Origin of the sequence: Paraglaciecola hydrolytica (genome assembly GCF_001565895.1) — a bacterium.
In the GTDB taxonomy this organism is placed as follows: Bacteria; Pseudomonadota; Gammaproteobacteria; order Enterobacterales; family Alteromonadaceae; genus Paraglaciecola; species Paraglaciecola hydrolytica.
In genome coordinates, this window is the sequence record NZ_LSNE01000003.1 from 363,109 (window position 1) to 420,779 (window position 57,671).

At 43.0% G+C, this 57,671-nt stretch carries 58 protein-coding genes (1 of these 58 running past the window's edge); 24 read left to right on the forward strand and 34 right to left on the reverse strand.

The window, feature by feature from the left end:
• Positions 1-81: 81 nt before the first annotated feature.
• On the forward strand, positions 82-333 hold the full coding sequence (gene ubiK, locus AX660_RS04120) for a ubiquinone biosynthesis accessory factor UbiK (RefSeq protein ID WP_068372954.1): 252 nt from the start codon (positions 82-84) through the stop codon (positions 331-333).
• Here the strand turns inward: ubiK and ubiA are convergent.
• Positions 323-1,201, reverse strand: coding sequence for a 4-hydroxybenzoate octaprenyltransferase (gene ubiA / locus AX660_RS04125; RefSeq protein ID WP_068372956.1), 879 nt, complete (start codon positions 1,199-1,201; stop codon positions 323-325). The genes ubiK and ubiA overlap by 11 nt on opposite strands.
• Positions 1,198-1,755, reverse strand: a complete 558-nt coding sequence (locus AX660_RS04130; protein ID WP_407669350.1) for a chorismate--pyruvate lyase family protein — start codon at positions 1,753-1,755, stop codon at positions 1,198-1,200. Before AX660_RS04130 ends, ubiA begins: the two co-directional genes overlap by 4 nt.
• Positions 1,756-1,929: 174 nt before the next feature.
• On the opposite strand from AX660_RS04130, the gene AX660_RS04135 reads away from it, so the two are divergent.
• Complete coding sequence (locus AX660_RS04135; protein ID WP_068372960.1) at positions 1,930-2,355, forward strand: flagellar basal body-associated protein FliL; 426 nt, start codon at positions 1,930-1,932, stop codon at positions 2,353-2,355.
• Here AX660_RS04135 and glpG read toward each other — a convergent pair.
• From glpG to AX660_RS23525, 7 genes are all read right to left on the reverse strand, one after another.
• A complete protein-coding gene (glpG, locus tag AX660_RS04140; protein ID WP_068372963.1) occupies positions 2,333-3,205 on the reverse strand; it encodes a rhomboid family intramembrane serine protease GlpG in 873 nt (290 codons plus the stop codon). The genes AX660_RS04135 and glpG overlap by 23 nt on opposite strands.
• 38 nt (positions 3,206-3,243) lie before the next feature.
• Positions 3,244-3,570 (reverse strand): thiosulfate sulfurtransferase GlpE, encoded by a 327-nt coding sequence (glpE, locus tag AX660_RS04145; RefSeq protein WP_068375146.1) that lies wholly within the window; start codon positions 3,568-3,570, stop codon positions 3,244-3,246.
• Positions 3,571-3,628: 58 nt separating this feature from the next.
• Positions 3,629-4,654, reverse strand: a complete 1,026-nt coding sequence (gene tdh / locus AX660_RS04150; protein ID WP_068372966.1) for an L-threonine 3-dehydrogenase — start codon at positions 4,652-4,654, stop codon at positions 3,629-3,631.
• Positions 4,651-5,847 (reverse strand): glycine C-acetyltransferase, encoded by a 1,197-nt coding sequence (gene kbl, locus AX660_RS04155; protein ID WP_068375149.1) that lies wholly within the window; start codon positions 5,845-5,847, stop codon positions 4,651-4,653. Before kbl ends, tdh begins: the two co-directional genes overlap by 4 nt.
• Before the next feature lie 148 nt (positions 5,848-5,995).
• Positions 5,996-8,449: a putative bifunctional diguanylate cyclase/phosphodiesterase gene (locus AX660_RS04160; protein ID WP_235594647.1), complete on the reverse strand. Its 2,454-nt coding sequence runs from the start codon at positions 8,447-8,449 to the stop codon at positions 5,996-5,998.
• A 3-nt stretch (positions 8,450-8,452) separates the two neighbouring features.
• Positions 8,453-9,619, reverse strand: a complete 1,167-nt coding sequence (locus AX660_RS04165) for a hypothetical protein (RefSeq protein WP_068372969.1) — start codon at positions 9,617-9,619, stop codon at positions 8,453-8,455.
• A gap of 6 nt (positions 9,620-9,625) precedes the next feature.
• Entirely contained in the window at positions 9,626-10,081 is a 456-nt protein-coding gene (locus AX660_RS23525; RefSeq protein WP_235594648.1) for a substrate-binding domain-containing protein, read from the reverse strand.
• 336 nt (positions 10,082-10,417) lie between these two features.
• Here AX660_RS23525 and AX660_RS04175 point away from each other — a divergent pair, with 336 nt between their 5' ends.
• Complete coding sequence (locus tag AX660_RS04175) at positions 10,418-11,572, forward strand: 3-deoxy-D-manno-octulosonic acid transferase (RefSeq protein ID WP_235594649.1); 1,155 nt, start codon at positions 10,418-10,420, stop codon at positions 11,570-11,572.
• 8 nt (positions 11,573-11,580) lie between these two features.
• On the opposite strand, the gene AX660_RS04180 is transcribed toward AX660_RS04175, so the two are convergent.
• Entirely contained in the window at positions 11,581-12,657 is a 1,077-nt protein-coding gene (locus AX660_RS04180) for a glycosyltransferase family 4 protein (RefSeq protein ID WP_068372976.1), read from the reverse strand.
• Positions 12,658-12,762: 105 nt separating this feature from the next.
• Between AX660_RS04180 and AX660_RS04185 the strand changes: the two genes are divergently transcribed.
• Both AX660_RS04185 and coaD read left to right on the forward strand, forming a co-directional pair.
• Positions 12,763-13,485 (forward strand): 3-deoxy-D-manno-octulosonic acid kinase, encoded by a 723-nt coding sequence (locus AX660_RS04185; protein WP_068372979.1) that lies wholly within the window; start codon positions 12,763-12,765, stop codon positions 13,483-13,485.
• Between the two features lie 121 nt (positions 13,486-13,606).
• Entirely contained in the window at positions 13,607-14,098 is a 492-nt protein-coding gene (coaD, locus tag AX660_RS04190; protein ID WP_068372982.1) for a pantetheine-phosphate adenylyltransferase, read from the forward strand.
• Between the two features lie 59 nt (positions 14,099-14,157).
• Here coaD and AX660_RS04195 read toward each other — a convergent pair whose 3' ends face one another.
• The 6 genes from AX660_RS04195 to radC all read right to left on the reverse strand — a co-directional run bounded on the left by AX660_RS04195 (position 14,158) and on the right by radC (position 17,958).
• Positions 14,158-15,135 (reverse strand): glycosyltransferase family 2 protein, encoded by a 978-nt coding sequence (locus AX660_RS04195; protein ID WP_068372986.1) that lies wholly within the window; start codon positions 15,133-15,135, stop codon positions 14,158-14,160.
• A 37-nt stretch (positions 15,136-15,172) separates the two neighbouring features.
• On the reverse strand, positions 15,173-15,985 hold the full coding sequence (gene mutM, locus AX660_RS04200) for a bifunctional DNA-formamidopyrimidine glycosylase/DNA-(apurinic or apyrimidinic site) lyase (RefSeq protein ID WP_068372990.1): 813 nt from the start codon (positions 15,983-15,985) through the stop codon (positions 15,173-15,175).
• Positions 15,978-16,454 (reverse strand): hypothetical protein, encoded by a 477-nt coding sequence (locus AX660_RS04205; protein ID WP_068375161.1) that lies wholly within the window; start codon positions 16,452-16,454, stop codon positions 15,978-15,980. The genes mutM and AX660_RS04205 overlap by 8 nt, the downstream gene beginning before the upstream one ends.
• A gap of 97 nt (positions 16,455-16,551) precedes the next feature.
• Positions 16,552-16,707 (reverse strand): 50S ribosomal protein L33, encoded by a 156-nt coding sequence (rpmG, locus tag AX660_RS04210; protein ID WP_068372994.1) that lies wholly within the window; start codon positions 16,705-16,707, stop codon positions 16,552-16,554.
• An 11-nt stretch (positions 16,708-16,718) separates the two neighbouring features.
• Complete coding sequence (gene rpmB, locus AX660_RS04215; protein WP_068372998.1) at positions 16,719-16,955, reverse strand: 50S ribosomal protein L28; 237 nt, start codon at positions 16,953-16,955, stop codon at positions 16,719-16,721.
• Positions 16,956-17,283: 328 nt separating this feature from the next.
• The gene (radC, locus tag AX660_RS04220) at positions 17,284-17,958 is read right to left on the reverse strand and encodes a RadC family protein (RefSeq protein ID WP_068373001.1); all 675 of its coding nucleotides are present in this window, start codon (positions 17,956-17,958) and stop codon (positions 17,284-17,286) included.
• 127 nt (positions 17,959-18,085) lie between these two features.
• Here radC and coaBC point away from each other — a divergent pair, with 127 nt between their 5' ends.
• The 7 genes from coaBC to AX660_RS04255 all read left to right on the forward strand — a co-directional run bounded on the left by coaBC (position 18,086) and on the right by AX660_RS04255 (position 24,977).
• Entirely contained in the window at positions 18,086-19,279 is a 1,194-nt protein-coding gene (gene coaBC, locus AX660_RS04225; protein ID WP_068373004.1) for a bifunctional phosphopantothenoylcysteine decarboxylase/phosphopantothenate--cysteine ligase CoaBC, read from the forward strand.
• Positions 19,280-19,322: 43 nt separating this feature from the next.
• A complete protein-coding gene (gene slmA, locus AX660_RS04230; protein ID WP_068373008.1) occupies positions 19,323-19,913 on the forward strand; it encodes a nucleoid occlusion factor SlmA in 591 nt (196 codons plus the stop codon).
• Positions 19,914-20,129: 216 nt separating this feature from the next.
• Complete coding sequence (locus tag AX660_RS04235; RefSeq protein ID WP_068373011.1) at positions 20,130-20,900, forward strand: hypothetical protein; 771 nt, start codon at positions 20,130-20,132, stop codon at positions 20,898-20,900.
• Positions 20,901-21,036: 136 nt separating this feature from the next.
• The gene (locus tag AX660_RS04240) at positions 21,037-21,612 is read left to right on the forward strand and encodes a TetR/AcrR family transcriptional regulator (RefSeq protein WP_068373014.1); all 576 of its coding nucleotides are present in this window, start codon (positions 21,037-21,039) and stop codon (positions 21,610-21,612) included.
• Between the two features lie 146 nt (positions 21,613-21,758).
• On the forward strand, positions 21,759-22,091 hold the full coding sequence (locus AX660_RS04245; RefSeq protein ID WP_068373017.1) for a DUF1820 family protein: 333 nt from the start codon (positions 21,759-21,761) through the stop codon (positions 22,089-22,091).
• Positions 22,092-22,165: 74 nt separating this feature from the next.
• Positions 22,166-23,908 (forward strand): DUF885 domain-containing protein, encoded by a 1,743-nt coding sequence (locus tag AX660_RS04250; protein WP_082768733.1) that lies wholly within the window; start codon positions 22,166-22,168, stop codon positions 23,906-23,908.
• Between the two features lie 199 nt (positions 23,909-24,107).
• Entirely contained in the window at positions 24,108-24,977 is an 870-nt protein-coding gene (locus AX660_RS04255) for a mechanosensitive ion channel family protein (RefSeq protein WP_068373019.1), read from the forward strand.
• Positions 24,978-24,993: 16 nt separating this feature from the next.
• Here the strand turns inward: AX660_RS04255 and AX660_RS04260 are convergent, their stop codons facing one another.
• Complete coding sequence (locus AX660_RS04260; protein WP_068373022.1) at positions 24,994-25,578, reverse strand: hypothetical protein; 585 nt, start codon at positions 25,576-25,578, stop codon at positions 24,994-24,996.
• Between the two features lie 283 nt (positions 25,579-25,861).
• Between AX660_RS04260 and AX660_RS04265 the strand changes: the two genes are divergently transcribed.
• Positions 25,862-26,068 carry a ParD-like family protein gene (locus AX660_RS04265; RefSeq protein WP_068373025.1) on the forward strand — a complete coding sequence of 69 codons (207 nt, stop codon included), beginning with the start codon at positions 25,862-25,864 and terminating at the stop codon, positions 26,066-26,068.
• The gene (gene map, locus AX660_RS04270) at positions 26,061-26,834 is read left to right on the forward strand and encodes a type I methionyl aminopeptidase (RefSeq protein WP_068373028.1); all 774 of its coding nucleotides are present in this window, start codon (positions 26,061-26,063) and stop codon (positions 26,832-26,834) included. The genes AX660_RS04265 and map overlap by 8 nt, the downstream gene beginning before the upstream one ends.
• A 52-nt stretch (positions 26,835-26,886) precedes the next feature.
• Here the strand turns inward: map and AX660_RS04275 are convergent, their stop codons facing one another.
• From AX660_RS04275 to AX660_RS04290, 4 genes are all read right to left on the reverse strand, one after another.
• Complete coding sequence (locus AX660_RS04275; RefSeq protein ID WP_068373031.1) at positions 26,887-27,351, reverse strand: EVE domain-containing protein; 465 nt, start codon at positions 27,349-27,351, stop codon at positions 26,887-26,889.
• Positions 27,352-27,419: 68 nt separating this feature from the next.
• Positions 27,420-29,366 (reverse strand): phytase, encoded by a 1,947-nt coding sequence (locus AX660_RS04280; protein WP_068373034.1) that lies wholly within the window; start codon positions 29,364-29,366, stop codon positions 27,420-27,422.
• The gene (locus AX660_RS04285) at positions 29,363-30,352 is read right to left on the reverse strand and encodes a purple acid phosphatase family protein (protein WP_068373037.1); all 990 of its coding nucleotides are present in this window, start codon (positions 30,350-30,352) and stop codon (positions 29,363-29,365) included. The genes AX660_RS04280 and AX660_RS04285 overlap by 4 nt, the downstream gene beginning before the upstream one ends.
• A 101-nt stretch (positions 30,353-30,453) precedes the next feature.
• Complete coding sequence (locus AX660_RS04290; protein ID WP_068375169.1) at positions 30,454-33,147, reverse strand: TonB-dependent receptor; 2,694 nt, start codon at positions 33,145-33,147, stop codon at positions 30,454-30,456.
• Between the two features lie 320 nt (positions 33,148-33,467).
• Here AX660_RS04290 and AX660_RS04295 point away from each other — a divergent pair, with 320 nt between their 5' ends.
• On the forward strand, positions 33,468-34,370 hold the full coding sequence (locus AX660_RS04295; RefSeq protein WP_068373038.1) for a diguanylate cyclase domain-containing protein: 903 nt from the start codon (positions 33,468-33,470) through the stop codon (positions 34,368-34,370).
• The gene (locus AX660_RS04300; RefSeq protein WP_068373041.1) at positions 34,371-35,396 is read left to right on the forward strand and encodes an AraC family transcriptional regulator; all 1,026 of its coding nucleotides are present in this window, start codon (positions 34,371-34,373) and stop codon (positions 35,394-35,396) included.
• Here the strand turns inward: AX660_RS04300 and hutG are convergent.
• Both hutG and hutI read right to left on the reverse strand, forming a co-directional pair.
• Positions 35,374-36,336: a formimidoylglutamase gene (hutG, locus tag AX660_RS04305; protein WP_068373044.1), complete on the reverse strand. Its 963-nt coding sequence runs from the start codon at positions 36,334-36,336 to the stop codon at positions 35,374-35,376. The genes AX660_RS04300 and hutG overlap by 23 nt on opposite strands.
• On the reverse strand, positions 36,333-37,553 hold the full coding sequence (gene hutI, locus AX660_RS04310; protein ID WP_068373047.1) for an imidazolonepropionase: 1,221 nt from the start codon (positions 37,551-37,553) through the stop codon (positions 36,333-36,335). Before hutI ends, hutG begins: the two co-directional genes overlap by 4 nt.
• Positions 37,554-37,655: 102 nt before the next feature.
• Between hutI and hutC the strand changes: the two genes are divergently transcribed.
• The 3 genes from hutC to hutH are packed head-to-tail and all read left to right on the forward strand — an operon-like array spanning position 37,656 to position 41,599.
• A complete protein-coding gene (hutC, locus tag AX660_RS04315) occupies positions 37,656-38,363 on the forward strand; it encodes a histidine utilization repressor (protein ID WP_068373050.1) in 708 nt (235 codons plus the stop codon).
• Positions 38,364-38,376: 13 nt separating this feature from the next.
• The gene (hutU, locus tag AX660_RS04320) at positions 38,377-40,083 is read left to right on the forward strand and encodes a urocanate hydratase (protein WP_068373053.1); all 1,707 of its coding nucleotides are present in this window, start codon (positions 38,377-38,379) and stop codon (positions 40,081-40,083) included.
• On the forward strand, positions 40,076-41,599 hold the full coding sequence (hutH, locus tag AX660_RS04325; RefSeq protein ID WP_068373056.1) for a histidine ammonia-lyase: 1,524 nt from the start codon (positions 40,076-40,078) through the stop codon (positions 41,597-41,599). The genes hutU and hutH overlap by 8 nt, the downstream gene beginning before the upstream one ends.
• 27 nt (positions 41,600-41,626) lie before the next feature.
• On the opposite strand, the gene AX660_RS04330 is transcribed toward hutH, so the two are convergent.
• Both AX660_RS04330 and AX660_RS04335 read right to left on the reverse strand, forming a co-directional pair.
• A complete protein-coding gene (locus AX660_RS04330) occupies positions 41,627-42,373 on the reverse strand; it encodes a substrate-binding periplasmic protein (protein WP_082768734.1) in 747 nt (248 codons plus the stop codon).
• Positions 42,374-42,495: 122 nt separating this feature from the next.
• Positions 42,496-43,401 carry a MipA/OmpV family protein gene (locus AX660_RS04335; protein ID WP_068373059.1) on the reverse strand — a complete coding sequence of 302 codons (906 nt, stop codon included), beginning with the start codon at positions 43,399-43,401 and terminating at the stop codon, positions 42,496-42,498.
• A gap of 263 nt (positions 43,402-43,664) precedes the next feature.
• Between AX660_RS04335 and AX660_RS04340 the strand changes: the two genes are divergently transcribed.
• Positions 43,665-43,880 carry a hypothetical protein gene (locus AX660_RS04340; RefSeq protein WP_068373062.1) on the forward strand — a complete coding sequence of 72 codons (216 nt, stop codon included), beginning with the start codon at positions 43,665-43,667 and terminating at the stop codon, positions 43,878-43,880.
• Positions 43,881-43,994: 114 nt separating this feature from the next.
• On the opposite strand, the gene hslU is transcribed toward AX660_RS04340, so the two are convergent.
• Entirely contained in the window at positions 43,995-45,332 is a 1,338-nt protein-coding gene (hslU, locus tag AX660_RS04345; RefSeq protein ID WP_068373066.1) for an HslU--HslV peptidase ATPase subunit, read from the reverse strand.
• Between the two features lie 81 nt (positions 45,333-45,413).
• Entirely contained in the window at positions 45,414-45,938 is a 525-nt protein-coding gene (gene hslV / locus AX660_RS04350; RefSeq protein ID WP_068373069.1) for an ATP-dependent protease subunit HslV, read from the reverse strand.
• A 305-nt stretch (positions 45,939-46,243) separates the two neighbouring features.
• Between hslV and AX660_RS04355 the strand changes: the two genes are divergently transcribed.
• The gene (locus tag AX660_RS04355; RefSeq protein ID WP_068373072.1) at positions 46,244-46,927 is read left to right on the forward strand and encodes a pseudouridine synthase; all 684 of its coding nucleotides are present in this window, start codon (positions 46,244-46,246) and stop codon (positions 46,925-46,927) included.
• A 64-nt stretch (positions 46,928-46,991) separates the two neighbouring features.
• Here AX660_RS04355 and AX660_RS22740 read toward each other — a convergent pair whose 3' ends face one another.
• The 6 genes from AX660_RS22740 to ilvD all read right to left on the reverse strand — a co-directional run bounded on the left by AX660_RS22740 (position 46,992) and on the right by ilvD (position 53,313).
• A complete protein-coding gene (locus AX660_RS22740) occupies positions 46,992-47,321 on the reverse strand; it encodes a hypothetical protein (RefSeq protein WP_082768735.1) in 330 nt (109 codons plus the stop codon).
• A gap of 46 nt (positions 47,322-47,367) precedes the next feature.
• Positions 47,368-47,898 carry an SPOR domain-containing protein gene (locus tag AX660_RS04365; RefSeq protein WP_068375177.1) on the reverse strand — a complete coding sequence of 177 codons (531 nt, stop codon included), beginning with the start codon at positions 47,896-47,898 and terminating at the stop codon, positions 47,368-47,370.
• 404 nt (positions 47,899-48,302) lie between these two features.
• Positions 48,303-48,950 (reverse strand): hypothetical protein, encoded by a 648-nt coding sequence (locus AX660_RS04370; RefSeq protein WP_068373076.1) that lies wholly within the window; start codon positions 48,948-48,950, stop codon positions 48,303-48,305.
• Positions 48,951-49,871: a glutaminase gene (locus AX660_RS04375; protein ID WP_068373079.1), complete on the reverse strand. Its 921-nt coding sequence runs from the start codon at positions 49,869-49,871 to the stop codon at positions 48,951-48,953.
• A 41-nt stretch (positions 49,872-49,912) separates the two neighbouring features.
• A complete protein-coding gene (gene ilvA, locus AX660_RS04380; RefSeq protein ID WP_068373082.1) occupies positions 49,913-51,466 on the reverse strand; it encodes a threonine ammonia-lyase, biosynthetic in 1,554 nt (517 codons plus the stop codon).
• Positions 51,466-53,313 carry a dihydroxy-acid dehydratase gene (gene ilvD / locus AX660_RS04385; RefSeq protein WP_068373084.1) on the reverse strand — a complete coding sequence of 616 codons (1,848 nt, stop codon included), beginning with the start codon at positions 53,311-53,313 and terminating at the stop codon, positions 51,466-51,468. The genes ilvA and ilvD overlap by 1 nt, the downstream gene beginning before the upstream one ends.
• Positions 53,314-53,823: 510 nt before the next feature.
• On the opposite strand from ilvD, the gene AX660_RS04390 reads away from it, so the two are divergent.
• The 3 genes from AX660_RS04390 to AX660_RS04400 all read left to right on the forward strand — a co-directional run bounded on the left by AX660_RS04390 (position 53,824) and on the right by AX660_RS04400 (position 57,012).
• Positions 53,824-54,450: a trimeric intracellular cation channel family protein gene (locus AX660_RS04390; RefSeq protein WP_068373086.1), complete on the forward strand. Its 627-nt coding sequence runs from the start codon at positions 53,824-53,826 to the stop codon at positions 54,448-54,450.
• A gap of 137 nt (positions 54,451-54,587) precedes the next feature.
• Entirely contained in the window at positions 54,588-56,102 is a 1,515-nt protein-coding gene (locus tag AX660_RS04395; protein ID WP_068373088.1) for a YifB family Mg chelatase-like AAA ATPase, read from the forward strand.
• A 277-nt stretch (positions 56,103-56,379) separates the two neighbouring features.
• Positions 56,380-57,012, forward strand: coding sequence for a hypothetical protein (locus AX660_RS04400; protein ID WP_068373091.1), 633 nt, complete (start codon positions 56,380-56,382; stop codon positions 57,010-57,012).
• 118 nt (positions 57,013-57,130) lie between these two features.
• On the opposite strand, the gene ilvY is transcribed toward AX660_RS04400, so the two are convergent.
• Positions 57,131-57,671: the 3' portion of an HTH-type transcriptional activator IlvY gene (gene ilvY, locus AX660_RS04405; RefSeq protein WP_068373094.1), read on the reverse strand. 314 nt of this gene lie beyond the right edge of the window; the window shows 541 of its 855 coding nt (coding positions 315-855); its start codon lies off the right edge, out of view; the stop codon is at positions 57,131-57,133.

Genomic DNA, 57,671 nt, shown 5'->3' on the forward strand with positions numbered 1-57,671 from the left:
TCGTTTTATACCTAAGCATAGAGATGGTTTATCAGTGTTTATTGGATACAATACAGACTTTCTTAAAACAGGTTAAAGATTATGTTAGATCCCAAAAAATTAGAAGAAATCGCCAAACAGATCGCGGATGCGGTGCCCAAAGGTGTTAAGGATATGGCTGAAGGGGCAGAATCTAAGGTTAAACAAATCCTGCAAAGCCAGATTAGTCGTTTAGACTTTGTCAGCCGTGAAGAGTTTGATGTGCAAACTCAAGTGTTAATTCGAACCCGTGAAAAATTAGCGGCATTAGAAACCCGTATTGCGGCACTAGAAGCGCTTAATATTAAGGATTAAGCCAATATTGCAGAGCGATACCTATGGCGATAACTAAACCAAAATAATGGTTGTGTAAAAAGGCTTTAAAACAGGCATTGCGCTCGCGATCTTTTATCAGACATTGATGATAAACAAACAGTCCCGCGCCAATAAGCAAAGCTAAATAGACGGGCCAGCCATAGGCTAAGTTGATGGCCACTACTAGTAAAAGTCCCAATGTCGCTAGTTGTAATAATAAGATAATCAGTTTATCAAACTGGCCAAACAGGATGGCGGTGGATTTAACCCCGATACGCAGATCATCATCACGATCTACCATAGCGTATTGAGTGTCGTAAGCTACCGTCCAGCACAGATTAGCGGCATACAATACCCAAGCAAGCCAGTTCAGTTGTTGATTAATCGCCATAAATGCCATCGGAATTGACCAACCAAAGGCAGCTCCTAATACCACTTGAGGTAGGTGGGTATAGCGTTTCATAAAAGGGTAAGTAATAGTTAACACCAGCGCACCTAAAGATAAAACGATGGTTTGCCAATTAAGCCATAACACCAAACAAAGCGCACAAAAAACCAGTAAGGCAAAACACCACAGTGCCTGACGACTACTTAGTTCACCTGTGGCTAATGGCCGTTGTGCCGTGCGCTGTACTGCACCATCAACTTTACGGTCGGCATAGTCATTGATCACACAGCCCGCCGCGCGCATAACAATTACCCCAAGGATAAATATCACTAAGATATCTAAGGGTGGAATTCCCTGAGCAGCTATCCACAAAGCCCAAAGACAAGGCCATAACAGCAAATAAATGCCTATAGGTTTATCAAAGCGCATTAAGCGCCAATAAGCAGACCAGCGATTAACCTTGGTAGGATTGTTTGTCATAGGTTTGCTTGACTATCTGCATAGGCAGGTGCTTGGGGTAAAAAGATCTCAGCCACCGACATCGCTAGATTATCCAACATAAAAACCGAACGTCGCCCCCACAAATCGCGGTTATCACTAAGTTGTAATGCCTTAGCAATAGTTGTAGTTGTAGTTGTTGAAATATGGCATATCTCAAAAGGCTGCCGAACAAAACGAGGATCATTAAAAATCAATTTACCTAGAGCCTGATTACCTAAGCCTGCTAGCTCAGCAGAACAAAGTGCTTGAGGTAAAATAGAACGGGCAAAGACCCAAGGTTGTGAATCTCCCCACAATATAACTTCTCTAACTTGCCAATCTGCCAGATTAAATGGCTTAGAATTGGGGCTTAGTTGTCGAATTTCCTCAAGACTTATCTCAGCCTGCCGTTGACCTAATACCTGAACTTGAAAATCTCGGCAATGCGTTTGTAAGCGTTCCGTTAACGAGCCCGTATCAAGCAGCCAATTTCTGAGTCTTGGATCGCCAATGTGATGGTCTTGCGGTTGACACCATTGAGGCTGAATACCGATTGGGAAAGGGTAACTTGGATTCAATTTTGGGTCTTTGTATTGTCAGTAGCTGGCATCAATGCGGGCATAGTATCAAGTGATGACGTAAGACTAAAGTAGCACTAAATAGTTTTATACCTTGTGCGGAATATTGCTAGACTATTAATCAACTTAATCAGGTGCCTCAAAAACCATATGATAAAAACTAACAAGACTAAAGTTGGGATATTATTACTAGTGCTGGTATTAAGCGGCAGTCATTTTCAGCTATTCGGCCAAGAGTCTCCTAGAAAAAACTTCGCTTACTTCAGTCTCGAACCCGACATTGTCACTAATTATTTAGGCCCAAATGCTAAAAAATTGGGATATGTCAGAGTTACAGTTGAGCTTATGCTCGAAGACGCAGCTTATATAGAAGCAGCTGAGCACCACTCTCCATTATTGCGCGCAGCAACGATTGATATCTTTGGGCGTCAACCTGAAGAAAAGGTAAAATCACTGACAGGTCGTGAAGATATTCGTCGGGTCTGTCTTGAAAAGTTGCGAGAACTGATGAAAAAAGAAACCGGCAACGATACGATCAAAGATGTGATTTTTACTAAGTATCTTTATCAAGGTTAGGTTTTTGGGTTTTCATTAGGCTTAATACCACAGCAAACAAACAACCAGATATCAGCCCCGCCGTATGGGCGGTATTGGCCATTTTTATCCATAAAATATCGGTATAGCCAATCACTAACCAGATAAGTAAAAAACCAATCATAGGTTTGGGTAAACCTATACCCCAGCTAGGTCTGAGCCAACCTAACCACCACACACAACCTACCAAGGCGTAAACTACACCCGATAAACCCCCAAAATTAGGGCCATCTAACAGCAACTGGGCGACGTTAGAGCTAATAGCACTAAATAAAAACAGCAAAACTAAACAACTTAAACCAAAGGTGTTTTCAATTTGTTTGCCCAACATCCACCACCATAGTAAGTTAAAAGCGATATGCAGGGTTGAAAAATGGATAAAAGCAGGGCCAATTAAACGCCACCACTGATGATTGTCAGCGAGTTGTTGTAAGGGAAAAATTTGCAACCAATTATAGGGCTCAGTGAATCCAATAAGCGCTAAACCATAAGTAATGAGGCAAACAAACAAAACTACTGCAGTAAAAGGCGCATGTTTAAGGTGGTATAACATCGCTGGCCAGTAAAAAATACTAGTAGAGCTTAAGTTAACCCTTTCACCTGTTTGCCACGCGGCTTCTTGGTATTTTTGCGCACTGGGATTGGCAATAAATTCATCGGAAAGTTGTTTGGCTTCAGCCCATTGGTATTGATCTAGCAGATGCACACCATGGCTATGGGGCTCAGCAGCCTGCACATAGTTGGCAGCAATACCTTGGACTTGCAGATAGTTGATCAGTAATCTGGCTGGTCGCTCTTGTGAAAAGGCGACTAATAATAATGACTCAGAAATGAGCGGTTCCTTTTTAACTACTTATTCAATAGGATATTTTATTCAATAGGCTTTTGTGCAATTGGCTGATTATGACGCCACGCTTCAAATCCACCGTCCAGACTATACACTTCTTCAAAGCCTTGGTGGATCAAAAATTGCGCGGCTTGTTGACTGCTAATACCGTGATAACAGCAAACAATGACCGGCGTTGCAAAATCGGTATTGGCCATAAATTGTTGCAAGGTGCCATTGGTCAAATGGTGGGCCTGGGGAATATGCCCTATTGCAAAAGAATTTTCGTCACGGATATCGACTACTTTGGCATTAGAACTACTCAGTTTTTGTTGAGCATCTTGTACTGAAATATGGGCAAATTGCTCCATCATGTATTGTGTTCCTAAACATTTCCGTCGCTTAATTAAAAGCGACGGTGGATATTAACTATTGCCAGTTAAGAATAACTTTGCCTGATTGACCTGACCCCATGGTTTCAAATCCTTGCTGAAAATCATCAATCGAAAAATGGTGAGTAATGATTGGGCTTAAATCTAAACCGCCTTGGATAAGGCTGGCCATTTTATACCAAGTTTCAAACATTTCACGACCATAAATTCCTTTTATAGTCAGTCCTTTGAAAATAACTTGGTTCCAGTCGATAGCCACATCGTTAGGAGGAATACCTAACATGGCAATTTTTCCACCATTATTCATGTGGGCTAACATATCTCTTAGAGCAGTAGGAACGCCTGACATCTCAAGGCCTACATCAAAACCTTCGGTCATGCCTAAGTCGTTCATTACTTCTTTGAGCGTGGATTTTGTAACGTTAATGGCGCGAGTTGCGCCCATTTTACGCGCTAATTCTAGGCGATATTCATTCACATCGGTGATCACGACATTACGTGCACCGACATGTTTAGCTACCGCTGCAGCCATTATTCCTATTGGACCTGCGCCGGTAATTAAGACATCTTCGCCCACTAAATCAAAAGATAAAGCGGTATGTACTGCATTACCAAAGGGGTCAAAAATGGCGGCTAAATCACTGGAAATATTATGTGGGATTTTAAAAGCATTAAAAGCCGGAATAGCCAGATACTCAGCAAAAGCCCCCTGACGATTAACACCTACACCTGTGGTATTACGGCATAAATGACGACGCCCGGCACGACAGTTACGACAATGACCACAAGTAATATGCCCCTCACCAGAAACACGATCACCAATGGCAAAACCGCGTACTTCTTGGCCCATTGCGACTACTTCACCTACGTATTCATGGCCAACCACCATGGGCACTGGAATAGTCTTTTGTGACCACTCATCCCAATGATATATATGCATATCGGTACCACAAATGGCGGTTTTATGGATTTTAATCAGCAAATCGTTGTGGCCCACTTCGGGTTTATCGCATTCGGTCAGCCAAATGCCTTTTTCTTTATGTAGTTTTGCTAAAGCCTTCATGCAATCACTCCTAACTGTTTACCCACAGCAATAAAAGCATCTACCGCTTGATCAATTTGTGCTATTGAGTGTGCGGCCGACATTTGGGTGCGGATCCGCGCCTGACCTTTAGGCACCACCGGAAAAGAAAACCCAACCACATAAATACCTTTTTGCAACATAAGCTCGGCCATTTCACTAGCTAATTTTGCGTCTCCCAACATCACTGGGATGATAGCGTGATCTTTACCAGACAGAGTAAAACCAGCCGCGCTCATACGTTGACGAAAATGTTTACTATTGCGTTTTAACTGAGTGCGTAAGTTTTCACCATCCGCCATCATGTCAAATACTTTGAGTGAAGCGGCGACGATTGGGGGAGCAACCGAATTAGAAAATAAATAAGGTCGTGAACGTTGACGCAACCAGCTCACCACTTCTTTTTTACCTGAGGTATAACCGCCAGATGCACCACCTAAGGCTTTACCTAAAGTACCGGTGAGCAGATCAATACGCCCCATCACATTATTATATTCATGGCTGCCGCGGCCCGTTTCACCAACAAAACCGGTGGCATGACAGTCATCAACCATCACTAAAGCCTGATATTTATCCGCCAAGTCGCAAATAGCACCTAAGTCTGCAATCACACCATCCATGGAGAACACTCCGTCAGTGGCAATCAACTTGGTTCGCACACCGTCGGCATCGGCTTGTTTAAGTTGTGCTTCGAGCTCTTGCATATTGTTGTTGGCGTAACGATAACGTTTGGCTTTGCTTAGTCTGACACCATCAATAATACTGGCGTGATTAAGCGCGTCGGAAATAATGGCATCTTCAGCGTCAAGGATAGTTTCGAATAAACCGCCGTTAGCATCAAAACATGAAGGATACAAAATAGTGTCTTCAGTACCCAAAAATTCACTGATTTTAGCTTCGAGTTGTTTATGAATATCCTGGGTGCCGCAAATAAAACGCACCGAGGCCATACCAAAACCATGGCTGTCTAGTCCTTGTTTAGCGGCCTCAATGAGTAGTGGATGATTGGCTAAACCCAAATAGTTATTGGCACAAAAATTAAGGACTTTCTGCCCTTGACCAACACTTATATCGGCCTGTTGGCTCGAACTAATAATGCGCTCATGTTTAAACAAACCTTGGGTTTGGGTATCTTCAAGCTGTTGCTGAATTCTCGTAAAAAAATCTTGTTTCATAGGGTTATCCACTGACATGACATGGCTGTATTCTACGGGATATGACTCCTGACAAGCCAATTTAGGTACAATAATGTTTTGTGTGAAGTCGAGTCGAGTGTCATTAGTTTTTTACATTGTGCAAATGTCTTTTGCTTGATTGGAAGAGCTAATTTTCAGTTTTTGACAAATCAATCCAAATTCCATTGCTCACCTTTAGCGGTAATAAATCATAAAGATCTTTTTCACTTACCGGTCTGGAAATAAAATAACCTTGACCAATTTCGCACTGCATAGTGGCTAACATCTGCAGTTGTTCAGCGGTTTCGATGCCTTCTGCCACCACTTGCATGCCGAGTTTATTCACCATAGCGATAGTTGAGGAGACTATTTTCATATCAGCATTATCATCTTGCATGCCTGATATAAAACTGCGATCAATTTTAATAATTTCGACAGGCATTTGTTTTAAATAAGCCAGTGAAGAGTAACCCGTACCAAAGTCGTCAATAGAAAAGGTGAAGCCGAGAGTTCGTAGTTGCTGCATGGTGTCGAGGGTTTGCTCTATATCTGCCACTACAGTTCGTTCGGTAAGCTCCAACTCTATTTGTTCCGCATCTCGTGAAAATGCCACTAACTGCTCTTTTAAAAAGGGGATTAATTGCGGGTCTAAAAACTGACTGGCAGACAGGTTGACCGCGACTTTAAGACCACTAAAGCCTATTTCATCTAATTTTTCGAGGATAATAAATGCGCGTTTTAGTCCCCAATAACCAAGGTCGATCATGCTTTCTGAATTTTCAATTATTGGAATAAATTCGTCAGGTGAGACAAAACCTCGTTGCGGATGGATCCAACGGATTAAAGCTTCAAATCCTACTAGCTTACCCGTGGCAATCTCTACTTGGGCTTGCAAAGCAAAACTAAATTCATCATTTTTAAAAGCCGCACGTACTTCATTTTCGATTTCAATTCTACGTAAAGCTTTGCTCAGCATCTCATGATTAAATTCACATACACGATTACCACCAGCGTCTTTAGCTGCGTTCATGGCTATATCTGACTGGCGAATAATCTCATCAACCACATTCTGCGCACTGTTGGCACTTGCCACACCGATACTGCAGGACGAATAAAAATAACGTTCGCCCACTTTTAATGCTTGTTGAAAATAACTAACTAGACTGTTTGCTAATGTAAGCGCCCTATTTTTGTCAGCACTATCTTTAAAAACGATAACAAATTCATCACCACCCAAGCGAAACAGCAAATCACTACTTTGCAAACAACTGCGAATATTATTTGCGGCCTGAATTAAAAATGCATCGCCAATATCATGACCATAACTGTCGTTAATCTTACGAAACTTATCGAAGTCCAAAAATATAATCGCAAGTCTGTCCGTGTTGTCGTTAATACTTTGTAATAGGGGAATAAGCAGTTGGTTTAATCTATTACGATTGGGCAACCCGGTCAGTTGATCGTAAAGCGCGATGGTTTCTAATTCGCGGGTGTTTTGTTCTATGGTGCGATCAAGGTTTTCTAATTCATGACCTAGTAAACTCGCGGTGTCGTGCAAAATCTCGATTTCGTCAGCAAAAAAATTACTGTTTATCATTTTTTGCTGGTGAAATTCGCTATAGTTTTTTTGTGCTAATAAAGGCAGCATTTTTGTGACGACCAGCAAACGTCGTCTGAACTGCATCGACAAAAACCAAATTGCCAACGAACAGAACAACACCACTAGCAGTGATATTATTAGTACATTGGCACGATACTCTGCATGGGCTTTACTAGCAGAGGTGATGTCATGCACTGTCAGTAAAAATAAGCGGTTTTCGAATTCTGGATCAACTGGCAGAAGGTTGAGTAATAAGTCCTTGTTGGCACTGGTGAGTCTGTAACCTGAAGCTTTTAGGGTTGCGACACTGAGCTGTGCAGGAACTTGTTGCAGTATTTGCTGCATAAACAGTTTGTTGGCACTACTGATCGGCGAGTTAATCAATAATTCACTAACCTTCACTTTTGTTTGGCTTTGTTCTGGCACACTGACTATGGCTAGGTCGGCAAAAGTCGTTTGATTGAGTGCGGCCATAGCCTCCAATAAAGAACTGCTAATACTCAGCACAAGCACATCCGAACTATTCATTAATATTGGCATGCTGATTAGTTGCTCACACTCTTTAATGCAGCGTGTATTAGAGCTAGAAGTTTGTAATTTAATAACTTCAGTGGCATCTGTTATTACGTAGGCAGGAGTCGTTGTAGTGGTGCTAAAAATCGTATTGAGTTCACCATCTAATAGCCATAGACCATTAATTTGCCAATTGACTCTTAAATATTCAAATTCGTGTTCGAGAAAAAAGGCCGTGGCTTCGGCAGTATCAGCATAACTCGCTTGAAAATGCACAAAAGCCTCGAACCACGACTCAACCCGACTGCGCAGCATGTCTTTTATCAACAGAAATTGTTTTTGATCCTGCTCACGTAACTTTTGCTGTTGAGTGAGGTAATCTTGGTCGTTTTTACTGATCCACAAAAATGTTGTCGAAACACTAGCGATCAGCAAAAAGGCCATAATGAGGCCCATTATCTTAAAAGGTAAGCTGACAAAACGACGCATCAATTAAAACCAATACATCAGTTGCAGGGCCCACATATCCCAATAACGTTGATCATTATTTACCACATCGGGAGCAAGATAAGGAGCCAATCGACCGGTGCCTTTTACGCGGTGGTATTCAGTTTGCAATTGTAGGTTTTTAGCTAATTTCCAGCTTACACCTAAGGTTGCCTGATCCATAAAACCAAAATAGCCAGGCACAAGTCCTTGCGACATCGCTACAAGGTTATCACCCTTGCGATCCCTTCTGTCTCGGTCATAAATATCCACACGTGTCATAAATGTGAATTGGGGGTTGAGGAAATAACGTGCTTGTACATAACCCCCTTCGGATGTTGAATCACTATAAAATCCTGGATAAATGAAATTTTTCAAAATTACTCGTTCACGTAATAATTCAGAAGCAAACTCCCAATGTTCGCCCTGATAGAGCATATGAAATGCGATACGCTGAGAGGTTTCTTTGCCATCAAAAAGCGCATCATTTTCACCTCGTTGATAGCCAAAATCAGCATCAAGCAACGACATGCCTAATTGCCATTGAGTTTGGCTAGGACGCCAATAAACACTAAATTGATAATCCTTTTTGTGTTCAAGTTCACCGCTGGCTGGCCCACCTAACAGATTAGAGGTTTGTTCATCACTGATCGGAGAGGTGCCAACACTAAAGTTGACGTCCCAATCTCCTAATTCGTTTTGAGTATTGAGTATAATTGCGAGGCCATCTACCCCTAACGCAACATCACGAAATGCATCGAAATATAGTGACTGAGGCAAAATAATTGAGGGTCGGGTATGTGGCACATCACGGGTTGACGAATACAGCCAATGATAATTTTTATTACGTCCCAATTGCATTTTGAGTTGCCAATCTGCATTGCTGACGGCTTGCCATTCGAGAAATAGATAATCAACACGCAGGCCTTCTGGATAACGGTTGCCACCGTTAAGATATACACCTTGGCCAGCTACACGTAGTTGGTTATTGATTTTATAGGAAGCATTGATGCCTATTTCAGTGAGTTTTAGTGAGGCTTCGCCATCGTCATCAACAAAATTACTGTCTTGTGCTTGAATTAAACCTTGCGCTACAAAACCATGAAGTTTTAGATCACCAGCCTTTACTGGAAGGGTAAATAATACCAACAGATATAAAAATACGCTACGCATCAGCTTTTACTCCATAGCCAAATGAATAATGTTGATGTCAGTAGATACATTTTCTGACATTACATAACCTATGGAGCCAGGTTGTTGCCTAATCTTTTCAAGCATTTCTTGTTCAGTTTTTACTTTTATCGGCGCTTCTCCCAATCCGGAATAAACCAATTTATTCCAGATACGTTCTAGTTGATAAGGGAAAAGCCCCAAGACTTCACGGCTAAAAAACTGATGGGTGGTGTTCTGGCTGCCTAAGACGTAAACCACTATGGGTTGTGAATCAGCCCAGTTAGTTTGATACATCGTAAAAATACGCCTAATTTGGTCTTTATCCAAAGTTGTGGCATCCACCGAGGGATGAGTGATTAATTGTATATGGCTGGACTGACTATGCACCTCAGTTACTTTACTATTGATAAGCAAAAGTATGCAGCACAATATCGACCTAGTAACCACTAAGCGACTTTTCAAGTATTCACTCCCTCTCGATTTGTTGTTTTATACTAGAACATCAGTACTATAAGCGCATAATTAAAGTTAAAAAATTTTAATATTCAACCTCTTAGCCTTATATTGCAAATATGACTAGAAGGCAAATGTGAAGTTTATTCCGTATTAAAATCTGCTACAGTTTGCCTATCTAAACTATTACCTAGTGTTTGAATGCCAAGTCTCCAAGTAGTTAAATTTTACCAACATTTAAGTCGATATCTTTATTCACTTATCTGGTTGCTAATATTACCCATATTATTGATTAAATGGATATTTAATTGCATTTTACATGATAGGGGCGTCGCAAAAGAGTATTTGTCACGTTTTGGAATTTACCTTAAACCTGTCGACAAAAACGGTTTTTGGATCCATTGTGCTTCGGTTGGCGAAGTCGTTGCAGCCCAACAGCTTATTGAACGTTTGTTACAAAAATATCCCGCCGTGGCTGTTACCGTTACCACCAATACGATGACAGGGCGCAAAAGAGTTGCTGAACTATTTACCAAGAGGGTAAACCATTGTTATTTGCCCTATGATTTTCCACTTTTTGTAAACGCCCTATTAGCTAAGTTACAACCTAGAATGTTATTGATCACAGAGATGGAGCTGTGGCCAAACTTATGTCATGGCTGCTGGAAAAAAGGCATCCCCTTCTTTGTTATTAACGCACGTATGAGTGAAAAATCCACCCTTACGTATCAAAAGTTAAGTTGGTTGATGCAACCGCTGTTAAACAAGCTAAGCGGTGTTTGTGCACAAGGCGAAAGAGACTATCAAAATTATCGTCAACTTGGTCTCCATGACAGTCGTTTATGCCTAAGTAATAATATTAAATTTGATCTGCACATTAGTGATAGTGAACTGGAGCTAGCTGATACTTTTTTTCAAAATCTTAATCTTGAAGGACGAATATTGTTAGTGGCTGGCAGTACTCATGAACCTGAAGAGCAAGTAATGCTTGATGCCTATCTTAAACTTGCTAAAAGTTTTCCTAACTTGTTATTGGTTATCGTGCCACGTCATCCACAACGGTTTGAGTTTGTTAATGCTCTGCTCACAAAACAAAAGCTGAATTTCATCAGAATCAGTCAAACTGAGGCATGTAATAGTAATACTCAAGTGATTTTGGCCGATCAAATGGGCATATTACGCTCTTTGTATGCTTTGGCCTCTGTCGCTTTTGTAGGGGGGAGTATTGCACTGCGAGGAGGGCATAATGCCTTGGAACCCGCCGCACTTGGCGTGCCCATCTTAATGGGCAAGTCTATTTATAATAACCCACAAATATGTGAGGACTTAGCCCAAGTAGGCGCATTGAGTTTTATCGACAACAGCCAAAAGATTGTAGAGTGCGGTGAAACCTTGCTGAGCGATCCAGCACTCCACCAAGCTGCGGCAAAAGCTGGATTGACAGTGATTGCCCAAAACCGTGGGGCGCTAGAACGCACCCTGTCATTTTTACAACTCTAGTTAAGCAGTTATTGTAGACTGCGGAAGTAATCCACTAGGCGCTGAGCTTCGTGCTCTACCCCATATTGCTGCTCTACTCGTAAACGTCCCGTTTGGCCCATAGTTAACAATTTTTCTGGATCGGATAGTAATAAATCCATTTTTTCTGTCACCGCAGCTTGATCATTCACCGGCACGATGTAGCCATCAATTCCAGGACGAATAATATCCTCCCATGCTCCGGCTTGAGTGGCTAATACTGCCGCTCCGCTACTCATGGCTTCTAACACAGTAAGACCAAAACCTTCATTGTCACTTAAAGCACACACCAAACTTAACGTACTGAATATTGGCGGGATCTTCTCAAAGGGTAATTCATCGGTAAAGTGTATACGTTGACTTAATCCGGCCTGCTCAATTTGTGATTTCCACTGGTTTACTAATTCTTTATTACTACCAGAGATTGCACCAACGATTACGGCATTAAAGTCGGGATGTTTGTCGAGTAATTGAATGCAGGCCTCAACAAACAGATGTACACCTTTTTGTTTACGTACCCGCCCTAGAATACCAATTCCATATTTGCCACCAAAACCGAGTTCCTTCCACGCATGAAGTTTGTCTTTTGCTGGCACGTAATCTGTTATTTGTACACCGTGAGGGTTAATCATGGCGGGCGGATCGGCAAGATAAGTTGCTGAGCGGTTACTAACGGCAATAACCCCATCCATGCGGCGGGTTAACCATAAGGTTGAGCCTGAACGGTGACGCTGGGCTGCCGAGCTAAACACCAGCTTTATTTTGGCGCGAAAAATGTATTTAAGAATGACACCTTGAATCATTTCATCAACTCTGCGTGCATGAAATATCCGCCATTTTCCACTTTTGAGTGGTTTGCGGCACATAAGAGCTGTTTGCCAAAAACTGATAGCTAACGAAGGATCAGGTAAAAAATGTTTGCCCATTATTTTTAAGTTAATCATGCCGCGTTGTTGTGACATTACTTGCAGCATAGTGGATGTGACACCGGAAAAGTTGGAATTCGAATTCCCGATAATTAATTCCACTTCGTCAGTTTGTGATATTTGTTCCGGCGTAGCGCGCATTAGTTTTATATCCTGCTTACGTAATTAATTCACAACCAGAAAGTTGGGACTATTTTTTTCATTTCTTTACAATAAGTCCAAATTCCTGAGATTTCGCATCATAACATGGCAAACATTAAGCAAAAAACTATTGGTAACAGTGTCTTACTTTATGTAGAAGATTATTTGCCAGAGCTGGGTACAGAAATGTTTAATGCGCAATATTGGCTTGAACGAAACAAGGTTATTGGTCAGGCTGCGGGGCGAGGAACGACCTTTTTTTTCCGTGAAAACGAGCAGGACTTTGTTCTACGGCATTATCGTCGTGGGGGATTGATAGGCAAACTTATCAAGGATCAGTATTTGTATACGGGTTTAGAGCAATCCCGGGCCTACCTTGAAATGCACTTGCTAAATGCTATGGAGATTAAACAATTAGCGGTACCCAAGGCAGTTGCGGCTCGCATTGAGCGTAGAGGTATGTACTATCGGGCAGATATTATTTTGCAAAAAATCCCTCTTGCCAAAGATGTTTTTACTCATTTACTGACAAGTTCACTACCATCAACCATCTGGCATAAAGTTGGTATGGCAATTCGCCAATTACACGAACAGCAGATTTATCATCACGACCTCAATATCCACAACATTATGTTAGATAATCAAGATAAGGTATGGCTCATCGACTTTGATAAATGCCATGCGCGAGAAGGAAATAGTTGGAAAAATGCAAACTTACAGCGCTTGCAAAGATCGCTGCATAAAGAAAAAAACAAATATGCTGAATTTCAGTGGCAGCCACAAGATTGGCAATCTTGTTTTGAGGGCTATCAACAGCGCATTTGCTGAAGTCATCTGCAGGCAAATGTGCAGTCAATACAAGGCTCAATATTAATGTGGTAAATAAAGTGGCATCTAAACACCAATTTAAGTTAGCCTTATTACTTTATTTTCTAGATTCTATTTAATTATGCACACCAAAGCTATTTACCCTGGCACCTTTGACCCTATTACCAATGGTCACGCTGATTTAATTGAGCGCGCAGCCAATATGTTTGCTCATGTCATTGTGGGCATTGCCGCTAATCCCAGTAAAAAGCCATTATTTAGTCTGGAAGAGCGTGTAGCCCTTATTACTGAAGTCACTCAACATCTACCCAATGTTGAAGTAGTTGGTTTTAGAGGTTTGTTAGCCGATTTTGCTGAAGAGAGAGGCGCAACGATATTAATTCGAGGTTTGCGTGCAGTTTCTGATTTTGAATATGAATTTCAATTAGCTAATATGAACAGGCGCTTAAATCCAAATTTAGAGAGTGTCTTTTTAACACCCTCTGAAGAAAACTCGTTTATTTCCAGTACTCTGGTAAAAGAAGTGGCCTTGCATAGAGGTAAGGTCAATCAGTTTTGCCCACCCTGTGTGCAAACCGCACTGCTAAAAAAATTACATCCTGAACTCTTGTAGCACATTTACACTCTGACGAACGAAACCGCGAAAGGGCTTTGCTCGTCAGACTAGCCATTTTATTGTTTGAAGCCGACCGTTCTAACACTCTGCCAACCTTTGCCACATAGTCCATTTCGATAGAACTGTATTAATATGCTAAAACGGAGAGCCCCAATTTTGATTGCTTTTGGTGACTTTGGCATTAACATACTGATAAGTTTAAATAAAATACAGGGCATAAATCTGAAAATAAGTAGAAAAAGGTGATAGACAAAGGCATGTAATAGCCTGAAATTTTTTGTCGCGTAAACATGTTTTGAAATGACCACTTCACTCTTGGTCAGGGCAGTAGTGGCTAAATTAATACGACTGCTACCACCATGACGATGTTCGATGCAAGCATCTGCTGAAAAACCTACTCGCATGCCGTTATTATTGGCTCTAAAACATAGGTCAACATCTTCACTGTACATCCAAAATTGTTCAGAAAAACCCTGCAGCTTTTTAAAATCACTGGCGGTAATCATTAGTGCAGCACCTGATACCCAATCAACGTCTCGGAAACTGTCGTTACAGTATCGAGCATTACTATATTTGCTGGGGTTCAACAGCCTTAATATTGCCCGTATGGGGCCCAAGGAATTCAAGGCAGTTGGAAAAATATCGAAGACTTTTTTGATTTTTCCGTGCCCATCATCCTGCTTAATTGTCATCAAATTAACTTTGTATTGCTGTTTTAATTGCCAGAATTTTTCTATTTGTTGTGCGGGATCTTTAGTATCTGGATTAAGAAATAGAAACTCTTGGCCCTTGGCAAGGGCAGCTCCCGTATTACAGGCATGAGCAAAACCAAAGTTTCCTTGATTTAATACAAATTGCACCTGTGGGAACTGTGTTACGAAGGAGTCAAACTTGTCATCATTTGATTGATTATCAACAACAATCACTTCGGTTTTTATGCGGCTTTGTTCAGATAATAAATACGCTATAGAGCTTAGACATTCGCCAAGATCATCCCAACTTTTGTAGTTTACAATGACAATAGACAGTTCCATCTAAGCCTCTTTTAATCTAAGTGGTTGTTAAACATAATTATTTCTGGCAATTTTCACAAAAAAAGGTATTTCGCTGACCAATAGTAACGGATTGGATGGGCTTACTGCAGTTAATACAAGGTTGATTGAGTCGCCCGTAAACTTTAAGTTCTTGGGCAAAATAACCCGGTTTGCCGTCTGCCTGAGCAAAATCTTTAAGCGTAGTACCACCTTGTTGAATTGCATGAGCGAGCACTTGTTTAATGATAATGGCTAACTGTAAATAGGCCTTTTTAGTGACTTTTTCTGCCGCTTTACGTGGGTCGATCTTAGCAATGAATAAAGATTCATTGGCGTAAATATTGCCTACACCCACCACAATTTTATTGTCCATAATAAAATTTTTAACAGCGACAGACTTACCTCTAGATAAGTTATACAGACGTGTTCCATCAAAGTCTGAGGTTAGTGGTTCTGGCCCCAATGTTTTAAAAATACTTAAATCTGGCAACCCAGTAGCTTGCCATAAACATGCACCAAAACGACGAGCATCATTGAAGCGCAAACACAGCCCATTTGCCATTACGATATCCACATGGTCGTGTTTTTTTACCACAGTATCTGCGGATACTATATGCAATCGACCAGACATGCCTAAGTGTATAATAATGCTGCCGAGCTCGGTATCAAGTAACAAGTATTTAGCTCGTCGTCTGATAGACTGGATAATTAAACCCTCAGCTAGATGAATATCTTGAGGGATAAGCCAACGTAGTTGTCGGTGACGGACGATGATTTTTTCTATGCGTTGATGTTCAAGATGGGGAGTAATACCTAAACGACTTACTTCTACTTCGGGTAACTCAGGCATCTTTAGCTCCGGATAAAAATAAAGCGGAAAATTCGATATTTTTTAGCTGATACAAACGTTGTTGATTTAAGACTAAGGTTTGCTCGCCAAGTTTAAACACTTCAAATTTCAACGCGTCATTTTGGCCAACTAACCAAAGGTAAACCACCGCACTGGCAGTGGCTTGTGTAATAGTTAAGTCAGTGGCGTCTTGATCAATTTGTGCACTATACCAAGCCTGAGTTAAAGCCTCTAAGTCAGCCAACTCGCTTCTGATACCAATTGCTCGCCATCCTTGACCAACTCGCTCAATTTTATAATCACTAAATTCCATCGTAGCGATCGTGGTATTTTCAGGGATTAAATAATGTGATCGTGGTGAGTCGGCGCCACCATTGAGAAAATTTGCACTGCCATTAAACAATACGATCAACAACAGCATGCTGATGATGATGACATTGTTCCATGCTTTTCGTGACAATTTGATCATGAGGATTAATTCTTTTGCAAAACTTGGGCTTAGCATATCAATTAAACGCAAAAAACCCAGCAAATGCTGGGTTCTTCAGGAGACAAAACCAGTAGAATTACTTAATTTTGGCTTCTTTAAACAAAACGTGCTGACGAATTTTAGGATCAAACTTTTTGATCTCCATTTTGCCAGGCATATTACGTTTGTTTTTATCTGTGGTGTAGTAGAAACCAGTACCAGCAGTAGACACTAATTTAATTTTATCACGCATGATCTAATTCCTTAAACTTTAACGCCATTGGTACGTAAGTCAGCCAAAACTGAATCAATACCTTTTTTATCGATAATACGCATACCTTTTGTAGATAAACGTAATTTAACGAAACGGTTTTCACTTTCAACCCAAAAACGGTGGGTTTGCAAGTTTGGCAAGAAGCGGCGACGAGTCGCGTTTTTAGCGTGCGAACGGTTGTTACCTACCGTTGGCCCTTTGCCAGTAACTAAACATACTCTGGACATCGTATTGTCTCCAAACAATCTAAAATTTTAGCTCTGACCAGAAACACTAAGCAACGAGTCAGCTAACACTATTAACAAGAGGGCGCATTTTATACAGCAATCACCCCAGCAGATCAAGATTATTTGCAGAAAAACTGAGCTTTTGCTATCCCATTGTTAATTTTCGGCTCTTTATTTGATTTAAGCTTATTTATGTTAGGTAAAACCGAGCGTTTGTATTGTAGTTGCTATGACGTAAATTCAAGTAAATAGTCGGATAATACGTTTATTATTTAGCCATTTTCAAGCTGTGATAATTGTTGTTTTATAAACGAAGATTTTCTTTATTTCATAAAAGACCGCGCTGGGCAAAAGAAACTGCAACCCCATCGCCAATGACAAAATGGTCAAGCACTTTTATATCAACTAAATTCATCGCGGCGATAATGCGTTGGGTAATGTGTTGATCTGCCTGACTTGGCTCTGCTATGCCTGAAGGATGATTGTGGGCGAGGATCACCGCTGCTGCGTTATCGTCCAATGCCTGTTTTACCAATACACGAGGGTAGACACTAGCACTGTCGATGGTGCCGTAAAACATCGGCCGATATTTAATTAAACGATGCTGACTGTCTAACAACAACATGGCAAACACTTCTTGAGGTTGGTCACGTAACTTCGTAAGCAGAAAGGTTTTGGTTTGATCGACAGAGTTTAAAGTATCAACTTTATCCATTTTTTGTTCAAAAAATCGTTTGGACATTTCGATGCATGCTTGTAATTGCACATACTTCGCTTGGCCTAAGCCCTTAACTTGACAAAAATCACGTTCAGACGCATTTAATAACACACGTAACGTACCAAAATTATTGAGTAAAGTACGTGCCAGATCTACTGCACTTAAGCCCTTAATCCCTGTACGCAAAAAGATTGCCAATAGCTCTGCATCTGATAATGCCGTGGGGCCCAGTTTGAGTAATTTTTCGCGAGGGCGTTCGTCTACTGGCCAATCGGTGATTTTCATGCGTCCTTGCCTTATGAGTGAGTTAGGTGGAGTTCATTCCTTTGATGGGTAAAATAAGCCTAGCAAAAGCCCCCTAATCCAGCCAATAATGTGAAGTATAAGTTTTTAGCAACCAGTAAAATTGCTCATGTCCTTAAATAATAGAAACATTCTACTTGGTGTGACAGGTGGGATAGCGGCTTATAAAGCCCCTGATTTAGTCAGAAAATTAACTGCTCAAGGCGCCAACGTGCGTGTCGTGCTCACCGCTTCAGCTAAAGAATTTGTCAGTCCTTTAGCATTACAAGCAGTATCTGGTAATCCTGTGTCGGACGATTTACTTGATAAAGACGCTGAAGCCGCAATGGGCCATATTGAGTTAGCTAAATGGGCGGATACATTATTAATTGCGCCGGCAACCGCTAACTTTTTAGCCAAACTGAGCCATGGCTTAGCCGACGATTTATTGTCGACCTTATGTTTGGCAACCGCAGCTCCTGTGCTTGTGGCTCCAGCTATGAATCAGCAAATGTGGCATGCGACAGCAACTCAGGATAACGTAAATATATTACGTAAACGATGTATCACAATTATGGGGCCAGCAGTTGGCGAGCAAGCCTGTGGTGATGTGGGATTAGGGCGTATGTTAGAACCCGTAGATATCGTCGCTTTACTTGTGCAAGAACTGCCACAACCATTGCTGGCAGGTAAAACCGTTATGATCACCGCGGGACCCACACGAGAAGAGATAGATCCCGTGCGTTACATCTCAAACCACAGCTCAGGTAAGATGGGTTACGCAATAGCACAAGCCGCCCAAAGCATGGGAGCCAAAGTTATATTAGTTAGTGGTCCAACAAATCTAGTCATCCCTCATGGTGTGACAACCATCCAAGTGACCAGCGCAGTGCAAATGCATCAACAAGTAATGGAACAAATAAAACACTGTGATGTGTTTGTTGGCTGCGCTGCTGTAGCGGATTATCGACCGTTACAAAGTAATTCGCAAAAGATCAAAAAAAGTGAACAAGAGTTAACACTTACTTTTATTAAAAACCCTGATATTCTTAGCGATGTCGCACATTTGTCACAAGCCCCATTTACACTTGGGTTTGCCGCTGAAACGCAGAATATTCGTGAATATGCTTTAGCGAAATTAAACGCTAAAAAGCTCAATATGATCGCGGCTAATGATGTATCTGACAGCAGCATAGGATTTAACAGTGAGCAAAATGCTTTGTCGGTATTCTGGCCACAAGGTGAAAAAATTCTGGCAATGACCGATAAAAAGCAACTTGCCCAACAATTAATGCAATTAGTGGCTGAACAACTTAAATCATAGCAACAATAATTTAGCAAAAGCGCTAGTCAATTAGGATCGAATAATGCCTGCAACAAAACGCCCAAACCGTCGAGCTCAAATACTTCAAGCACTTGCCAGTATGTTACAGAGTAATCCTGGACAACGGATCACCACAGCTAAACTTGCTGCCCACGTAGGCGTATCTGAAGCTGCGCTCTATCGACATTTTCCTAGTAAAGCACGTATGTTTGAGGGATTAATTGAGTTTATTGAAGAAACCTTATTTTCCAGAATTACCAAAATACTCAACGAAGAAAAAGATACCGCAACTCGCTGTCAGCTTATTTTGCACCTCATTTTGGGCTTTGCAGAAAAAAACCCAGGCATTACTCGCATCCTCAATGGTGATGCATTAATGGGTGAGCAAGACCGCTTGCGTGAGCGCATAACCCAATTGTTCGAGCGACTTGAAACCCAGATGAAACAAGTCCTACGCGAACGCAAATTGCGCGAAGGAAAGACCTTACCGGCCGATGAAGGAGTCATAGCTAATATGTTGATTTGTTATGCTGATGGCAGAATAAATCAGTTTATTCGTAGTGAATTCACCCGCCGCCCTACCGAAGGTTTTGCTGAGCAATGGCAATTTATCAACAAACAGTTTTTTAATTGACGGAGTGTTTAGCGTCCATTTTATTTACAGTTTCATTTTTAGTGACTCACAATGAATTTGTAATGAAAGCGAAAATCCCTTCAATTACAACCGGTTAAATATCGCCCAGTTTTTTTGGCACAAAAAACGCAGTAAAAAGTGTTGGATACTTAAAGTTTGTAATGACACAGCTGTATTTGTCGCTTAAGTAAGGGATAACTTTTTGGGGACATCGATATGAAAACTATTAACCGTTTTTGCTTGGGGACTTTGTTTGTTTTATCCACATTAAATTATGCTCATGCTTCAATGGTAAATGTTGGGGGAGTTAGTTGGGATCCCGATGCACTTTCTGATTGGTCAGGAGTGGTAGGGCTAGTTCATCAAGATATAAATAGTAGCACTGGTGAGATAAGTGGTTTTGGTAGAATCAACTCCATGAACAATACTGGCTCAGCAATTTTTTGCCCTTCATGTGAATTGACCTTCCAATTTGGTGGTTTTATGCCTCTTGGCAGCACGCTTCTGCCAAGTGCTGGTACAGTAATAGATTACAGTGGCGGTTATTTAAATGTTTTTGTCGATTTCACTCCAGAGACAGATGATTTCGATTTTACTAAATTGACAGCATTCAATACTGGTGATGAAGGTGGCGCAAATGCACTATGGTTGAGTACAGTTGGTCATGCTTTTTCGGGCTTAACTACATTCACAGGTACTGCTGTAAACACTAGTGGCTCGTTAAACTTGAGCGGCTTGGGTTACTTAGATGTTGTTGGTGGGTTGGCTGCGGCTAATTTAAATACCAATACTATATTGACTAATAATGGTTTAGCCGACATTAAGTTCGTAACTAGTTTTGCTATCGATGTTACGCCAACCTCTGCAAATGGTTCTGGTAATTATCAAGGGGACTCAGTTGCGGTAACCGCACCCGCTAACTTACTTTTGTTTTTATTAGGTGGTTTTGGACTTAGTTGTTTAAGTCGTTTTAGAAAAAAACAGTAATATAAAATAATTATGCCAAAACTAAAGCCCGATATTTCGGGCTTTTTGTTATTCGCTTTAAAGTGTTGTGCTTGACAGCAATACTCACTCAGCTACTCTTCTGAGAACATATATTCTGAAACTCAACTAATTTAATATGCCCCGTAAAGCCCAATACAATGTAGAAGCAGTATTAAACCAAGCGATAGACGTTTTTCTGGAGCATGGTTACCACGGTACCATTATGGACGAGATTATTGCGCGGACTGAGTTCAATCGTCGTGGTTTTTATCTTGAATTTGGCAGCAAACAAAATTTTTTGTACATCGTTTTGGACCATTACCAGCAGTATTATCTGAAAAAAATCATGCTGCATCTTGAGTCGCAACAAGGACTGCCTTCTATCAGCGCTTTTTTTGAAGAATATGTAAGGCATGTTAGAGGTAAGGGGTGTTTGTTGATCAATTGCATTACCGAATTGGGTTTTGATGATTTAAAAATTCGTGAAATTGGTCGTCATTACATCGATAGTTTACAAATAGATTTTATTGGTTGTCTGGAAAAAGCCCAAGCACTACATCAGTTGCATCCACAAACCAACATTGAATCAGCTGCTCTACAATTAACCAGTTATGTGCAAGGTTTTGCCGTTAACGCTATTTTGGCAGGAGATACTGACGAGTTACAATTAGCTACTCGCGCTCTACTTGGGCCACTATCAGTCAAAATCTAGCAGTGATATTGCCCTATACGATGAGCTATTAAATGCTTTTTATTTTTTACTCCTTGTTGTTTCACCTTATCACCACCATTAATACTTTGTATTGGCAAGTTTCTCGCTTGCTTTTTTGTTGTCACTATTTTTAATGAGCTGTCACCATGTCTACTAAAAAACCGTTATTTCGTATTCAATTTATCAGTAATGGTGAACGTTATGAGCTTTTCGTACGGGAAGTCTGCCAAGGCAATATGTTTGGATTTATCGAAATAGGTGATTTTGTTTGGGATAGTCATACCAGTTTGGTACTTGACCCTAGCCATGAAAAACTGAAAGCAGAATTTGCTGATGTAACACGCACTTACGTACCTATGCACAGCGTATTGCGTATTGATGAGGTAAACAAACAGGGTACATCTAAAATCACCCAGTTGTCTGATAAAATAATGGCTTTCCCAACCCCCATTTATACTCCCAAAAACAGCCCAAAATAGTCAGATTTTCGATTTCAATGAGGCTACAAATCTCTTATCCTTGGTTACATGAGTTGAAGCTGTTTGAGAAGTACATGAAGAATATCTTTACGTTTTTATTGTTAGTGTTGTATTCATCTAGTTGTTTGGCCCAGTCAGCATCGCAGTTTGATATTTTACTCGAAGAAATCTGGCAATATGAAATGTCAGTTAATCCCACTAGCGCGACGGGATATGGGATCCATGATTTTGACGACAAACTCTCGGATAATTCACCCGAGGGTTTAGCGATAGAGGATCAACAATACCGTTTGTTTTTATCTCGCTTAAACAAAATTGAAATTACTACCCTTAGTCGCAATGAACAAATTACTTTATTGATCCAGCAAGAAAAACTACAAAACTATATCGACCAATACCGCTATCACGCTCACTACATGCCACTCACATCAGAGTCTGGTTTTCATAGTGGTCTTGCATTTTTACCCCGCTCAACGCGCTTTAAAAGCCTAGCTGATTATCAAAATTATCTGACGCGTCTTAAACAATTTCCTAGCTATTTTGCGCAACAGATTTATTGGATGAAACAAGGTATTGCAACGGGTTTTGTGCAGCCTAAGGCGGTATTAAGCGGGTTTGAAAATTCAATTAGTTCATTTATTCATCCTACACCGCAAGAAAGTGTTTTTTATGCTCCCTTTAAACAATTAGAGACCAGTAGTTTTAGTACAAAAGATAAACTGGATTTGCAACAACAAGCGGCCGAGGTAATAACAAAACAGGTATTTCCTGCCTATCAGCAATTTTATGACTTTTTTGTCAATGAATACGTGCCTAATAGCAAAAGCTCTATCGCTGCCCAAGCATGGCCAAATGGTCGAGCCTATTATCAAAACCGTAGTGATCACTACACCACCACAACCATGTCGGTAGAAGATATCCATAACTTAGGCTTAGCAGAAGTAAAACGTATTCGTGGTGAAATGCAGCAAATAGTTAATCAACTAGAATTTGACGGTAACATTAATCAATTCATTGAGTTTTTACGTACTGATCCACAGTTTTATGCCAAAAGTGCTGATGAGCTGATTAAACAAGCCTCGTATATTGCCAAAAAAATGGATGCCAGATTACCCCAGTTGTTTAGCCTATTACCCCGCATTCCTTATGGCGTGGTGCCAGTGCCAGACAATATCGCACCTAAATACACCACGGGTCGTTACATTAGTCCCACACGGGATGATCAGCCCGGTTATTACTGGGTTAATACCTACGCACTCGATAAACGACCATTGTACGCTTTGACTGCTCTTACATTACATGAAGCAGTGCCTGGCCATCACTTGCAGATTTCTTTAGCATCCGAGATGCAAGATTTACCCAAAGTTAGACGCTACAGCTATTTATCGGCCTTTGGCGAAGGCTGGGGTTTATATTCAGAGTTTTTAGGCCAAGAAGTGGGTATGTACGAAACGCTCTATGATGACTTTGGTCGTTTGAGCTACGAAATGTGGCGCGCTTGTCGTTTAGTAGTTGATACTGGCATGCATATTAAAGAGTGGTCAAAACAACAAGCTATCGACTATATGCTCGAAAATACCGCTTTGTCTGAACATAATATTCGTACCGAAGTAGATCGCTATATCTCATGGCCTGGACAGGCTTTGTCATACAAAATAGGGGAGTTGACCATCAAACGTTTACGTCTGCAGGCTGAGCAAGCTCTTGGGGACAAATTTGATGTACGCGAGTTTCATCAGGCTGTATTGGAATATGGCTCTGTGCCTTTATCGGTATTAGAAGAAAATATCGACATCTATATTAAGAGTAAAAAATAACGACCTTTATTTAAAATATACCCAAGCTTTCTGACAAACGCTGAAACTCGCATCTTCAGGTTGTTTGGGTATTGATGTGCGGCCCTAAAGTAAACATAAGCTGTAATCATGCAACAATTTACTTTTGTCCCTTATTTAAGTATCGGCTTTATCTAAGGTGTATCATTCTCGTTAAAATCCTCACGATTATGGAAACCTTATGACCCTCAATGAAATTATTGCTCTATTTGGCATCCCCGTTTTTAGTGTTCAGGATAAGGTGTTTACGCTAGGTGACATACTTATGTTGCCCGCATTTTTACTTGTGGGTTATTTGCTTATTAACTGGACTATACGCTTAATCGTGATGCGTATGCGCAGTAAAGGTGTTGCTCCAGATGTGGTGCACCTGGTGCGCCGTATACTGTTTATTCTAGCGTTTTTAGCGCTATTTATTACTACCCTCGACCTGATTAATGTGCCGATAACCGCCTTTGCTTTTTTATCTGGAGCGGTGGCAATAGGCTTTGGTTTTGGCGCACAAAATATTATTAATAACTTCATTAGTGGCTGGATCCTAATGTGGGAACGACCTATTAGAATTGGCGACTTTTTAGAAGTCGACGACGTAAAAGGCAACGTAGAGGCCATCAATACACGTTCAACTCGTATCCGTCGTACCGATGGTGTGCACATGATGATCCCTAACAGCAAGCTACTCGAAAATACCGTCGTAAACTGGACCTTGATGGATAACAGAAGCCGTACAACAATTAGTGTTGGCGTGGCCTATGGCTCACCTTGTCGCTTAGTGGCGAGTTTGATCGAACAAGCGGTTGCGGAGCAGCAAGATGTATTAAAAGAGCCTGCACCCACGGTTATTTTTGATGACTTTGGCGATAACGCCTTAATGTTTGTCACCTATTTTTGGATGAATGCCAGCGTCGAAGGGCACCTTAGAATGATCCGCAGCAACATCCGTTTTCGCATAGATGAATTGTTTGCAGAAAACGACATTTGTATTGCCTTTCCTCAGCGAGATATTCACATCGATGGTAATTTAACTGTGCGTAAAGCTGAAATTGAATAAGCTCATGCTTAGACGATTAAATCCCTGCCACTTTAAACAGGTTAATCGGTGATTCTATAATAAATTCCACATGTCGTTTTTGCAGGCTGAAATAACACACTAAACCATGGTCGTTTTGTTGCAAATGTACGAAGCGCTGGCAGGCTTGAGTGCGAGATACTTCATAAGTATCGGCAAAATTAAGCCATTCCAAAGAGTTAGCCAGTGCGAGGTAGTTGGGTTGTAACCAACTAAATTTATCCATAAAACTTTTGTCTTGATGTAGGCATAATGTCAACTGCTGATGTTGAGCTAAGTTGCAGTTTGCTGCAATTTTTTGCCCTTGCAGGTTTAATTTGAACTCATCCCCCTCAATACCTAAGTCATGGCATTTTTGCTGTAATTGACTCAGTAACTCAGCGGTTTCTTGCAACATAAAATCATCGGCGGGCTTCAAAAAATGAAGGGCTTTGTTATCCAGCGATGGGGTAATAGCTAACTGCGGAAAAACGGCGGTCAATATCGCAGAATTTCCCAATCCAGTATGTTGTTTAGTAACTCGCCGCAGGCCTGTTACGGGAACAATAATCCCTTGAGATAAAAAGGGTGATAACTCAGACACAAACAACTCGCAGATAATAAAAAGCTTAAGTTATTTGTGTAGTACAAGCTTTGTGCCAGCAAGTTAAAGTCCCATAAAATCATGGTGTTACTATAGGTTATTCAACGCTGCGCCAACTTTCTGACGTGCTATTTATTTCAATTCATAGTTAATACATGGCCATCCGACTAACAAGGAGGCAACCATACTTCATGTTTTCTAACACGGCGGAGTGGATTTTACTATCGGTGTATATAAATATTTGATATGTTACGTATATGTTTTGTTATGAAGTGTATGCTAAATGGGTATCGTTAAAATTTCTGATGAATTACACGAAGAGTTACGTAAAACGAGCGCTGTTATGCACCGTTCAATTAATGCGCAGGCCGAATTTTGGATAAAGATAGGCCGCCTGAGCGAGTCAAATCCTAGCTTAACCTTTGCAGAGATTATTCACGCTGAGTTGCAACAAAACAGTGTCAGTTTGCAGGTAGTTATCAATGAGTGATGTCATTATTAAATCCGCGAGCGAAATTGCCTTGATGCGAAAGTCCGGGGAATTGCTTGCGCAAGTATTTAAAGCCCTTGATGATAAAATAGCTATCGGTATGACCACTTTAGAAATTGATAGTTTTGTTGACGATTACATCGTTAATACACTCAAGGCTAGGCCTGCGAGTAAAGGTCAATATGGTTACGCATTTTCTCTTAATTCCTCGATCAACGAGGTGGTTTGTCACGGTGTGCCATCAGCGGTTAAACACTTAAAAGACGGTGATATTGTTAATATAGATATTACCCTAGAAAAAGATGGGTATATTGCTGACAGCAGTAAAATGTACTTGCTGGGGAATGTGTCGCTGGCCGCGAAAAAGCTTACTAAAGTCACCTATGAAGCCATGTGGAAAGGTATCGAGCAAGTTAAGCCCAATGCAACATTAGGTGATATTGGTTATGCCATTCAAAAACACGCCGAAAGTCATGGGTTTAGTGTCGTCAAAGATTATTGCGGACATGGTATTGGCGAAGAAATGCATGAAGCACCGCAAGTGCTACATTATGGTAAACGTGGTGTTGGCGAAGTACTAAAAGAAGGTATGACCTTTACGATCGAGCCCATGATTAATCAAGGCACGGCAAAAACCAAAGTCAAAAAAGACCAGTGGACGGTGGTAACGAAAGACAACAAATTATCTGCGCAATGGGAACATACTATTTTGGTCACCGCCGATAGCTATGAGGTCTTGACCTTACGGGATGAAGAAAAAACCTAAACCAGATTGTAAGTATTATATCTTGCTTTGAGACGTCTATTGGCTTGGCATTTTATGCTTTTGCTGCATCCAGCAATATCGAAAACTCCTTGTCACTCACCGGCATTATCGACAACCTATGGCCTTTTTTGACTAAGCCAATCTCGCTGATCTCGGGCATGGCTTTGATTTTTGCCAGTGGTAGTACTTTGGAAAATTTCTGTTTGAGTTTAACGTCTACCATCACCCAACGGGGTTTGTCGGGGCTGGCTTTGGGGTCAAAGTATTTTGATTCAGGGTTAAATTGGCTGTGGTCGGGGTAGGCTTCTTTTACTATTTCGGCTAAACCGGCAATGCCCACTTCTTTGCAGCTTGAATGATAAAAAAACACTTGGTCTCCCGCTTTAACCTCGTCACGCAAATAGTTACGGGCTTGGTAGTTACGGATACCGTCCCAGTGTTCGGTTTGTTGTGGTTTAGCCGCGAGATCGTCGATGCTAAAGGCATCGGGTTCAGATTTAAATAACCAATAATTCATCGTAAAATACCCTGTAAACACTCTGGTTTACAGGGTAACTGTGATCACAATTTACTTCAATAAGTGACTTATTTGCGGGCGTTTTGAATAAACTCTGCCAGCTTGGAGCCACTGAGCAACTTAAAGTTTTGTTTGTCGCTGGGCATCACATTATGGCCATCTTGTACCACTAATAATCCGTGGGGGAATTCACTACCTAAGGGCACAGAGACAATGTCTAGGCCGTCAGTTTCAGAGGCACCATCGATAGCCTTGGCTAGATTCATAGATATTTGAAAACTACCCAAATAACGGTTGTTATCTTCCAGAGCAAATACCCCGTAGCTGTTGTTACCTTGACTAGACGCGACTAAAAAACGCTGACCATCAAGGTGATAAATGCTCATGCCCTCTACGTCAGCTACAAACTCCTCACCCACTTCAGCGATCAAACGTGGCAGGCTTTTGCTCGGCTGGGCAGCAACTTGCCAAATACCACGCGCTTCTTCGCCAAAGTATAATTGACCATTAATATCATCAGCTACACAGCCTTCTGGCTGGCTGGCGACCTTAAATTCGCGCACTAAAGTGCCGCCAATTTTACTGTCGTTGTTATTCAGCAAATATTGCTGAAAACGTCCATCAGTATCATTGATAAATACATAATATTTATCCGCTGCCTGATACATGCATAAACCATAAACATCGTTTAGATCGGTGGTTATATCATTCAGCCAACTGACTTCGCCAGTGTTAGACTCGATAGCAAATAAACTGATGCTTTTATTGGTGCGGTTACTGGCCGCGGCGATGTCAAAAGTACGTCCGTTCAACTCAAATCCATAACGTAAATCCACATTATTAACCCGGCCAATGTCGAGTTGTTGCAGGGTATGACCTTGTAAGTTGTGCACCATCAGCCCGCGTTTTTTGTTGGTGGCTAAAATGCGACTGTGTTCTGGCTGTTGAGAGTTAACCCAGATAGCCGGATCGTCGGCGGCATCACCGGCTGAATCTACTGGTGTGGTTTCGCCATCGGCCGGTAATTGGGCAAAAGGCTTAGCTGCGACTAAGGCGGGTGCTAAAGGGATTTTAAGTGAGCTTTTATAATAGTTGCCCGATTCATCATCGTATAAACCTAATAACACAGCATCGTTTTGCACTAAGCCTATGGTATTTTCAACTGCGGTGTTTTTTGGCAGGCCATAAAAGCTTGGTTTTTGCTGCCCATCTATCAACCATATACCCTGTTGTTCAGGGGTGCTGAGCAATAAATCTCCATTAGGCAACACATTCACCGAGGTTAGTTCGCCTTCAAGTGGGCCAAAATCATCTGTGGCGATAACTAGTTCTCTGATTAATTCCGCCTCTGGATCCGCCTTATAACGCCACAGACCAATATTACTTTCGACTAAATACAGCGAGTGGCTTTGCTCGTCTACCGCGCAGGATTTAACTTCGGGCACGCCTACAAAGTTTCGCAGTACCACATCGCTAAGTTGTTGGGTGTTGCCATCTACAATGATACGTTGGGTCACTTGAGCGTGATCGTCGGCAATAAATAATGAACTGTGCCCCTGAGGTAGGGTATACCAACATACCGTTTCAACCCCAGCAGGATGAGAAAAAGAGTCCAGCAAACTAAATTGCTGAGTTTGCCAATCTAAACCTAGGATCACTACCTTGCCACTTTCTTTGTCTACAGTGGCAATTAAATCATGTTGTTTACCCTCAATCTGTACATTGGCGCGCCAGTCCAGCATTTCAAAATTACCTGCGAACTGACTCAGTGTTTTACCGCTAGCATCGCTTAATAACAAACCCTGAGTTTCACTGGTGAGTAACCAATAGTTTTGCTGTTGGTGGCGAATAGGAAAAGCCACTTTGCCAGCAATATTCTGATTAACAGCAAAATCCTGCAAACTCAGTTGCATGGTTTCAGTTGTTGTTTTGTCGTTACTAATTGCTTGCTGATTGGCTGTGCAGCCGGCTAACACACCAGTTAAGAGAACTAATCCACCAAGGGTTGTTTTCATTTTTTATTCCTCGCAATTTGATGCTGATAGATCACCTGCCCTGAGGCATTGATAAATTGGGTCAACAAGGCATTTTTAGTCACAGATACTGCTGCAAAACCCGCTTCTGATTTAGCAAAACGAGTAAATTCTCGCTGGGCAACCGGACGTACTTCTGAGCCTGCGCCCGATACATAATGAGCCACTGTGGTGCCTTGCGGTTGGTTGTGCTGCAAGTCATGTTCATGGCCTGCATAATATGCATCCACCTTATATTTTTCGAGTATGGGTTCAAGCACACCACGAATACCATCGGTCGTGCCATAACGTTTACCACTGGAATACAAAGGGTGATGACCGATAACGATAGTCCAGCTTGCCTTGGTTGTGGCGAGTTTATGTTCTAACCAAGCCAGCTGTTTGGCACCATCTTGTTTTTGAGTTTCGGCATATTTTGCTTCATTTTTATAGTCAGGGTTTAAGGGATTGGTATCTAAAAAAATCATCAGCACCGAGCTTTTATCGTCGATTGCAAAAGTCTTAGCATAATATTGGTTAGGCATGTTCCAGCGACGGCTGATATTGCTGTAGTCGATTTGCGCCTGCCAATTGCCTCGATAATCGTGATTGCCTAGGGTGACGTACCAATCTTCAAATAAGTGTGGGCCGTTGTAGATAGTTTCATACGAGCTTTGCCAGTAAGGATCATCGACCGAAGCCACGCCATTACTGTAAAAATTGTCTCCGGTGGTCACAATAAACTCACCATCCAATTGCATCATAGCCACATCCATCCACTTTGCTACCGGGCGTTGTTGGTAATGACCATTCCGACCCCAATCACCCAGAACCAAAAAATTCAGGCTTTTGTCGGGGATGGTTAACTGCTGGATTTGATGATTTTGATAGTAGGTTTCATCATAAATTTCTTGCGCTAAGCTTTGGCTAAAATTAAGTGTTAAACAGATAACTAAGCTTATTTTTAACCATAAGTGTGTAGAAAACATGTTTTCTCCAAAAAGACTTTAATCACGCGTGTCGTGCATAAAAATGAAAAAAGTGTGTCAGTCCATCTTGGATCAACACACCCTGATTTTAAAACTGTGGTTTATAACTTCCAGTTAAAACCTAACTCAAAAGTACGGCCATATTCTTCGTACTGGGCATTGACGCTGCGCTTATCAAAATAATGATAAAAAGGCTCGTCGTTTAAGTTGATACCGTTGAAATACACATACATGTTTTTGTTGATAAAATATTTGCCCATAAAGTCGAGTTGCTGGTGAGCATCTTCCATTCTGATCAAGTCACCGTCGATTTCTTCAAGGTTTTCACTTTTGTACGACAGGGTTAAACGTAAGCTAACGAGCTCATTTTCATAACCCACAGTTACATTGCCGACTTTATCAGATTGATTAGGCAAGTTGGTTTCGTAACGCTCGCCATCAAACAAAGTCACAGCTTCGGAGTCAGACAAGGTAGCGTTGGTAGACAACAATAAACCGTTATCAAAGGTTTTTACCCAAGCTAACTCAACGCCGCTCACTGTCGCTTTTTCACCATTGATGGGCTGCATGACTTCTTCGAAACCTTCCCAGCCAACAGTGCCGGCAACGTCAGCAATGATTACAAAGTTGTCGATATTTTTATAAAAATAACCCGCCGACAATACGCCGATATCACCTGGATAATATTCGAGAGTGAAGTCGATATTTTCAGCTTCAAAAGGTTTGAGCTCTGGATTACCAACTGAAGCTTCACGCTCAGTGACAAATTCGCCGTCATCTTCTTCGGTTTTTGATTCGATGATTTGGAAAGCTGCCGCATCTTCAAACTTAGGACGTGAGATAGTTTGCGTATAAGCAAAACGAGCAATTAAGTTGTCGCTGAACTCGTAACGCATGTTGAGACTGGGTAATAAGTAGTCATAACTACGCTCGCTGCCCCAAGGGGTATTAACCACTTCTTCTACGTCAGTTTGTTCGTTTTCGATTAGCTCAACTCGCATCCCTGAGGTGCTGAAATCGGTATTTTCGTAGCGCAAACCACCGACAATACGCAAATTATCCATATCGATTTTGGCCATCATGTACAGGGCCGTGATGTCTTCGTTATTGGTAAATGAAGCGCCATTTGATTCGATTTCTGAATCCAACTCTGCTACTTCAAGTGAGTTACGGTTTTGCTTGAAATAGTCACGCATATCAGCACGATTTAAACCCGGACCAAAATCTCCCAAACCCCAATCTGGCGTGGCAGTGGCAAACATTTCAGGATTGATATCATCAAAATCGCCATCAAAAATCAAAATGTCAGCGGTGGTTTGTTTTTCACGTGCGCGGTATTTAGCCCCAAATTTAAGCTCTACAGAGTGTCCTGCGAGCTCTAAAAAGCGCGTAACATCAAACTTAACACTGCTTTCAATATCTTGTGAATAGCCACCTTCAAGACTAACTTCGTCTAACTCGTAGTTAGCCAAGTCCATCACGGCAGCATCTTGAGTAACGACCGGAATTTGGCCTAACATATCAGAATCAATCGCCATTTCTTCACCTACAAAGGTGTAGTACAAAGAGTCTGACTCGTCTTCGGTTGCTTTTGAATAACCCAGTTGATAGGTCACTAACCAGTCATTTAACTGATGCTCGCCGCCACCGGTAAGGGATAAAATAGTTTGGCTTTCTTCTCTGTCTTTGCTGGCACGTTCAACTTCTGAGTCTTCACCGTCAAATACAAATACATTGCCCAAACGAAACTCATCATCGGTAAATTTGCTGTACATAGTGCGTAAGTAATATTGGTTGTTCATGTCAGGGCGAAAATCAAAATTTAGTGCCCCACCAATACGCTCACGGCTAATACTGTAATAACGTTGCTCAATTTCATCATCACCGTTTGACTCAATATTATCTGAGCCAAAACTGCGATCAAAGTACGACAGGGCCGCCGCGACACCAAAGGTATCGTTAAGTACAGTGGTATAACTGCCTGATACTTTAGGGCTGGTTTCTTCACGTAATTCATTTTGACTGGCCTGCACGGTAAGACTGGCGCTATCACCTTTGCGATCAAAGGCACTTAAACTCACCACATTAATCGAACCACCGATAGAATCAGCATCCATATCTGAGGTCACGGATTTAGATACCTCTAAACCTTGGATCAACTCAGAAGGGATAACGTCGAGTGCTACAGAGCGCACACCTGCTTCTGGCGAGGGAACGTTTAAGCCATTAATGGTCACGCTATTAAGATTAGGATCGATACCACGGATACCCACAAAACGGCCTTCGCCTTGATCGCGCTCAATGGACAAACCGGGCAAACGTTGCAAGGCTTCAGCGGCGTTTTGATCAGGAAATTGTCCAATGGCTTCAGCCGCTACGATAGATTTAATGCTGTCTGCAGCACGCTGTTGGTTAAGCGCCGCAGCTTGGCCAGCTCGTTGGCCATAAATCACAATGTTTTCTAAGTCGGCTTGGTTAGCTGCAAGCACCACGGTTTTTTCAAGAGTTTGCCCTGAACTAATAGTGATGGGCAATTCAATACTATCTACCCCTAAATACTGTACGACGAGGGTGTAGTTACCTGCCGGGACATTGGCAAAACGAAAAGACCCATCACGCCGTGAAACCGCACTTACACCTAATTCTTTAATATGTAGCTGAGCGCCGGCAAAATAACTAGTTTGGCTATTGTCGGTTAACAAACCCTGTACAGTGCCGGTTTCTTGGGCCAGTGTTGGTGTGCTGATCAATGCAGCTAGACAGGCTAGGGCTATTTTGGTTTTTACTCTTTTCATATCAATGTCTCTCAATTTATGTGCTGTGGTGGCAGGTGTTTTATAGGGCGCCACGCTAAGCACCTGCGATGACATTTTTATGACGACAAAAGATTAGCTTAGACAGAATAGTCTTAAAAACAGTCTAATTCAGGCTTGAATTACAAAAATTGAGCCAATTTGACCTGCGCTGAAAACCTCTAAAAATAAGGCTTTATGTACCTTTACCTTGAGTTAAAAAGGAGTTGTTTCATCAAATTGTCACTTTGCTGAGCCAAAATGACCCCTTCAGTCTTGATGTCCTACTTTAGGATAAAGGTTTAGTTAGCTCAGAGATGTCTATGAATTTTTCTTTATTGGCCCGTCACCAAAGGCTTATCTCCTTAGTTGCCGCCTGTTTATCTTTGTCGGTAAGCCTAAGTTTTGGCTTGGGCGAAGTAAAAACCTGGACCGAGATCGCGTGGCTCGATGTGCTGGGTGAAGGCAGTGTGGCTTTACTCTCTGTGGTATGGATAGTGGCAATTTTGGCCAGTCGCCCGCCGGGTAAAGTCACTAGCGCTTTAGTCATAGGTTTAAGTTGTTTTTTGTTTTCGGCCTTGCTCGATTGGTTTGACGAATTTGTGCATTTTGAAGCTGCTGCCGAAGGTTTAAGTATTATCGAATCCATGCCTGCCGCCTTTGGCATGTTGATCATGAGCTATGCCCTATATCAATGGCATCAAGAACAGCTGGCCTTAAATCGGCAACTGCACAGGCGTGAAACGGGCTGGCGAGAACATCAGCAAATCGACTTTATTACCCAGTTATATCGTATTGATTATATGCGTGGTCAAATCGACATGCAGTTACGCACCAAAGATGGCAGCGCGTTTTCAGTGTTAATGTTAGACATAGATAATTTTGATGCTTTTAACCGCAGTTTTGGTACGGATGAAGGCGACCGCTTATTACGTGAAATATCCGAGCTGATGTTGATGAATTTACGTAATACCGATTTGGCCTGCCGTTATGCTGGCGACCGTTTTATTTTGTTACTACCCGACACTGATTTACACCAAGCCGAAGAACTTGCTCTGCAAATCAAAACCGCTATTGCCCATCTAGCCTTTAAACCCGCAGCACAAGCCACTGCTGTTTATCATAGTTTGTCTTTTGCCGCCGAAATGGCTCGTCCTAATGACGGGGTCGAAGCCCTGATCAAACGAGTGAACCAAAGACTTGATAACTCAAGGTATGCCAGCTAAATGAAAGCGTCGACGCGACCTGTCGCGAGTGTCGCTTACAGCGCCGATGACAAGTTTATTCCTGCCCATCAGTTGGCGGCGAGTTTGATTGATCTCGCCATGTCGCGGGGCGTGGATAAAAACCGTTTGCTGCGTGGCACGCGCATTTTTTATCAAGATATTAGAACCGGTTCAAGTCAACTCAGTGCCGAGCAACTATTGCGCTTAATGGCCAATGCTAAGGCACAAGTAGGCGGTTATGACTGTGCATTTCAGTTGGGCCGCAGGTTGTTTCCGGGTAACTATGGGGCAATTTCAAACGCCTTATTACACTGCCGAAATATGCAAGACGTTTTGCGTTTGTTAAATGTATTTATGGCGCATATCTGTCCTTTTATGCAGGGCTATACTTATCGCGATGCCAATCAATATCATCTCGTCATTAACGATGCTTTAGGTTGTGGTACACAATGGCAGTTTATCGTTGAAACCTACTTTAGCGCTTTTGTGGCGGCGGCTAAATTGCTGCTAGGGCGCAGATTACCCTTTCATTTTGATTTTCCCTTTGTCCGGCCCCGTTACATTCAGGAATATGAAACCAACTTAGGTTTTAGGCTGAATTTTTCTCAGCCGGTGTTGCGTATTCGTTTTGATCTTGAATGGCTGAAAATGCCCTTTAACCAACAAAGTCAAAGCCTGAAGTGGCATGCGGTGCAGCAGCTCAAACAGCAAGCTTATCCATCACAAGGTTTTGTTGCCGCGGTACGAGATAGTTTGCGTCATAAACGCAATCAAAGTTTGCAAGATACGGCCCAGCAGTTTGCCATGAGTCCAGCCACCTTTAAACGTAAGCTGCAGCAACACGGTGTACGTTTTCAGCAATTGCAAGATGAGCTGGGTTTACAACAGGCCATCTATTTACTGCAAGTTAAAAAACTCAATAATGAAGATAGCGCTCATGTGATGGAGTTTTCGGATATTCCTAACTTTCGCCGAGCGGTAAAACGCTGGACAGGTTTTACGCCTACTCAACTGCGCATTGGTTAAATTTGGCCTGTACAAGCTCAAATATCAGTCGGGCGGCTAGTTTGGCGGTGCGATTATCAATATCGTAAGTAGGATTCATTTCTGCGACGTCCGCCAGTTGCCAATTAAAATTCAAATCTGACTGGGACTGCGCCAACCAATGCAGCATGTTGATCACAAACTGGGGTGAAATGCCCAGAGCACTAGGTGCGCTTACTCCGGGGGCGGCATTTGCCGGAAAAGCATCTAGGCAGATGGTCACATATAGCTCGTCTATCTCGGCTAACAGAGGGGTTAACAGGGCTTTAGCTTTTGCCTCATTACAATGGCTATCGAGTAAATAACGGGTATTGGTGCTAGTGGCCATATCAAATAAAGCCTTGGTATTGGCTGCTTCTGATATACCAATACAAGCATAGTGAAAATCTTCACCTTGTTGCTCACAGTGTTGGGCGATTTGCCAAAAGGGTGTGCCAGAGCTGGTCAGTGGAGCGGGTTTTCTTAGGTCAAAGTGGGCATCAAAATTTATGATGCCGATTTTTTTATCGCTGTGTGCCAGATGCTGCTGTAAACCTTGATAGCTGCCCCAGGCTATTTCATGTCCACCGCCTAGGCCAACCACAAAACTTGAGCCTTGCAGTGTTTCGATTAATAACGTGGCGAAGTCTTGTTGTGCGCTTTCCAGCTTACCATGGGCGATGATATCGCCCTTATCAAACAAAGACGTAGGCGCATGCCAGGCCATATTTGCCAAGGCAGCGCGAATGGCAGTTGGCCCTAATACAGCGCCCTCACGGCCTTTATTGGCTTTAACGCCTAAATCACAGGCGAAGCCGATAAGGGAACAACTCTCGTTAGAGCCACTGTTTTTATCGATGACCTGATGCCAGCGTAAACCACGTTCGGCATCTTCTTCATCGATGCGGCCTTGCCAATTAAAATAGTGTTTTGACTGCATCATAGTGTACTCAAGCGACCTGCATACCATTTCTTAAGCGGCCGATGTTGATTGATCCCGCAGACTAATTCAACCGGATGTTGGATATCCCACAAACATAGGTCAGCATCAAAACCCACTTGGATTTGTCCTTTGTGGGTTTGCAATCCTAGCGCCTTCGCCGCATGACAGGTTGCACCACGTAAGGCTTCTTCGGGAGTTAGTGCAAACAGCACACTGGCCATATTCATGGCCGTGAGGATAGAAGCAATAGGAGAAGTTCCGGGATTGAGATCAGTGGCCACCGCCATAGGAATATCGTGCTGGCGTAAAGCCACGATGGGCGGCTTTTTAGTTTCATGTAAATAGTAAAACGCGCCGGGTAATAATACCGCCACAGTGCCTGAGGCTTTTAAGCTGGCGACATCTTGCTCTGCCAAATATTCAATATGATCCACCGACAAGGCATTAAATTCAGCGGCTAAAAGCGCGCCTTTTAAATCAGATAATTGTTCTACATGGGCTTTTATTTTTAAGCCATGCCGCTGGGCAGCGACAAACACTTTTTCACATTGCTCTGGTGAAAAGCCAATACCCTCACAAAATACATCTACCGCCGAGGCTAAACCTTGTTGGGCGATTTGTGGCATAACTTCGTTACACACAAAATCAATATAATCATCGGCCTTGCCATTAAATTCTGGCGGCAGCGCATGAGCGCCTAAATAGGTGGTGATTACTGATAAATCAAGGTGTTGTTCTAGCTCTTTGGCCACTTTTAACATCTTGATTTCGGTATCAAGATCAAGGCCGTAACCGGATTTTATCTCAATGCAAGTCACACCTTCTGCAGCTAGGCGTTTAGCTCGGGCGATGGCACTTTGTAATAGCTGTTCTTGGCTGGCTGCCCGCGTTGCTTTTACTGTACTGCGAATGCCACCACCTTGTTTGGCGATATCGGTATAACTCACACCCAACAAACGTTGCTCAAACTCACTGGCGCGGCTGCCGCCATAAACCAAGTGAGTATGGCAATCGATAAAACCCGGCAATAGCCATTGGTCTTGGCCGTCAACATTGTGGTCCGCTGTTGGTAGCCTTTGATTCTCAGTAAAAATTCCAACAATTTTTCCATCTTTAATCGCCACGCTGGCGTTTTCAATCAAGCCGTAGGGCTTGCCATTAGCTTGCATTGAGGCGAGTTTCACCTGTTTTATTAAAACATCACAGTGTTGGGTCATGGCTATTAATGGTGGCGACAGAATAGCCTAACTGTACTTGCCTTTACTTGTATATACAAGTGAGCTACATTGCGTGGCACAAAATTGTGCAAAGTGAAATGTATGCAAGCCCGTTTTCAACAAATTAAGTCGGCCTTACTGGATAAAATCAGCGAAGGTGAAATGACACCCGGTGATCGCGTTTTGTCAGAAAACCAACTGGCCGAGCAATATCAAGTCAGTCGAATGACAGCCAGACGAGCCCTCAGCGAATTAGTTAGCGAAGGCATATTGGCGCGTTCACAAGGTTTAGGCACTTTTGTTGCCGATCATCGGCCCATGAGTTCGATGCTGGAAATCCGTGGCATTCAGGACGAAATCAAACAACGTGGGCACAAATACAGCTGCAGCGTAGTGACTAAGCAGTCGATTTTGGCCAGTGAACAACAAAGTGCTTGGTTAGACGTGGCACTGCACAGTGAAATATTCCATACCCAGATTGTGCATATCGAAAATGGTCGACCGGTACAGCTCGAAGATAGGCTAGTTAACCCTCTTTGGGCGCCGGACTACCTACAGCAAAACTTTGCTCAAACGTCGGCTAATCACTACCTCAGCCAGGTTGCCCCGCTGACTCAGGCTGATCATATCGTCGAAGCCATTTTACCCGATGCACTTTTAGCCAGTCGTTTAGACATTGCCCATACACAGCCTTGCCTCAAGGTTAGTCGCCGCACTTATTCCGCAAAGGGCATTGTCAGTTATGCCTTGCTCTATCATCCAGGTAATCGCTATCGCTTAGGTAGCCATCTGGAATTCGACAGTATCTAATTAGGAGTTATCAATGAATCGACACGATCCAAGCCGAGTAATTCGCGCGGCCCGAGGCTCGCAAATCACTGCCAAGAGTTGGCAAACCGAAGCCGCCCTGCGTATGTTAATGAATAACCTCGATGCTGAAGTGGCAGAGCACCCACAAGATTTAGTGGTTTATGGCGGTATTGGCCGTGCTGCCCGCAACTGGCAAAGTTACGACAAAATTGTAGAAGTATTAACCCGCCTTAATGACGACGAAACTTTGTTGGTACAAAGTGGCAAACCGGTAGGTGTGTTTCAAACTCATGCCAATGCACCCCGAGTATTAATTGCTAACTCAAACCTAGTGCCTCATTGGGCTAATTGGGAGCATTTTAACGAGTTAGATAAACAAGGCCTGATGATGTACGGCCAAATGACAGCAGGTTCGTGGATCTACATTGGCTCCCAAGGCATAGTGCAAGGCACTTACGAAACTTTTGTCAGTATAGCTAAAGCCCATTTTAATGGCGACGCCAAAGGTAAGTGGGTACTTACGGGCGGTTTGGGCGGTATGGGTGGAGCTCAGCCTTTGGCTGCAACCATGGCAGGATTTTCTATGTTAGCGGTTGAGGTAGACGAAAGCCGTATTGATTTTCGCCTTAAATCAGCTTATCTCGACAAAAAAGCCACGTCATTAGCTGATGCATTACAGCTGCTTGAACACGCCAAACATACGGGTAAACCTGTATCAGTGGGTTTATTAGGCAATGCCGCCGACATTTTTAGCCAACTGCTTGAGCAAAATGTCATCCCCGATGTGGTCACCGACCAAACCAGCGCCCATGATCCACTGAATGGTTATTTGCCCCAAGGCTGGAGCATGGAGCAAGCCGCACAGAGGCGCCTTGAAGATGAAAAAGCCGTTGTTACCGCTGCCAAACAATCCATGGCGGTGCAGGTTAAAGCCATGTTGGGTTTACAGCAGCGTGGTGCGGCGACTGTGGACTATGGCAATAACATCCGCCAAATGGCCTTTGAAGTTGGTGTTGAAAACGCCTTTGATTTCCCCGGTTTTGTACCGGCCTATATTCGCCCCTTGTTTTGTCAGGGCATAGGGCCTTTTCGCTGGGCTGTCCTATCGGGCGATCCAGAGGATATTTATAAGACAGACGCCAAAGTTAAAGAGCTCATCCCCGACAACGCCCACTTGCATAATTGGTTAGACATGGCTAAAGAACGCATTCAGTTTCAAGGTTTACCCGCGCGTATTTGCTGGGTTGGCCTAGGCGAAAGACAAAAGCTCGGGTTGGCCTTTAATGAAATGGTTAGAAGTGGCGAGTTATCAGCGCCCATTGTAATTGGTCGTGATCACTTAGATTCGGGTTCGGTGGCTTCACCTAACCGTGAAACCGAAAGCATGTTAGATGGCTCGGATGCCGTATCCGATTGGCCTTTACTTAATGCCTTGTTAAATACGGCTAGTGGCGCGACTTGGGTCAGTTTGCATCATGGTGGTGGTGTCGGCATGGGTTTTAGTCAGCACTCAGGCATGGTGATAGTGTGTGATGGCACTGAAGATGCTGCTCAACGTATTGCTCGTGTTTTGCATAACGACCCTGCCACAGGCGTGATGCGTCATGCTGATGCAGGGTACGAATTAGCCATAGAGTGCGCCCGTAAGCACAAGTTAGACCTACCTATGCTTGCAGAAAATGTTAGCAACCACGTTAAAGGCCATACCAACCATGAATAAATTGATCCTCCAACCCGGCCAGCTTGACCTTGCTACTTTGCGTCAGGTGTATCGTAAACATATTCCCCTTGAGCTGAGCAAGGATGCCGAGCCGGGCATTAATGCCGCAGAAAAAGTCGTATTAGATGTGATCAAACAAGGCCGTACAGTGTATGGCATTAATACCGGTTTTGGTTTGCTGGCTAATACTCGCATTGATGTTAATGAGCTGGAGTTATTACAGCGCAGCATAGTCTTATCCCACGCGGCGGGCACAGGCGATTTTATGTCAGAAGGCACAGTGCGCTTGTTAATGTTGCTCAAAATCAACTCTTTAGCCCGAGGATATTCGGGTATTCGCCTTACAGTCATTCAGGCTTTAATCGCTTTATATAACGCCCGTATTTATCCGGCTATTCCTGAAAAAGGCTCAGTCGGCGCATCAGGTGACTTAGCCCCGTTAGCCCACATGAGTGTGGTATTACTGGGTGAAGGCGAGGTGTTTCATGATGGTCAGCGACTATCGGCCAATGAAGGGCTAAAAATCGCTGGGTTAGAAACCATTACCCTTGCACCCAAAGAAGGCTTGGCTTTGTTAAACGGTACTCAAGCCTCTACAGCCTTTGCCTTACAGGGTTTGTTTTATGCCGAAACTGCCTTGCACAGTGCCATTGCCATTGGCGCCTTAAGTGTGGATGCCGCCATGGGCTCTCGTGTCCCTTTTGACGATAGAATTCATCAGGCACGTGGCCACAAAAGCCAAATTGATATTGCCGCTGCTTACCGAAGTCTTTTGCAAGTCTCCGAGATTGGTTCGTCCCATTCTGGCTGTGAAAAAGTCCAAGATCCTTATTCATTGCGCTGTCAGCCGCAAGTGATGGGCGCGTGTTTACAGCAAATTCGTTATGCCACTGAAACCCTCGTCATTGAGGCCAATGGTGTGTCGGATAACCCCTTAGTGTTTGCCGACAGTGGCGATATTTTGTCTGGTGGCAATTTTCACGCCGAAGCCATCGCCATGACAGCCGATATATTGGCCATTGCCTTGTGTGAAATTGGCGCATTGTCCGAGCGACGTATGGCTTTGTTGATCGATCCAAGCTTAAGCAAGCTTCCGCCGTTTTTAGTCAACAATGGCGGGGTGAACTCGGGTTTTATGATTGCTCAAGTTACCAGTGCCGCCTTGGCCAGTGAAAACAAAACCTACGCCCATCCAGCATCCATAGACTCCTTGCCCACTTCGGCCAATCAAGAAGATCATGTATCTATGGCTACTTTTGCTGCGCGTCGTTTACGGGATATTTATGACAATGTGGCTGGTATATTAGCCATTGAATATTTAGCTGCAGCGCAGGGTGTTGATTTCAGAGCCCCACTCAAAACCAGTGACAGACTAGAACAGATCAAAGGTTTATTACGTGAAAAAGTCAGCTTTTACGATAAAGATCGTTATTTTGCTCCAGATATTGAAGCGGCTAAACAGTTGATAAAAACCGACAAGTTGGCCGATTTAACACAACTCGATTTATTAAATTAAGCGAACACAATAAAGCGTTTAGTATTATTAATTTTGATACGACTCAACGATTTTTTGATACTGGCCGCTGTGTTTAAGTTGGTCGATAGCGTGTTGTAAGCGCTTTGCCAACTCGGTTGGCACGGCGTGATTTAATGCTAGAAAATTATTACCTGCCGTGTTGATTTGGAATGCAGGTGCTGCAGTATCAGTGGGTACCTGATTATTGGCAAGCCAGCTTGGCATAACAATGTCCGAACCAATTACCAAATCTATTTTTCCTTGTAAAAACATAGGAATGGATTCAGCTTTACTGCGAAATTGAATTAGATTTTTACCATATTCGAAGCCTTGTGCTAACAAAAACTCCTCATAAACGTCTCCGTGAGCCACTGCAATTGAATACTGTTTGGCTTGTTCTAAATTGTCGATCGTTATGTCGGATCTACTGGCGAGTCGATATAAAAAGGCTTTGGAAGACGCTAGCGGACCTACCCACTGAAATAAATGTTCCCTAGCTTCGGTTTTGGAGATGGTGAAAATACCACTGGTTGGGGTCTTCTCAGCTAACTCAAAAGCGCGTAGCCAAGGATAAATTTGCATCTCACATGAAACGTTTGCCATGGCACATGCTTCGTTCAGAATATCAGCGTTTATACCTCGGATCTTACCGTTTTCTTCAAAATTGTAAGGTGGAAAATGTTCGGTATACAGGGTCAGTTGATCATCAGCTGCGGCAAGCAAACTGTTGAAAAAAAACAAACAACTAAACACCGCAAATATAAAGGGCTGCATAACCGACCTATTTATCACTAGACATGGGCAATATGACAGAACCCCAAAGGTATAAAAAGCTTTAACTTTAAATAAAACATTGGTTTTGACCACTCTTGGCTCAATCACACGTATAATGCCCCCTAGCGCCCAGCGACTCTTTGCTCACTTGCAAACAAACGCCACACTAAGCCTGCACCCACTGAATAAGTGCTTTTTTCAATAAATAACGGACTATTTTGGTTGGCGGCAGAATCATGGATTGTGGTACTTGCCCCTAAAAATACACGTATATCTTTTGTCGCATCAAACGAAAAACCTAGTGCTAAACTAGTGCCCATGTAACCGCCTTTTGCATCATAAGCTGGCCTTTGTGCCGTGACAAAATCAGTATCAACCTGATAAAAGTAATCATGTAATGCTTCGGTGGCCCAAGTTGGTGAAAGACTTACTGACAAAGCCGTTTTTTCGCTTAACCATCCACGCTGACGATAAACTAACATCGGTTGAAATACGTAACCTCGATGATCGATACCCGAGAAATCAGTCGAAAATACCGCTCTTGCTTGCAGATTCAAGAACAGCTCGCCACTACCATGTGCAGCTAAAGCATTTTCAACAAAGTCAAACTGCCTCAAGCGCATTTTAAGCTGTGGACCTAATTCGAAAATAAAATCAATGTCAGGCATACCAGCTCTAGCAAGGTTATCTTCAGAGTTTGCACCAAAAGACGCAGCCAGTGATAAATCTAGTTCATAGTTAGCTTTGTCTATCGCAACCGCCCTTGCAATTGCCCCATCTCCTATACGTATTGTTTCGCCGCGATAAATAAAATAAGGGGCCGCAATCACATTAGTATGATTTTGCCCCGCAGCAGGATACTCCGGAGTATCAAATACGGCGGTAAATAAGCCAGCTTCCCATACTGGCCGTAAATCATCCTCTAGGGTGATATCTTGTTGGGCTGCGATATTACTACTCACTAAACACATCGTAGCCAAAACGATATATTCGGCCGTTTTGCTTATACCTGTCAAAATCCCTCGCATTTCTTTCATCCTATATTTAATTCAAACATCTTTATTTACGTGTTTTAAGCAAAAAGGATCACCAAACCTTGGATCCGGCAAACTTGCTGCTTGAATATATAAAATTAACGCAGCAGACGCGCTGTTATTTAGCCTCAATATTTCGCTAATCCTCTCGCTAATTACACGTAATTTTTACCATAAAAGTAGATTTCATCTTCTGATATTTTATTTCCCTCTCACTTTATTTCACCGGCCTGAAAACCAAGGTGCACACTTAGCTTTTGCAAGCTGGTTCGCCTGGTTATGGCAGAATCTATGGTGGCGTTCAAACCTTAGTGGCAGGTTCTAATACTTTTAGTTTTAATCCGGTGGATAATGCGGGTGGTGATCTGGCGATTATTCAGCGAGTGACTTTGCAACTAAAGGCTAATTTGGCGGGTACTGCTGCCGCAAGTGACAGCATTTTGCTCGAGAACGTGCTGGTAAATTTGCCTTAGAATCTCTAGTTTAAATAGCAAATATAACAAAGGCGCTGAATAAGCGCCTTTTTCATAAGTGCATGCTAAATCAATACTAAATCCAGTGTCAGTCGTTACTGGTTTAGTACGTGCCTACAAAATAAAACGACTCAAATCTTCGTTTTCTACCAGTTTTTCTAGGTGATCGTTCACGTATGTAGCATCGACTGTTAGTGATTCACCGTGTTTTTCAGAAGCATCAAAAGAAATTTCTTCCATGAGTTTCTCCATCACCGTATGCAAACGGCGAGCACCAATGTTTTCAGTACGCTCGTTGACTGTCCATGCTGCGTTGGCGATGCGCTCGATACCGTCTTCGGTAAAAGTGACATCAACCCCTTCTGTTTTTAACAATGCGACATATTGTTCGGTTAACGAAGCATTGGGCTCAGTTAAAATACGCACAAAATCTTTGGCAGTTAAGGCTGACAATTCAACTCGAATGGGTAAACGGCCTTGTAATTCGGGGATTAAATCCGAAGGTTTACACATCTGAAACGCGCCAGAGGCAATAAACAGAATATGGTCGGTTTTCACCATGCCGTGTTTAGTTGATACCGTACAACCTTCAACCATGGGCAGTAAGTCACGTTGCACGCCTTCACGGGATACATCACCACCGCTACTACCACTGCCTGTGCGTTTACAGATTTTGTCGATTTCATCGATAAACACAATACCGTTTTGCTCTAACGATTCGATGGCGCTTTGTTTGAGCTCCTCTTGGTTAACCAGTTTGGCGGCTTCGTCATCAACTAACAACTTAAACGCATCTTTGATTTTAAGAGTTTTCTTTTTCTTGGAAGAGCCAGAATTTAAATTCTGAAACATGCCTTGCAACTGGTTAGTCATTTCTTCCATGCCCGGAGGTGCCATGATTTCTACACCTATCTGCGGGGTAGCAACATCTATCTCAATTTCTTTGTCATCAAGCTGACCTTCACGCAATTTTTTACGGAAGATTTGACGGGTGTTTTTACCTTGGGCTTCTTCCTTCTCACCCCAGACGTTTTCTGGTGGTGGCAATAAGGCATCTAGAATACGTTCTTCGGCGGCTTCTTCGGCACGGTACTTAACACGAATGGTCGCCTGCTCTTTGGTCATTTTTACTGCGATATCAGCCAAGTCACGGATGATCGAATCCACTTCCTTACCTACATATCCCACCTCGGTAAACTTAGTTGCTTCCACTTTGATAAAAGGTGCATTGGCTAATTTAGCTAAACGGCGGGCAATTTCGGTTTTACCTACCCCTGTTGGACCTATCATGAGGATGTTTTTAGGGGTGACTTCTTGGCGCAGTTCTAGTGGCAACTGCATACGGCGCCAGCGATTACGCAAAGCAATCGATACCGCACGTTTGGCATTTTGCTGGCCAATAATATGACAATCCAGTTCATGGACAATTTCTCTTGGAGTCATTTCTGACATAGTTTTAACCTTATATTCGGGATAATTAACTCACAGCAAAACTGTTGCTCTGAGTCAGGGAATGTATGCAAATACTGCTTATTAATAATCGATGGTTTCAATAGTTTGGCTGTGATTGGTGAATACACAAATGTCGCCAGCTATGGTCAAACTCTTCTCAGCAATTTCGCGCGCGGATAATTCAGTGTTATTAAGTAAGGCCATGGCGGCGGCTTGCGCATAATTACCACCTGAACCAATGGCTATCAGATCATTTTCAGGCTGCACCACATCACCATTGCCGGTAATAATAAAAGAGGCTGTTTCATCGGCTACCGCCAATAAAGCTTCTAGCTTTCTGAGCATGCGATCAGTACGCCAATCTTTTGCGAGTTCAACAGCGGCGCGGGTTAAATTACCTTGGTGCATTTCTAGTTTTGATTCAAAACGTTCAAACAAAGTAAATGCATCTGCGGTACCACCAGCAAAACCAGCGATTACTTTATTGTGGTATAAACGGCGCACTTTTTTGGCATTGCCTTTCATTACGGTATTACCAAGGGATACTTGGCCATCACCGGCAATTACCACCTGATTATTACGTCGTACAGACACGATAGTAGTCACAAAAATTCCTTAAAAACGGGACAAAATAAGTTGTCGGTTAAGCGCTAGTTTTATTATTACCACTAAGTTAGCGCACTATGACCTAGATGTGGGGAGGAAAGTATTATTTTCAAGTTTCATTCAACTTAGCATAGGTAAGTAAAAGTAAATTTAACGGATTTTGCTCCTACCCTAGGCATCAATATCATGGTGCTTACACATTAAACAGCTAACGAGTTTGCTTAAGTCAACCAAGACATAATAGGCCTTGGCGAGTTACACTACGCCTTTGGCTTAGGCCTATCATTAATTTTGGAAACGAATACATGGCTGTACTTAAACGCCTGGATCAAACTTTGAGTAACTTAGGTTATTGTTCGCGCCGCGAAGTGCGGATTTGGCTACGGGATAAACGCGTTAGAGTGGCTGGTGAGTTGACCAAAAATGCTGCCTTAAAAGTTGATCCGGCTAGCGTGACGGTAGATGATAAACCCCTTGACCATCCGGGCGACATTCTCATTATGCTGAATAAACCCTTGGGTTATGTTTGTACCCACGACATTAATGAGGGCCAGCGTATTTATGATTTGTTGCCAGAGATTTGGCTAGGCAGAAGCCCACAGGTTGTTAGTGTTGGTCGCTTGGATAAAGATACCACTGGCTTAATTTTAATTACTGATCAATCGGCTTTAGTACAAAAGCTCACCTCACCCAAACAGCATGTGAACAAAGTGTATCGGGTCACTGTTGATAAACCTCTAGATCAAACAATAATCGAGCAGTTTGCCACGGGTGTGCAGTTAATCAGTGAGACCGAGCCTTGTTTGCCCGCCACACTAGAGATTATTGACACTCACACCGCCAAAGTCACACTTAATGAAGGTAAGTATCACCAAGTACGCCGTATGTTTGCCGCCTGTGATAATCATGTAGTGACACTACACCGCGAGCAATTTGGCCACTATACCTTAGGTGACTTAGCACCAGGTGAATGGCGCGATTTAATCTAGAGATGATTAACAAAGGCCTTGTATTTTGGCCAAGCTTAAATACAAAGTTTGTGACAAGGTTGTTTTAGCTAACACCAAGTTCAATGGTGAGTTGGCAATCAATATCTTTAAGCATACGGTTGACGCTTAATGGCACACTTAGGGAATGTTGTGGTGACTCAGGCGCAACAGCAATCAAGATATCACATTCACTTTCTAGCACTTTTTGCCGAATAAAAAAGTGGTTGATGTCATCCATATAAGATTCAAGTAATGGTACGCAGCCAATAAAATACTTAGCATTGGGGCTAGGACAATAAGTCGCCCCCTGCACTTCCCTAACTAAGGTTAAAGCTTGCATCTTGTCCAGTTGCAAAAAACGAAAATCAACCGAAACCTCTTGCGTCTCTAACATGCCCTATTCCTTAACTTATGCTAAACCTCGCGATTGAAAATCGAGTTTAAAGGTTCCAATTCCATACTACACAACCGTTTATTTTAGCGCGTTGCAAAGTATGGCGGTCTGCCTCGGCATGGCGTTTACTCTCATAAGGTCCAAGAATGACACGATACCAAGAACTTCCCTCGCTATTACGCACTTGGGCTTCTAAACCTTGAAAGGCAATTTTAGCTTTAAGCTCTTCTGCTTGAGAGCGCACTTTAAAAGAGCCACATTGCATAAGATAACGCACTGTCGATTTAGCCCGTTCTTCCACTTCAACTTCAACCGTATATTCAGGTAGGCTGGTAATAAATTCCCACTCTTCTTTAGGCATATCAGGCAATGCATCTTTTTCTTGCTGCGTCGCAGCGGGTTGCGTGGCAACTTGTGGTTTTTCAGGCGCAGTGCCTTTAATCGACCATAAAAAATAACCAAAGGCAGCCAGTAAACTAAGGGTGATAACTATCCTTGGCCAGGGCAGTGTGCGTTTGGGAGGTGGTGGTGGTGCTTTTTTACCGCGCCCACGTGCCACATAATCATTGTGTGCCATAAAAAAGGGATATCCAAACATCAGAATGTCTATTGGGAGGATGATTTTACCTAGGCTGGTGAAATCCTCAATGATATTCGTATTAAATAATCAGGCGTACCACCATGATGATTGAACAATGGCTGTCCAATGCACTAAAAACAGTGGTATTTGAGTCCAACGACCAATAGCTTTGGAGCAAGATTAGGTCGATGAGCGGGACTTTTTTGAATCAATATTGGCGTGAAGGCGCATTGGCTGGAGCTAAACCTGAACATACTTTTTTTGTTAAAGTGGAGGCGCAACAATGACTGATCTAGATATTCGCCAAGGACGTTTGATTTTGCAAGTTGGGATAGCGTTAAGCAAACCTACTAAATTTATCATTTTAAGGCTTGAACAAACAATGACGTGATGATTTGGCTTTAAGTTCGTCTGGCTAGATTTTTCATGGTTAACCATAAAAACCCTCTGCTCAATAGGCTTGCCCCATTCATAAAAATCAATGGCCAAGCTGCGGCAAAAGGCATGGTCAAGGCAAAAGCCAAGGTAGTGATATCTTTAAAAATGATAGATAGGATCATGGACTCGGATAAGGCACCTATGGTTTTCTCCCTTCTGATCACTAACCACTGATGTACAGTGCCCTGTACTAGAATAAGAGCAACTACCACCATAAAACCATTGGTGCCAAAGGTGGCGAGTGTGGGAAATGGCCTGAACAACATGGCGACGAAACCCAATGCTATGGCTATAGCTGCGCCAAAAAATGCGTAATAACTCGCTGTGGAATGTCTGTCTGACCAAATTCGCCACAAAATTACCAGCAGTAACAGTAATGCCCCTGAGCGAGTCCAAACCAAATAATGGTTAAATTCCTGCAGGGATAAACCAAAGATAAAATTGGCGTAAAAGGCAAAAAAACTCGACGAAAATTGGTTTATCGACAAGCTTTGACTGGCTTTGCCTGTGGTCTTTTTAACCTTAGAAAGCTGCAATATTTGATGTAATAAACCGTACCAAGTGAATAAAAATACCACTGAACTCAACCAACCAAACAGGTGATACCACATCTAATCCCCAAATACCGACCAGCCGGTTTGTTGTGTTAGCATTTCTAAGGCCAGCGTGCCTAATTTACTATTGCCTATGGTATCCAGCCCGGGTGACCACACCGCGATAGAGGCTTTACCGGGCGCTATGGCTAATATGCCACCACCGACCCCACTTTTACCAGGTAAACCCACTCTAAAGGCAAATTCGCCAGAGCCATCGTAGTGACCACACATTAACATCAAGGCATTAATACGTTTTGCCCTTTTGGCTGATATTACAGGGTAGCCTGTTAGGGGGTTAATGCCATTGTTGGCTAGATATAAACCGGCGGTGGCCAATTGCATGGTATTCATGGCGATAGAACAATGATGAAAATAAGTACCAAGCACAGCGCTAACCGGATTTTGAAAATGGCCAAAGGAGGCCATAAAGTGCGCAAGTGACGCGTTTCTGTCACCTGTTTCGTGCTCTGAGCGGGCGACTTTTTCATCGATAGCGATACTGTCGTCGTTAGCTACAAAGCGCACAAACTGCAGGATTTCCGCTAGGGTTTCTTTGGGCTGATGGCCTTGCATAATGATATCTGCAATAGCAATGGCGCCAGCGTTGATAAAAGGGTTACGTGGTTTTCCTTGCTCGTGTTCAAGCTGCACAATTGAATTAAAGGGGTCACCTGAGGGTTCGCGGCCGACCCTATTCCATATGCTTTCACCTAATTTGCCTAAGGCCAGCGTTAAGGTAAAAACTTTAGAAATACTCTGGATGGAAAACAGCGTTTGGGCGCAACCGGCGTTATAGATTTCACCGTTTGGCAAAGCAATGCTCATAGCAAATTGATCTGACTTAACACAAGCTAGCTGTGGGATATAGCTAGCCACTTTGCCCTTATCAGACATCAGTGCCATTTGCGCAGCGATATCGTCAATAATATTTTGCATCAGTGGCTCTCTATGTAAGCTCGTTTTTTATAGCATATTGCCTATTTGGCAAACACCCCATTCAAATCTGATAAAAAGAAACGATAAGCTGGGTTATCTGTTTGCTCCTGATATTGATAGTCTAAAGCGGCAAGGTGTTGATCAAAAACGTCGCGCTGTGCGGGCGGTATTTCAAAGCCACACAAGACTAAACCTGCCGCTGCACCATGATTACGATAGTGGAACAAAGTGATGTTCCAGGTTTCGCCCAAAGTATTTAAAAACTTCATCAAGGCGCCAGGGTATTCAGGAAACTCAAAGGAAAAGATATGTTCGTTTTGTAAGTTAGCCGGACGACCACCCACCATGTAACGTACATGTAACTTAGCCATTTCGTTAGCACTGAGATCAAAACACTGATAACCATTGTCATTGAGTGTGTCACTTAGTTGGGCAAACTCAGCCCGACCGCCACGCAGTTTAATACCCACAAAAATATGAGCTTCACCTTCGGTGGCATATCGGTAGTTAAATTCAGTGATGATGCGTCCACCAAGTAATTCACAGAACTTTTTGAAGGCGCCCGCATGTTCAGGAATTTTTACCGCAAATACCGCTTCTTTTTGCTCACCTAATTCACAACGTTCAGACACATAACGCAAAGTATGAAAGTTAATATTGGCCCCACATAAAATGCCACCAAACTTGTGACCTTGCATGGGATTTTGCTGCAAATATTTGTGGATCCCAGCGATAGATAAAGCGCCTGCTGGCTCGGCAATCACCCGAGTATCATCAAAAATATCTTTAATCGCCGCGCAGATCTCATCGGTATTGACCGTGATCACTTCGTCTACATATTCTTGTAATAAACGAAAGGGTTCAGTACCGATAGTTTTTACCGCTACGCCATCGGCAAAGATGCCCACAGTCGGCAGCGGAACTGGTTTACCTGCTTTTAATGCAGCTTGCAAACAAGCAGATTCATCGGATTCGATGGCAATGATTTTTAAGTCGGGTTTTAACTGTTTCAGAAACACGCTGATACCCGCGGCTAAACCACCGCCACCCACAGCGATAAACAAGGTATCGATATCGGGTTTTTGCTCGAGTAATTCACGGCCAATGGTGCCTTGGCCAACAATCACATCTTCGTCATCAAAAGGGGCCACCATGGTATAACCATGCACCTGAGACAAACGTAAAGCCTCATCTTTGGCTTGATCAAAACTAGTGCCAAACAATACAACCTTGGCATAGTCGCCACCAAAGTTACGTACCGCATCCACCTTAATGTCGGGAGTGGTTTCAGGCATGACGATCACAGCCTGAATTTTTTTCATTCTGGCCGAATACGCGACACCTTGAGCATGATTACCAGCAGAAGCCGCCACTACGCCGGCTTGCAATTGTGTTTCGTTTAAACTGGCTAACTTATTGTAAGCGCCACGCAATTTAAACGATTTAACCACTTGCTGGTCTTCACGTTTTAGCCACACTTCGTTGCCTAAACTGGCAGACAGTTTGTCGAGTTTGACCAAATCGCTTTTTACCGCCACGTCATAGACGGGAGCGAGTAAAATGCGTTTTAAATATTCATTGGCTGACAGGCTCATTAATCTTCCAACATCGCAGCATTTCGCACTGCGCCTTTGTCGGCACTGGTAGCAAGTAAAGCATAAGCTTTAAGGGCTAGGGATACCTTACGTTGGCGAGTTGCTGGTTTCCATGGCTTGGCACTTTGCTCCATGGCTGTACGGCGGCTTTGTAGCTCGGCGTCACTGATATCCACACCAATTTTACGGCCAGGAATATCGATAGTAATGCTATCACCTTCTACGACTAAACCTATGCCACCACCACTGGCGGCTTCGGGTGAGCAATGACCAATAGACAAACCAGAAGTACCACCAGAAAAACGTCCGTCGGTGATCAAGGCGCACTTTTTACCAAGACCTTTGGCTTTTAAATAGGTGGTGGGATACAACATTTCTTGCATGCCTGGACCACCTTTAGGGCCTTCGTAACGAATTACTACCACATCACCAGCGATGACTTTATCGGCTAAGATAGCCGCAACGGCGTCGTCTTGGCTTTCAAAAATACGCGCGCGACCGGTGAATTTATGAATAGATTCATCCACCCCGGCGGTTTTAACAATACAGCCGTCTTCGGCGATATTACCAAACAATACTGCCAAACCACCTTCTTCACTGTAGGCATGGGCGCGGCCACGAATACAACCTTTTTCGCGGTCAGTATCGGCAGTCGGGTAACGACAATTTTGGCTAAAGGCCTTTGTGGTACGGATACCGGCTGGGCCCGCTTTATAAAACTCTAAGGCGTATTCGTTGGCAGGATCGGTAATATCCCACTCACTGATCACTTCACCAATGGTTTTACCTAATACGTGTGAGCAATCGGCGTGTAATAAACCTGCTTTGTTCAGTTCAGATAAAATACCTATTACGCCACCAGCACGGTGCACGTCTTCCATATGGTAAGTTTGAATAGAGGGCGCGACTTTACATAAATGCGGTACTTTACGTGATAGACGGTCTATGTCGTCAAGGGTAAAAGGCACTTCGCCTTCTAGAGCTGCAGCCAATAAATGTAAGATAGTATTGGTCGAGCCACCCATGGCAATGTCTAAGCTCATGGCATTTTCAAAGGCTTTAAAATTAGCGATATTACGCGGTAACACACTTTCGTCGTCTTGGTCGTAATAACGTTTACATAACTCAACAATTTGACGGCCGGCCTGTTTAAACAAACCTTCACGATCCGCGTGAGTGGCCAACATTGAACCGTTACCGGGTAAAGACAAACCCAAGGCTTCGGTTAAGCAGTTCATAGAGTTAGCGGTAAACATGCCAGAACAAGAACCACAAGTAGGGCAAGCAGAACGTTCTACTTCGCCGCTTTCTTCATCACTTACATTCTCGTCTACCCCTGCCACCATGGCATCGACTAAATCCAGTTTAATGATTTGATCAGATAACTTGGTTTTACCCGCTTCCATGGGGCCACCTGAAACAAAAATTACCGGTACGTTGAGGCGCATTGAGGCCATTAACATGCCCGGGGTGATTTTGTCGCAGTTAGAGATACACACTATGGCATCAGCACAATGGGCATTAACCATATATTCCACCGCATCGGCAATAATTTCGCGCGAGGGTAAACTATACAACATGCCACTGTGACCCATGGCAATACCATCGTCCACCGCTATGGTATTAAATTCTTTAGCCACACCACCGGCTTCTTCTATGCTACGTGCCACCAATTGGCCCATATCTTTTAAATGCACATGACCCGGTACAAACTGGGTAAAGGAGTTAGATACGGCAATAATAGGTTTGGAAAAATCTTTATCTGTCATACCTGTGGCGCGCCATAAGGCTCTGGCACCGGCCATGTTTCTGCCTTGGGTAGTGGTTGCGGAACGTAACTTGGGCATGTTGTACACCTTTTAATCTAAGTTGAAGCAGGCTGAGACTGCTCTTTAATAGCTGAATTTAATCGTGGTTTAATGTTTTTGTTAAGCAAGAACTAAGACTATTTTAGTCTACTAACAAAAAACCCCCGGACTCTCGTGCGGGGGCTTAGTATTCTGACCTAATGCCAGCACTATCCCCGCGCAGTAATAATTACTTCCACTATGGTCAGTAAAATGCTCACAAGATCGCACTTTTTAGAAGAGGGCATAAGGCGTTAATTTCTATCTATCGTCACTGGGTATATAGGTAACACGAACCAGACAAGGCGATCAAGCAATGCTATATGCTTTTTTCAAGGCATTTATACTCAAAATCATTGGAATTGCACGGCGGCGGCAAATGAGTGAACCCAACAAACGTGCAGTTTCAAGGATGAAGTGTATATACTCAAACTAACCAAATTAGTGAGTAACTTGCCCTAAGTAAAACTAAACACGTATGATGCCAAGCTATAAATTAGAGGGTATAAAATGGCAACGTGGTTACATTGGGTTGATTTAGCAGGCGTGGCCGTTTTTGCCGTTGCCGGTACGTTAATGGCCTATAAAAAACATATGGATGGTTTTGGTGTAGTGGTACTCGCCTCAGTCACCGCTATTGGTGGTGGTACCTTACGTGACATGATCTTAGATTTACCGGTGTTTTGGGTACAGGATCCAAGCTACTTTTACGCCATTATCGCTGCGGCATTGATAACTATCATTTGGTTACGTAATAAAAACACCTTTCCCCTGCATTATCTACTATTTGCCGATGCCATAGGTTTAGCCTTTTTCAATGTAATGGGTTTACAAAAAGCCCTGACTTACGGAGCATCCCCCCTCATAGCAATTGCCCTAGGTACCATGACTGGTGTTTTTGGTGGATTAATCCGTGATGTGATTTGCCGAGAAATTCCCTTGGTGTTAAAAGGTGAGCTATACGCTACCACTTGCATCATAGGTGGTGTGGCTTATATCGGCGCCTTACTTCTAGGTTTAAGTGCGGTAAGTTGCATGTTAGTGGGCTTTGTCGTGACCTTGGCTATTCGTTTAGGGGCCATGCAATGGCATTGGCATCTACCGGTTTTTCAGCCACACGACAAAGTCGATGAATAATTAAATCCATAACATTTAGCAGCTAAAACCCAGCGCTTTACTAGTTACAGTGAGTAACTTTGTATTCTGCCAATTCGCAATTTTCTTAAGATTGGCTAGCCTTACAGTCAGTACTTAGTTGCAAAGGGAGTTGCCGGATGTCATTAGCCTTGGTTTATTCACGCGCTAGCGTGGGCATTGATGCTCCACTGATTAATGTTGAAGTTCATCTCGCCAATGGTTTGCCCTGCTTTAACCTTGTCGGTTTACCCGAAGCCTCGGTACGTGAAGCCAAAGATAGAGTGCGCAGCGCGCTGATTAATTCGGGTTTTGAGTTCCCGGCAAAACGCATCACGGTAAATTTAGCTCCGGCCGATTTACCCAAAGATGGCGGCCGTTTTGACCTCGCAATCGCCATAGGTATTATCGCCGCTAGCTATCAATTACCTGCAGCACAATTACAAAACCTCGAGCTGGTGGGCGAGTTAGCTTTATCTGGTGAAATTCGCTCTATTAGTGGGGCCTTACCTTTTACCTACGCTTGCTCACAAGCTCAGCGCCAAGCGGTATTACCCGCCGCCAATGCCGCCGAAGCCTCACTTATTAAAGATGCCAAGATCATCCCTGCCCAGCAATTATTAGAGGTTTTTCATCATATTATGGGGCAAAAACCTCTGGCCTTTTATCAAGTCACCACCGCCCCCCAAGAGGCTCATTACGATAGTGACCTGCAAGACGTGGTGGGTCAAGGTGCAGCCAAACGTGCCTTAGAAATCGCTGCCGTTGGCGCCCATAATTTACTTTTTACAGGCCCGCCAGGCACAGGTAAAACCATGCTGGCTAGTCGCCTGATCACCATACTACCTCCCATGAGTGATGAGGAAGCACTGGCCAGCGCTGCCATTCATTCCATCGTGGGTAAACCTGTTGATCCTGCCACTTGGAAACAACGACCTTTTCGCCACCCTCACCACACTAGTTCAGCCGTGGCCTTGGTGGGTGGCGGCAGTATTCCAAGGCCGGGTGAAATATCCTTAGCCCACCACGGCGTCTTGTTTTTGGATGAGTTACCTGAGTTCGATCGCAAAGTACTCGACGTATTACGTGAGCCTTTGGAGTCTGGCACTGTGTCGATTTCTCGCGCTGCTCGTCAGGCTCAGTTCCCCGCCCAGTTTCAATTGGTTGCCGCCATGAACCCTAGCCCAACGGGCAGTTTAAATGACGGTCGCTCAACCTCAGAGCAAGTTTTACGTTACCTCAATCGTTTATCAGGACCGTTTTTAGACAGGATCGACTTGCAAGTTGATGTACCAAAACTGCCCGCCAACGATTTTTCTAAACAAGTAAAAGAGCGAGGTGAAAGCAGTGCCACAGTGCGTGCTAGAGTATTAGCTGCGCGGCAACTACAGTTAAAGCGCCAAGGTAAAACCAATGCCCAACTTGGCAGTAAAGAAGTGGATGTACATTGCAAATTAAGTACAGAGGACCAGTTGTATTTACAGCGAGCGGTAGAAAAACTCGGTTTGTCTTTACGTACTTATCACCGAGTATTGAAAGTCGCGCGCAGTATCGCTGATCTTGGCGGACTCCCGCAGATTGAACGCCAGCATCTAGCCGAAGCCCTGCATTATCGCGCCTTTGACAGGATGTTAGCGCAGCTAGCGAATAATTGACTTTCAGATAAGAAAAACTGTTCTGACAGCAATAAAATATGCATTTGTCACAGCACTTACTCATATCTATTCTTCTGCATGAAAGACTCTTGGCCCGATGGTGGTAGTTAAAGCCTGCAGTTTAGTCATTCATGCAAGGTCTTTATTTCAAACCTCCATCATGTCCATAAGCTTTTGTCAGCCATTAATTTATTTTTCGGGAGTCGACCTCAAACGATTAATAAAACCGTTTGGGCTAACAAATTACCGAATCTTAGTGATAATAAAGGATATATACATGAAAAAATTCGTTTTAGTTAGCCGAGGCGTATTCATTTTATGCGCAGCACTGTTAATAACGCTACCGGTGCAAGCAGGACTGATTAGTGTTGCCAGTTACAGCTATGGTACTTCGCCCCATTCAAATTACCCCGACAGTGGTGGTGAATTAACTGATGGTATTACTGATAGTTTAGCTTGGGGAGATGGGGTCACTATTGGTTACGCTGACGTAGCTAATTTATCTGGTTGGTACAACAGTGATCCAGTGATCACTTTTAATTTTTCTGCGGCCCAGATGATTAACAGTATCAGAATATTTGCAGCTGATAGTGATGGTTGGGCTGGAGTTAGTTTGCCAGTATCATTATTAGTTTCAACCGCTGAAGGATTCAGCGAATTATTCTCTGTTACCAATCCTGCTGGCAATGGTAGTACTGTAGCCCTAGATTTTGGCGGGTTTAGTACAACAAGTAGTGCCTTTACTTTATCTATGGTTCGCAGTGCACAGTGGACGATGCTTTCAGAGGTTCAGTTCTTCTCTAATGCACAATCGCCAACCAACGACGCACCTGAACCAGGAACTTGGTTAATCATGTTGTGTGGCATGGCTTACATTGCTAGAAAGCGTATTTTTAGTTTATCTAAATAAGGTCTTATTAAGTACTGCTGATGTTACACAACACCAGCAGTACTCGAAGCAAAACGCAGAATGTTGGTGGTTTATAGTCTTTTCCTATCTACTAGTTTCTATTTACTAGCCACTGCTTTTAGCAATTAAACAGCGCCTTAATTGCTGGTTCATTTGCGCGTTTCTGTAAACAGCATAAACCGAGTTTATAGGGTTCTATGTCATGCAATACAATGCGATTGACTTTGTTGGCCACTATGGAATTATCCAATACCACTTGTGGCACTATGCCCAAACCACAGCCCAAGGCGACCATGCTGACGATGGCCTCGTTGCCACCTACGCTGGCGTATACGCGGGGGCGAATACCGTGTTCGGCAAACCAGTGATGCACTATACGTTTGGTAGGGCCTGAGTCGGGCAAGATCATGGAATGCTGGCGCCAATCTACTTGGCTGAGGTTTTGTAACAAGCTGTCTTTAGGCGCTATTAATACGAGGGGCACGTCTTCTAAGGGTAAAAACTGTAGTTCTGCTGGGAAGTCGGGGGTATGAATGGCAATCGCCGCATCGGCTTCTTGTTGCATGACTTTACTTACCGACAGGGCCGGGTCGCCCGTGCTGAGTTTAATTTCTACTTGTGGGTATTTATTTCTGAAGTTAGCCAACAGCTTAGGCAAG

Excerpts from the sequence above, each read along its gene's own strand:
- ubiK (WP_068372954.1), top strand. The coding sequence starts at position 82 with ATGTTAGATCCCAAAAAATTAGAAGAAATCGCCAAACAGATCGCGGAT.
- ubiA (WP_068372956.1), bottom strand. The coding sequence starts at position 1,201 with ATGACAAACAATCCTACCAAGGTTAATCGCTGGTCTGCTTATTGGCGC.
- AX660_RS04135 (WP_068372960.1), top strand. The coding sequence starts at position 1,930 with ATGATAAAAACTAACAAGACTAAAGTTGGGATATTATTACTAGTGCTG.
- glpE (WP_068375146.1), bottom strand. The coding sequence starts at position 3,570 with ATGGAGCAATTTGCCCATATTTCAGTACAAGATGCTCAACAAAAACTG.
- tdh (WP_068372966.1), bottom strand. The coding sequence starts at position 4,654 with ATGAAGGCTTTAGCAAAACTACATAAAGAAAAAGGCATTTGGCTGACC.
- kbl (WP_068375149.1), bottom strand. The coding sequence starts at position 5,847 with ATGAAACAAGATTTTTTTACGAGAATTCAGCAACAGCTTGAAGATACC.
- AX660_RS04160 (WP_235594647.1), bottom strand. The coding sequence starts at position 8,449 with ATGCGTCGTTTTGTCAGCTTACCTTTTAAGATAATGGGCCTCATTATG.
- AX660_RS04165 (WP_068372969.1), bottom strand. The coding sequence starts at position 9,619 with ATGCGTAGCGTATTTTTATATCTGTTGGTATTATTTACCCTTCCAGTA.
- AX660_RS04180 (WP_068372976.1), bottom strand. The coding sequence starts at position 12,657 with ATGCGCGCTACGCCGGAACAAATATCACAAACTGACGAAGTGGAATTA.
- AX660_RS04185 (WP_068372979.1), top strand. The coding sequence starts at position 12,763 with ATGGCAAACATTAAGCAAAAAACTATTGGTAACAGTGTCTTACTTTAT.
- coaD (WP_068372982.1), top strand. The coding sequence starts at position 13,607 with ATGCACACCAAAGCTATTTACCCTGGCACCTTTGACCCTATTACCAAT.
- AX660_RS04195 (WP_068372986.1), bottom strand. The coding sequence starts at position 15,135 with ATGGAACTGTCTATTGTCATTGTAAACTACAAAAGTTGGGATGATCTT.
- mutM (WP_068372990.1), bottom strand. The coding sequence starts at position 15,985 with ATGCCTGAGTTACCCGAAGTAGAAGTAAGTCGTTTAGGTATTACTCCC.
- AX660_RS04205 (WP_068375161.1), bottom strand. The coding sequence starts at position 16,454 with ATGATCAAATTGTCACGAAAAGCATGGAACAATGTCATCATCATCAGC.
- rpmG (WP_068372994.1), bottom strand. The coding sequence starts at position 16,707 with ATGCGTGATAAAATTAAATTAGTGTCTACTGCTGGTACTGGTTTCTAC.
- rpmB (WP_068372998.1), bottom strand. The coding sequence starts at position 16,955 with ATGTCCAGAGTATGTTTAGTTACTGGCAAAGGGCCAACGGTAGGTAAC.
- radC (WP_068373001.1), bottom strand. The coding sequence starts at position 17,958 with ATGAAAATCACCGATTGGCCAGTAGACGAACGCCCTCGCGAAAAATTA.
- coaBC (WP_068373004.1), top strand. The coding sequence starts at position 18,086 with ATGTCCTTAAATAATAGAAACATTCTACTTGGTGTGACAGGTGGGATA.
- slmA (WP_068373008.1), top strand. The coding sequence starts at position 19,323 with ATGCCTGCAACAAAACGCCCAAACCGTCGAGCTCAAATACTTCAAGCA.
- AX660_RS04235 (WP_068373011.1), top strand. The coding sequence starts at position 20,130 with ATGAAAACTATTAACCGTTTTTGCTTGGGGACTTTGTTTGTTTTATCC.
- AX660_RS04240 (WP_068373014.1), top strand. The coding sequence starts at position 21,037 with ATGCCCCGTAAAGCCCAATACAATGTAGAAGCAGTATTAAACCAAGCG.
- AX660_RS04245 (WP_068373017.1), top strand. The coding sequence starts at position 21,759 with ATGTCTACTAAAAAACCGTTATTTCGTATTCAATTTATCAGTAATGGT.
- AX660_RS04250 (WP_082768733.1), top strand. The coding sequence starts at position 22,166 with ATGAAGAATATCTTTACGTTTTTATTGTTAGTGTTGTATTCATCTAGT.
- AX660_RS04255 (WP_068373019.1), top strand. The coding sequence starts at position 24,108 with ATGACCCTCAATGAAATTATTGCTCTATTTGGCATCCCCGTTTTTAGT.
- AX660_RS04265 (WP_068373025.1), top strand. The coding sequence starts at position 25,862 with ATGGGTATCGTTAAAATTTCTGATGAATTACACGAAGAGTTACGTAAA.
- map (WP_068373028.1), top strand. The coding sequence starts at position 26,061 with ATGAGTGATGTCATTATTAAATCCGCGAGCGAAATTGCCTTGATGCGA.
- AX660_RS04275 (WP_068373031.1), bottom strand. The coding sequence starts at position 27,351 with ATGAATTATTGGTTATTTAAATCTGAACCCGATGCCTTTAGCATCGAC.
- AX660_RS04280 (WP_068373034.1), bottom strand. The coding sequence starts at position 29,366 with ATGAAAACAACCCTTGGTGGATTAGTTCTCTTAACTGGTGTGTTAGCC.
- AX660_RS04285 (WP_068373037.1), bottom strand. The coding sequence starts at position 30,352 with ATGTTTTCTACACACTTATGGTTAAAAATAAGCTTAGTTATCTGTTTA.
- AX660_RS04290 (WP_068375169.1), bottom strand. The coding sequence starts at position 33,147 with ATGAAAAGAGTAAAAACCAAAATAGCCCTAGCCTGTCTAGCTGCATTG.
- AX660_RS04295 (WP_068373038.1), top strand. The coding sequence starts at position 33,468 with ATGAATTTTTCTTTATTGGCCCGTCACCAAAGGCTTATCTCCTTAGTT.
- AX660_RS04300 (WP_068373041.1), top strand. The coding sequence starts at position 34,371 with ATGAAAGCGTCGACGCGACCTGTCGCGAGTGTCGCTTACAGCGCCGAT.
- hutG (WP_068373044.1), bottom strand. The coding sequence starts at position 36,336 with ATGATGCAGTCAAAACACTATTTTAATTGGCAAGGCCGCATCGATGAA.
- hutI (WP_068373047.1), bottom strand. The coding sequence starts at position 37,553 with ATGACCCAACACTGTGATGTTTTAATAAAACAGGTGAAACTCGCCTCA.
- hutC (WP_068373050.1), top strand. The coding sequence starts at position 37,656 with ATGCAAGCCCGTTTTCAACAAATTAAGTCGGCCTTACTGGATAAAATC.
- hutU (WP_068373053.1), top strand. The coding sequence starts at position 38,377 with ATGAATCGACACGATCCAAGCCGAGTAATTCGCGCGGCCCGAGGCTCG.
- hutH (WP_068373056.1), top strand. The coding sequence starts at position 40,076 with ATGAATAAATTGATCCTCCAACCCGGCCAGCTTGACCTTGCTACTTTG.
- AX660_RS04330 (WP_082768734.1), bottom strand. The coding sequence starts at position 42,373 with ATGCAGCCCTTTATATTTGCGGTGTTTAGTTGTTTGTTTTTTTTCAAC.
- AX660_RS04335 (WP_068373059.1), bottom strand. The coding sequence starts at position 43,401 with ATGCGAGGGATTTTGACAGGTATAAGCAAAACGGCCGAATATATCGTT.
- hslU (WP_068373066.1), bottom strand. The coding sequence starts at position 45,332 with ATGTCAGAAATGACTCCAAGAGAAATTGTCCATGAACTGGATTGTCAT.
- AX660_RS04355 (WP_068373072.1), top strand. The coding sequence starts at position 46,244 with ATGGCTGTACTTAAACGCCTGGATCAAACTTTGAGTAACTTAGGTTAT.
- AX660_RS22740 (WP_082768735.1), bottom strand. The coding sequence starts at position 47,321 with ATGTTAGAGACGCAAGAGGTTTCGGTTGATTTTCGTTTTTTGCAACTG.
- AX660_RS04365 (WP_068375177.1), bottom strand. The coding sequence starts at position 47,898 with ATGGCACACAATGATTATGTGGCACGTGGGCGCGGTAAAAAAGCACCA.
- AX660_RS04370 (WP_068373076.1), bottom strand. The coding sequence starts at position 48,950 with ATGTGGTATCACCTGTTTGGTTGGTTGAGTTCAGTGGTATTTTTATTC.
- AX660_RS04375 (WP_068373079.1), bottom strand. The coding sequence starts at position 49,871 with ATGCAAAATATTATTGACGATATCGCTGCGCAAATGGCACTGATGTCT.
- ilvA (WP_068373082.1), bottom strand. The coding sequence starts at position 51,466 with ATGAGCCTGTCAGCCAATGAATATTTAAAACGCATTTTACTCGCTCCC.
- ilvD (WP_068373084.1), bottom strand. The coding sequence starts at position 53,313 with ATGCCCAAGTTACGTTCCGCAACCACTACCCAAGGCAGAAACATGGCC.
- AX660_RS04390 (WP_068373086.1), top strand. The coding sequence starts at position 53,824 with ATGGCAACGTGGTTACATTGGGTTGATTTAGCAGGCGTGGCCGTTTTT.
- AX660_RS04395 (WP_068373088.1), top strand. The coding sequence starts at position 54,588 with ATGTCATTAGCCTTGGTTTATTCACGCGCTAGCGTGGGCATTGATGCT.
- AX660_RS04400 (WP_068373091.1), top strand. The coding sequence starts at position 56,380 with ATGAAAAAATTCGTTTTAGTTAGCCGAGGCGTATTCATTTTATGCGCA.